We start from the raw sequence: 57025 nt of genomic DNA, 5'->3' as shown, positions 1-57025 counted from the left end.
AGCGGTTCTCTGGACCAGCGACCCGTGCTGCTGATGGTGCTTTGCGCCCATTGCCCGTTTGTGAAACACGTGGAACCTGAGCTCACTCGGCTGGACAACGACTTCAGCAATGCGGTGCAGTTGGTCGGCGTCAGCAGCAACAGCCTGATCACCCACCCCCAGGACGGACCGGGACAACTGGCAGATCAAGCCCAGCGTCACGGCTGGAGCTTTCCCTACCTCCTGGATGAGCAGCAAATCCTGGCCCGAGCTCTCAAGGCCGCCTGCACGCCGGAGTTCTATCTGTTCTCACCCGACGGCAAAGGCGTACAAAGCCTGCGCTATCGCGGCCAGTTGGACGACAGCCGACCCGGCAATGATCAGCCCCTCGACGGCCGAGACCTGCGGGCCGCCCTCGATGCCGTGCTGACGGGAACTCCTGTCAGCACAGACCAGACGGCCTCGGTGGGATGCAATGTGAAGTGGAACCCCGGACAAGAACCGGAGTGGTTCGGCGGAGCCACTTAAGCTTTCCTTTATGCAGGTACCTCCCTTCAGCCTCGGCCAGCAGATCAACGATCTCGGTGTGGACCTCGAAGAGGCAGTTCTTGCGGTGTTGCGAAGCGGTCATTACATCGGCGGACCGCAGATCAAACAATTCGAAGAGGCCTTTGCCGTCAGCGTCGGCTGCGAGCATGCCGTGGGCTGCAACAGCGGCACCGACGCGTTGATCCTTGCCCTGCGTGGCCTTGGGATTGGTGCAGGTGATGAGGTGATCACCTGCTCGTTCAGTTTTTTCGCCACCGCTGAGGCCATCAGCGCCGTCGGCGCCACACCGGTGTTTGTGGATGTCGACCCCAGCACCTACCTGATCGATTTCGAACAAATCGAAACCGCGATCACCCCGGCCACCAAGGCCCTGATGCCGGTGCATCTATTTGGCCGTGCGGTGGACATGACTCGTCTGATGGCCATTGCCGAGCGCCATCAGCTGAAGGTGATCGAAGACTGCGCCCAGGCGACGGGAGCCCGTTGGCAGGGCCAGGCGGTGGGGAGCTTCGGAGATGCGGGCTGCTTCAGTTTCTTCCCCACCAAGAACCTTGGTGCGGCTGGAGACGGTGGTGCCGTCACCACCCGCGATGCCGAGCTAGCTCAGGCCATGCGCGAGCTTGCCGTGCATGGCATGCCCGAGCGCTACTTGCACACAAGCCTTGGATACAACAGCCGACTTGATGCAATTCAGGCAGCAGTTCTGAATGTGAAACTGCCGAAGCTGGAGAGCTGGATCAGCAACCGCAAAGCCATTGCCTCCCGTTACCGAGATGCCCTCGGGGATCTCCAAGGACTCACCCTGCCGTCCTCCAACGAAGGCCACAGCTGGAACCAGTTCGTCGTGCGCATCGGCAGCTGCCCCACCGGTCAACCGCTCTGCAACGCCAGCTGTAATCCCTCCACCACCAGTGCACGCCACGGGATCCCGGAGAGCTGCTGCCGCGACTGGCTCAAACAAACCCTGCAGGAGCGCGGTGTGAGCACGATCATCTATTACCCGATCCCGATTCACCGGCAACCGGCCTACACCCACCTCGGCTTAAAGCAGGGCTCCCTGCCGGTGACAGAACAACTCTGCAGCCAAGTTCTCAGCCTGCCGATCTTCCCTGAGCTAAAGGAAGACCAGCAACAAACGGTGATCGACACCCTGCGCCAACTGCTGGTGTCCAATACTCCAGCCCAGTTCCCCCGCAGCGAAGGGCGCGATCAGGACCGGATGGTGGCGTAAAGCGCCTTGAACTTGGCCTGCTGCCTCTTGTGATCCACCAGTGGTTCGGGGTAATCCCTCCGCTCGAGGGCACCGATCTCTCCGCTGAGCAAATCCTTGGTGTTCACATGGCGCAGCTCCGGCACCCACTGGCGGATGTAATCACCTGCTGAATCGAACTTGGAGGCTTGAGTAGCGGGGTTAAAGATTCGCAGAGGCTTGGGATCCATGCCGCTGCTGGCACTCCACTGCCAACCACCGTTGTTGGCAGCTAGGTCGCCATCCACCTCCAGTTCCATGAAGGCGCGCTCACCCCAGCGCCAGTCGCAGATCAGGTCTTTCACCAGATAAGAGGCCACGATCATGCGGCAGCGGTTGTGCATCCAGCCGGTCTGGTTGAGCTGGCGCATGGCGGCATCGATGATCGGCATGCCGGTCTGGCCTTCCTTCCAGAAGTCGAACCAGTCCTCATTGTTCTCCCAGGGGAAGCGGCGCCACTGCTCGCGGTAAGGGCCATCCGCCAGTTCCGGGAAGTGGAACAGAGCCTGCTGGTAAAACTCGCGCCAGCCCAGCTCCTGCTCCCACACGGCGATGGCCTGCAAATGCTCCTCACTACGGGCTTGCTCACGGGAGTCCTGGGCAGCACACCAAGCCTGGCGGGGGCTGAGCGTGCCGACGCTCAGGGCAGCACTGAGGTAAGAGGTGCCGGGAGTGCCGGGGAAATTGCGGTCAGGCTCATAGCCGAGCAACGGCCCATCGCAAAACGCAGTGAGTTGCGCCAGCGCCGCCGCCTCGCCAGGACGACAGGGGCAGATCTCGGCGCCCTTGAAACCATGGCTCCCCCGCAGCACCTCCAGAGGATCTCCGGCCGACACCTGAGCGAGATCGAGATCCACCAGAGCGGTGGGGGCAGCAACACTGCTGGGTTGCTTGGCCAACACCTGGCCTCGCCAGTTGCGCAAAAAAGGGCCATACACACGGTATGGGGCACCACCCCCGGTCTTGAGCAGCTCAGGAGCGATCAGCAGCTGATCCCAATCCACCACCACCTTGCGACCATCGGCCTGTAATTTTTTGGCCACCTGGCGATCCCGCTCACGGGCATAGGGCTCCACGTCGCGGTTCCAAACCACAGCATCAGCACCGATCTGCTCCGCCAGCTGCGGCAATACCACCACCGGGTCGCCATCCACGATCAACAGCCGACTACCGGCCTCGCGCCAGCGCTGCTGCAGTTCCACCAGGCTCTCGATCAGAAACCAAAGCCGGGCCGGCGCCATTGGTGGCAGATGGTCAGGCGGGTTGATCACCTGCGGGTCGAGGACGTACACCCCTGTCACCGCCGGACTGATGTCCGCAGCAGCCACCAAGCCGAGGTTGTCCGACATGCGCAGATCGCGGCGGTGCCAGAACAGAACGCGAGCGGTGGTCATCAGAGGCCGAGAAGCTGCTTGGCGCGGAACCAGGCCGTGACGCTCTTGCCATCGAGCCATTCATCACCGGAGGCAAGGGCGGCATCCAGGGCTGCCGGACTCATCCGCACCACCTCCAGGTCTTCATCGTCGTCACCAGCGGGTGGGTTCTCCAAAGGGGTGAGTTCCCGGGCCAGGAAGCAGTGGATCACCTCATCCGAATACCCGGGGCAAGGGAGCATCGGGCCCAGAACATCCCAGCGTGCAGCGCTGTAACCGGCTTCTTCCCCCAGCTCCCGCTGCATCGATTCCAATGGGTCTTCGCCCTCTTCAAGCGTGCCGGCGGGGAACTCGAGCAGTCGAGCCTGCACTGCGAAGCGGTACTGGCGCAACAGCACCACCTGGCCGTTATCCGTAATCGGCACCGCGAGGGAAGCGCCTGGGTGACGGATCATCCCGAAGGTGGCCTCCACCCCCATCGGCAACTTGATCCTGTTGCGCTCGAAACGAAGCTTGCGAGCATCCACCGCCTCAACGGTGTCGAGCAACTCAAAGGGCTCCGGGGCCGGCAGCGGCGCCATGGGATCAGGCGAGATGGGTCACCAGCATGGCGGGTGAGAGCACTGCATCGCCTGGAGCAGCGGCTCCAGCACAAAGCGGCGCAGGTGCATCCGGGGATGGGGCAAAACCAAGCGGGAATGCTCGAGCCGCAACTCACCCCAAAACAACAGGTCAAGATCCAATGGTCGGGGTCCCCAGCGCTGCTCTCGCTGACGATCGCGGCCGCAGCTCTGCTCCAAGCGCTGCAGCTGCTCCAGCAACTCGAGCGCCGCCATTTCAGACGGCGGCCGTTTCACGCGAGACATCAGAAGGACGGCATTGCAATATCCGTCTTGGCCTGGCGGCCCCCCGACCGGCTGGGTCTTTAGGAACGATGAACAACGCACATCTCGAGCATCAGCATCGCCCCACTCCACAAGCAACTCGCTCAGTCGCGGCGCGATCCAACGCAACGTGGATTCAGGAGGTCCATAGGAGCTGCTCAGATTGGCCCCAAGTCCAATGGCAAGCGCTGATTCAAGCGGAAACGATGCCATTGCAATCGTGATGGCAAAGCACGACTCAACCCTACGAACCGAAGCGTGCAATGATTAATTTATTAAATTGCTGAGCAGGTTGAGGGAATGTTTTTCGATCAACTCCTCGCAAAATTTCGAACCAATTCAGCCAAGCGAATCGGCAACAAACAGACTGGAGCCCAACAAGGGGAACCAAGATCCAGATCGTTAACTGAACAAGCTCACCTTCAGCCCAACGAAAACTTCAATACAAAAAGAAAACTGAACACAGCGTTCATTGATATTGAGAAGGCCATCCAAAGTGAAGGCCCCTCGAACGAACTCCTACTCAAAAAGGCAGACCTGCTCTTGCGCAAGGGCAAATTCCATCAAGCACGACGAATCCTCAACGAGCTCAGCCAAAGCAAAAACGACTCAAAAGCGTCAAATTCAGCCAAAAAATTACTGAAGCTATCTCAACAACTCCAACAAAAAACCAGTGCGAATAAAACCAATAATCTTTTCGAGCATTTAAATAAAACCGCCAAAAAGTATCACCAAAAACTACTTGACTTGCCTCAAGCAGAAAATCAATGCAATGATTTTGAATTAACTCAACAGATACGCAAGGAAGCTCGCAGAGCACGAACTACAGAACTGCCAAAGCTTTCCTGCGAGTTGATTGAACTAACACTAGAAGCGGGCCACGAATCACCCTGGCTGCTCCATGACAAGGCCATATCCCTCAGCATGATGGGCCAGCGAGAGAAAGCGCTGAGCCTTTTAGAGGAGCTCAAAAAAGACAGAACGGGAGAAAAACTTAATAAGTCTATCCAAAAAAATATCGATGAAATCAAGAAAAATTCAAAGCAAAATCAATTAAAATCAAAGGCATGTCTCGCCAAGCAGTCAGTACTAGCAGCCAAGGCCAAAAAACTCAATTTTCAACTCCCGGAAAAAATCAATGAAAGAACCAACATAAAAGCACTCGTCTTCAAACAAGCCAGAGCCTGCCTGGGCGACAACCCTCAGGCATGCCTCAGCCTTGTTGACTCAATTCTCGACTACTTTCCAGGAGACCTCGCCTCTCTTCAATTAAAAGGAGAAGCGCTTGCAGAGCTAAAACAAAACGATGAAGCAATACAAATCTGGAAAGAACTCACACACTCAAAAACCGAAAAAGTTGCCAAAAAGGCCCGCGCACTAATCTCTTTGGTCTTGACACAAGAAGCAGGTCCAGTCAGCGCTAACAGGCCCCCAAAAGCCGTGATTTCATCCCTCATAAAACAACATCTACAATACAATCTTGTGCCTGAATTAAACAAAGAAATAAGTGAAATTCTCTTAAAAATCGAGCCTTTAAATTCTGATTCGTTTGTCCCGGAGTTACGACAACACCAGCTCCAGCTCCACCTCAACACTCTGACAATCGAATTTCTCGAGACTCATCTGCGTGAGCAAGGCCGTTTAAATCCGGCTGCAGCGGCGGCTCAAAAGCCTGGCACGATCCGCAAGACTGGCCCGAAAGCGGGTTGAACGCCTCCATGGTGGCAAGCGGTGTAGCGATCAAAGACGACCAGGCGACCCGCGCCTTTCCCCTGGCTGCCATTACCGGCCATGGGACCCTCAAGCTCGCCCTCTTACTGGCGGCAGTCGACCCGGGCTTGGGGGGAGTGGTGATCGCGGGTGGGCGCGGCACCGGCAAATCAGTCTTGGCAAGGGGATTACATGCCCTTCTTCCCCCGATCGACGTTCTTGACGCTGAAGGGGGTGTGGGGCGAAATCTTGATCCACAAAATCCAGAGGAATGGGACGACGCCACACGTGAACAGATCAGCGGTGAAGCTCCATCAACGGTGATCCCTGCCCCCTTCGTTCAGATCCCCCTCGGCATCACAGAAGACCGTCTGGTGGGAGCTGTTGATGTGGCTGCCTCACTCTCCAGCGGTAGTGCTGTGTTTCAGCCCGGGCTGCTGGCGGATGCCCATCGGGGAGTGCTCTACGTCGACGAGCTCAACCTTCTGGATGACGGCATCGTCAATTTGATGCTGGCGGCCGTCGGCAGCGGCGAAAACCGCGTTGAGCGGGAAGGTCTCAGCCTCAGCCACCCCTGCCGCCCCCTGCTGATCGCCACATACAACCCAGAAGAGGGCAACGTTCGCGATCATCTATTGGATCGCTTTGCCATCGCGCTATCGGCCAATCAGCTGGTGAGCACCGAGCAGCGGGTGGAAATCACCAACGCGGTGATCAGCCACGGCCAATGCAGCCGCAGCTTCGCTGAGAAGTGGAGCGAGGAAACCGATGCCCTGGCCACCCAACTGCTGCTGGCCCGCCAGTGGCTTCCGGATGTGCAGATCAGCGGCGAACAGATCGAATACCTCGTCACCGAAGCCATCCGCGGCGGCGTAGAAGGGCACCGCTCCGAGCTCTACGCCGTACGGGTGGCCAAGGCCCATGCCGCCCTCAGCGGTCGGGACCGGGTGGAAGCCGAAGACTTGCAGGTGGCCGTGGCCCTGGTGATCGCCCCGCGGGCCTCCCAGATGCCGCCACCGGACCAGCAGATGGAACCACCACCGCCACAGGAGCAGGAGCCGCCGCCACCGCCCCAGGACCAGGGCGATCAACAACAGGAGAACCCACCCCCACCGCCGGAGGGATCCGGAGAGGAGGAGAACGAACCTCCGGAAGACAACAGCGAGGACGACAACACCGATGATGACGAGGGTGATGGCGAGGAGGACCAAGCTCCTCCGGCAGTCCCTGAGGAGTTCATGCTCGATCCCGAAGCGATCGAGGTTGACCCCGATCTGCTGCTGTTTAATGCCGCGAAAGCAAAAAGTGGCAACAGCGGCAGCCGTTCCGTGGTGCTCAGCGACAGCCGTGGTCGCTACGTGAAACCGATGCTGCCCCGCGGGCCAGTCCGCCGGATCGCCGTGGACGCGACCCTGCGGGCAGCCGCGCCTTACCAGAAAATCCGCCGGGAACGGGAACCAGGCCGCAGCGTGATCGTGGAAGAAGGGGACCTGCGGGCCAAGTTGCTGCAGCGCAAGGCCGGTGCTCTGGTGGTGTTTCTGGTGGATGCGAGCGGCTCGATGGCCCTGAACCGAATGCAGAGCGCCAAAGGCGCCGTGATCCGGCTGCTCACCGAGGCCTATGAGAACCGCGATGAAGTAGCCCTGATCCCCTTCCGAGGCGATCAGGCCGAGGTGTTACTGCCGCCCACCCGCTCGATCACGGCGGCCCGGCGCCGGTTGGAATCCATGCCCTGTGGCGGTGGGTCACCGCTGGCCCATGGCCTCACCCAGGCGGCCCGCGTCGGCGCCAATGCGCTGGCCACTGGCGATCTCGGCCAGGTGGTGGTGGTGGCAATTACCGACGGACGCGGCAACGTGCCCCTGAGCACCTCTCTGGGCCAACCCGAACTGGAAGGCGAAGAGAAGCCCGACCTCAAACAGGAGGTGTTGGATGTAGCGGCCCGCTACCGGATGCTCGGCATCAAGCTGCTGGTAATCGACACCGAGCGTAAGTTCATCGGCAGCGGCATGGGCAAAGACCTCGCCGAAGCCGCAGGCGGCAAATACGTTCAACTGCCCAAGGCCAGCGATCAGGCAATTGCAGCGGTTGCGATGGACGCCATCAGCAACATCTAAGCAGCACGATATCGGATCGAAATCACACCAATATCGACCCGATACAGTGCCTACTGAGCGGTTTGCGCCGGATAGATTTCGCCAAACAATTCACCCAAGCCGATGGTGAGATTGCGCACACCCTTCATGAATTCAGGGTCACCTGTCAGTTGCGCCACATCGCCACCCACAGCATCGATCTTGGCGGTGAGCTGGGCAGCATTGGCGGCCGTTTGCTTGAGCTCACTCACCGTCTGGGGATTGTCGAGGGAGGAGACGATGTTGTTCACGTGAGCCGTGGCCGCCTCCAAATTGCGAATCACGGGAGCGGCCTTGGCCAATTCATCCTGCAACTGCACCGTCAGCGCCTGGAATTCCTTCGTGGTGGCCTCAATCTGCTCGAGTGAGGCAGCCACATTGGGGATCACCCGTTCGTCCTGAACCTGTGCCAGCAGTTCCTGCATGGTTGCGGTCACGGTCGAGAGGCTGGGGGCCTCTCGACCCACAACAGTTCCACCGTTGCAGAGCTGACGCGTTGGCTGACAATCGGCCCCACGGGGTAAGGGTGCGTTCTTGGGAAGTGGAGGTCCACCGCTGAACAGTGCCACCTGGGCGTCACCACCCAGCAGCGAGCCTGCTCCCACCGTGGCCGTCACGGGGAGAGGCAAGCGCAGATCACCTTTGTCAATCTCAAGCTCAGCCACCACAGCCTCAGGCGTGACCTCAATCGAGCGCACCGAACCAACAAGGATGCCCCGATAGGTGACAGGAGAACGCTCTGCCAGACCAGCCGCATCGTTGAAACGGGCGGTCAGGGACCAGTGGCTGGACCCCAAACGAACCCCTCTGAGCCAAAGGGCCGTTGAAGCAAATCCGATGATGCCGCCGATCACCGTGAATCCGACGATGGCATCACGAACGCTGCGTCGCATGGTGGTCAGTGCTCCGCCGGTTGCATCGGTCCGCGCAGGCTACCCGTCCTGAACTGGACGACATAGGGGTTGTCCGTGGTGCGGAACGCATCCACCGAGCCTTCCCACTGGAACTGACCGTCGTAAAGCATCACCACCCGTTCCGCAGACCGTTCAATCGTGCTGCGCACGTGGCTCACCACCACCGAACATCCCTGCGCCACGGTGGTGGTTTTCACAATCAAGTCTTCGATCCGCGTGCAAGCCACGGGATCAAGCCCTGCTGTGGGCTCGTCATACAACAGCAAAGGCATCGACTGATCCCCCCGCTGAGGATCATCAATCAGGGCACGGGCGAAACTCACCCGCTTCTGCATGCCACCACTCAATTCACCGGCATAGAGGTGGGCCACGTCGTAAAGCCCCACCGCCTCAAGGCAGCCATACACACGTTCGCGAATCTCTTGCCGCGACAGCTGCGCCCGTTCCCGCAGCAGGAAGCCGACGTTCTCCTCAACGGTTAGCGATGCCAACAGAGCGGGGTTTTGAAACACCAGCCGCACGTCCGGCGGATCGGTCTGGTCCAGCCGCAGGTAGGTCTGCGGTTTGTTGAACAAGCGCAGCTCACCGCTGGTGGGCAACTGCAAACCAGCCAGCAGGCGTAACACCGTTGACTTGCCAGCCCCTGATGGGCCCACAACAGCCAAGCGCTCCCCTGCACGCAGTGTCAGGTTGACCCGATCAAGAACAGGCCGAGGTCCCCACTGCATCGTGAGGTCCCGCATCTCCACGACGGGTTGAAGCTGCGGCACGATCTGGGCCGAAAAACACAGACATCCTGCCGCCTTTCCGCAAGCTCCGTACAGTTCGGTGAACTTGCTGACCAAGCCGTTCCTTGGCGCGAAAGCCCCCGACAAGCAGACGCCAAGCCCGGATGATGCGCGATCAACGGCGACGGGATCTGATGACCCGATCCCAAAGGGCCGTGCGCTGGTTGCAACCTGGCCTGGTGGTCAAACGCTGGCTGCTGACTTCCGGCCTGGGCCTGTTGATGGCGCTGCTGGGGGCCGCAGTCTGGGCCGACCTGAAACCGATCTACTGGATTCTGGAAACCCTCAGCTGGCTGCTGAGCACCCTCACCACCGTGTTACCCCGCGAGATCACAGGCCCCCTGGTGGTGGTCATCGGCAGTGGCCTTTTGCTTTGGGGGCAGAGCCGCAGCTTCGGCTCGATTCAACAAGCTCTCGCCCCCGACAAAGACACCGTTCTGGTGGATGCCCTGCGGGCCAAAAGCCGCTTGAACAGGGGGCCCAACATCGTGGCCATCGGGGGCGGAACAGGCTTATCGACCCTGCTGAGCGGCCTGAAGCGTTACAGCAGCCACATCACGGCCATTGTCACCGTCGCTGACGACGGCGGCAGCAGCGGGGTTCTCCGACGGGAACTGGGGGTGCTCCCCCCGGGCGACATCCGCAATTGTCTGGCTGCTCTATCCACCGAAGAGCCACTGCTCACCCGCCTGTTCCAATACCGCTTTGCCGCCGGGAGCGGTCTGGAGGGGCACAGCTTCGGCAATTTGTTTCTCTCAGCCCTCTCAGCGATCACGGGCAATCTGGAAACAGCCATCACCGCTTCAAGTCGAGTGCTGGCCGTGCAAGGTCAGGTGGTGCCGGCCACCAACGTGGATGTGCAGCTCTGGGCCGAACTTGAAAACGGCCAACGGATCGAAGGGGAAAGCAACATCGGTCACGCCCGCAGCCCCATTGTTCGTCTGGGCTGCAGTCCTGAACGACCGCCGGCCCTGCCCCGGGCACTCGAAGCGATCGCCAATGCCGACCTGGTCGTGCTCGGGCCGGGCAGCCTTTACACATCCTTGCTCCCCAATCTGCTGGTGCCAGAACTGGTGAGCGCCATCAAACGCAGCAAGGCACCAAGGCTCTACATCTGCAACCTGATGACGCAACCCGGCGAGACCGATGGCCTAGATGTACGAGGTCACATCCGAGCGATCGAAGCACAGCTTGCCAGCCTTGGTATTGAACCCAGACTTTTTAATGCCGTCCTGGCCCAGGACGACCTGCCAGATTCAAATCTGGTGCGCTATTACCAAAGCCGCGGAGCCGATCCGGTGCTTTGCGATGCCGAGGGCCTCCGCTCGGATGGCTATGACGTCACCCAGGCTCCACTACAGGGAGTGAGACCGACAGCAACCCTTCGCCACGACTCACGCAGCTTGGCCTTGGCCGTGATGCGCTTTTACCGATCCCATCGCCGAGAGCGCGATCAATAAGCGTCCTGCATTTCGTAGAAATCAGGCTGAACGTAGTCCTTACGCAGCGGCCAACCTTTCCAGTCTTCAGGCATCAGCAAGCGCTTGGGATGCGGGTGCCCCTCGAAATGGATGCCATACATGTCGAAGGTTTCACGCTCCTGCCAATCCGCACCGCGGAACAACCCATAGATGGATGGGAGCGAAGGGGTTCCCTCACGGCTGAGGAAGACTTTGATCCTCACTTCCCGCAATGTGGCGGAAGGGTCAGAAGCCATCGCCTCAACCTGTTCCGCCATCGCCAACAGGTGATAGAAGCAAACCAGCTGCTCACCAGGGCCTTCGTCGTAGCCCCCCTGACACTGCAGATAGTCGAAACCGTTGCTCTTAAGAGCAGCAACAATCATCGGAAGCACGGCAGCTTCAACACCGATCTGCTCAACGCCGAGATGGTCAGGCTCCAGGCTGTTGTGATCAAAGCCTTGCTTATTCAGCCATTGGCTTACAGGACCGGACTCGGGAGCAACAACAGCACCCGCTTCATCGGAGGCGACAGTTTTTTTGGAAGGGGTTTCGCTCATGACTCGACAGGATCAGCAGCAGGGGTGAGCACGGCTGCATCGGTGGCCAGGGTCTGACCGGCCGGAGCTGCAGCCAGGGCAGCTTTTTGGGATTCAGCCCGGAGGTAGGCGCCGGTCACAACAGGCTCCACACGCTTCATCTGATGGGAGACCGTCAAATAGCGATGGGTCTGCTGATGCTTGCGCCGCTCCGCCAACGACTCATCCCCAACTTTCTTGCGCAGCTTGATCACGGCGTCAAAAATGGCTTCGGGGCGGGGCGGACAGCCCGGTAGATAAAGATCCACCGGAATCAATTTGTCGACGCCGCGCACCGCGGTGGTGGAGTCAGCGCTGAACATGCCACCGGTGATGGTGCAGGCACCCATAGCGATCACGTACTTCGGCTCTGGCATCTGCTCATAAAGCCGCACCAGGGCTGGGGCCATTTTCATGGTCACCGTGCCAGCCACGATCAAAAGGTCGGCCTGACGCGGAGAACTGCGCGGAACAAGACCAAAACGGTCAAAGTCGAAACGGGAGCCGAGCAAAGCTGCGAACTCAATAAAGCAGCAGGCCGTTCCATAGAGGAGGGGCCAGAGACTGCTCAAACGAGCCCAGTTGTGCAGATCATCCAAGCTGGTGAGGATGACGTTTTCGCTGAGGTCGTTGGTGACCGTCGGGGTACCAATCGGACCGCAGCTGGCTTCGCGCAGATCACGAACAGCAGAAATGGAGGGGGATGTGTTTTCAGACATGACTAGCTCCACTCAAGGGCGCCTTTGCGCCAGGCGTAGGCCAATGCCACCAGGAGAATGGCGATGAAAATCAAGGCCTCAATGAAGGCCAACAAGCCGAGACGGTTGAACGCAACAGCCCAGGGATAAAGAAACACAGTCTCCACATCAAAGATGACGAAGACCAACGCAAACATGTAGTAGCGGATATTGAATTGAATCCAGGCCCCGCCAATGGGTTCCATGCCGGATTCGTAGGTGAGCTGGCGCTCACCGGCACGGCTTTTCGGGGCCACCAACTTGTTGGTCACCAGAGCCAACACAGGTACAGCTGCTGCAATCAGCAGAAACCCCAGGAAGGCGTCATAGCCGGGCAGGGCAAACATGGAGGTCCCCGTTGGTCGAGTCAGTCTGGCATTCACTGCCGAGAGTTGTCGCCGATAGAGTCGACTCGCCCAGCATCACAGCGGTGAGCGACGAACAACAGTCCGTCCAGCCGGTCGAATCGACCGAAGCGGTGGAGCCAGCGGTTGAAACCACCCCGGAGAGCGACACACGGACCCACCGTTTCGAATGTCGCAGCTGTGGCTACGTCTACGACCCAGAGGAAGGCGTCAAAAAGGTTGGTATCGAAGCCGGCACGGCTTTCGAAGATCTCGATCCGATGTCATTTCGTTGTCCGGTCTGCAGGAGCAGAGTGGCCGCTTTCCGCGACATCGGCCCGCGCGCCAAAGCCAGCGGCTTCGACGAAAATCTGAATTTCGGCCTCGGTGTCAACCGAATGACCCCAGGACAGAAGAATGTTCTGATCTTTGGCGGCCTTGCCCTCGGCTTCGCCTTCTTCCTATCCCTTTATTCCCTGCGCTGAGGCCAACCCATGAAACGTCTGTTGAACTCTGCGACCCAGCTCATACTGGTTTTTGTGTTGGGGATCAGCCTCAGCGGCTGCGTTACGACCCACGTCCCCACGGCCACCACCAGCCCCTGGCAGGCCATGGATCTCGACACCCAGGCCAACCCACTGGATGTGGCCTTCACCGACAGCCGCCACGGCTATCTGGTGGGCAGTAACCGGATGATCCGGGAAACCAATGACGGTGGCGCCCACTGGAATGAGCGCAGCCTGGACCTACCCGACGAAGAAAACTTCCGTCTGATCAGCATCGACTTCAATGGCGATGAAGGCTGGATCGCAGGACAGCCAGGGCTGCTGATGCACAGCGATGACGGCGGGCAGAACTGGACCCGCCTGTTCCTCGACACCAAATTGCCCGGCGAGCCCTACCTAATCACTGCCCTGGGAAGCCATTCCGCAGAACTGGCCACCAACGTGGGGGCGGTCTACGAGACCCATAACGATGGCAGCAGCTGGGAAGCCAAGGTGACCGATGCCGCGGGTGCCGTCCGGGATCTGCGTCGAAGCAACGATGGCAGCTACGTGAGCGTGAGTGGCCTCGGCAACTTCTATGCCACATGGGAACCGGGAGATTCCGTCTGGCAGGTGCACCAGCGCGTGAGCAGCCAGCGGCTGCAAAGCATCGGCTTCCAACCCGATGGCAATCTCTGGATGGTTGCTCGCGGTGCTCAGATCCGCCTGAACGATGAGCCTGGAAATTTCGACAGCTGGAGCAAGGCGATCATCCCGATCACTAACGGCTACGGCTACATGGATCTGGCGTGGGATGACGACGGAGCCATTTGGGCCGGCGGCGGCAACGGCACCCTTCTGGTGAGCAAAGACGGCGGCGACAGCTGGGAAAACGACCCTGTCGGGGACCGTCAACCCAGCAACTTCACCCGCATGGTCTTCGACGGAGAGCATGCCTTTGTGCTGGGTGAGCGGGGCAACCTGCTCCGTTGGGTGGGCAACGCTGTGTAACTGAGGTAACGCCTCAGCCTCACCACACCAGAGCCACCTCCTAAGATCCTTGTTCTGACACGCCCAACGCTATGGCCGCCGGCTCAACAGGAGAACGACCGTTCTTCGAAATCATCACGAGCATCCGTTACTGGGTGATCCACGCCGTGACACTGCCTTCCATCTTTTTGGCAGGCTTCCTGTTCGTGTCCACCGGCCTCGCCTACGACGCTTTCGGCACCCCTCGCCCCGATGCTTATTTCCAAGCATCTGAAAGCAAGGCTCCCGTGGTGAGCCAGCGCTATGAGGGCAAATCTGAACTCGACATCCGCCTGAAATAAGTCATGACACAATCTCCACCCGTCGCCACCACCCCACGCAACTATCCGATCTTCACGGTGCGTTGGCTGGCGTTGCACACCCTTGGCATCCCGACGGTCTTCTTCCTTGGCGCCCTCGGCGCGATGCAGTTCATTCGCCGCTGATCTGACCCATGGAACGCAATCCCAACCCCAACAACCTTCCGGTTGAGCTCAACCGCACCAGCCTGTACTTGGGCCTGCTGTTTGTCTTCGTAACCGGAGTGCTCATGTCCAGCTACTTCTTCAACTGAGGATTATTCGATGAGCGGAAAAAAATCCCCGTATCCCGACGGTCGAATTCCCGATCGCAATCCTGATGGAACACCGGCTGTACCCTGGAGAAGCCGTTGGACCGAAGGCGTTCTTCCCCTATGGCTGGTTGCCACTGCAGGCGGAATGGCCGTTCTGTTCGTTGTAGGCCTGTTCTTCTATGGGTCGTACACCGGAGTTGGTTCCGCCTGAGACGCATCACGACACCTCTTCAGAAACAAAAAGCAGACTGCACACCTTGTTTTTTAGAGGCTTTCTAGAACCCTACTGTTTCATTTAGTCGAAACAGTAGGGCATTTGTTTTTGCCTGAAGATGCTCATATTCTCTAATTATTTTCCTTTGACTAGTCAATTCTTTCTGAAGATCATGCAGAGGTTGAAGAGAAGACTCAAAGCCTTTTTGGTACTCCTCGTTTTCAAGAACAAGATCTTCGAGCTCCTTATTTAGCTCTTCCAGCATGACCTCGAGCTTCTCTATTGTGCAATCTCCACCAAATTCGTCCATCACAAAATTTCCGAACTTTTTAAATTGTAGCCTGGACTTTGTCAAGCCAATTCCAAATAGGCCTTGAAACATCTGGCTTAATTTGACGACAGTAAAGCATAATGTCACCAAAATATAGCTTTGCGACCTTCGCAGCAGTTACATCGTCGTAGATATTATAGTAACCAGGAGAAATTCCCTCAGCAGCCATCGCACGGATATCAGCAATTGTTGCATCACAAAAATTATCAGAGCCTGAATACTTTTTAAGTTCAGCTTGTGTATGGCCATCACTTAACCCCCTAACATCAAGCAATTCAATACCATATGCCTCACGAATTTTACGAGAAGATTCTGCAAAATCTTCAACAGCAAAATAATCATGATATCGCTCGAAAATCAAGAATTCATTCTGCGGACGGATATGAACATCATTCTGCATTAAAGACGGCCTCAAATAAAGGTAGTCGACAAAGTCTCGAAAAGTATATTGATCGTTCTTGACTGCAAATAATTTTTTAGCAACATCGTAGCTGACATCAGAAGAGTGCTGAGACGATCCACAAATCTTATCCAAATAATAGGAAACAAGTCGCGCGAAAGGGTTCCTCAAGAAAACAAAAGAATAAGGTGCTGAAAATAGCTGAGCATCTTTGGCATTAAATGAATAATTATTTTGGTGAATCCAATCAAAGTCTTTCGAAGATTGAATGCACCCATTGGCCACCCCAAAGGAATATCGAATGCAGGAACACGCATTCTTTGGAATAAAAGAACAGACAGCACCAGATCGGTAGTGAACAATTGTGTGCTTCTGTGCGAAGTCAAACCTATTGTTATTGGCTAGCTTTGTTCTTGAAAGCTTTTGATACAAGACCCTATTCGAAGTTCTACAGGATTGTTGATTTACGTGCAGCGAATCTGTAGACACTGCAGAAGAGTCGCTGGCAAGAGAGGGATGATCTGGATAGTGATTGAAAAAAGCATCTCTGTTTGCTCCTAGAAAACTCGACAAAATACTATCGGCGATTAAGTCGTGCCTAATTGCCACATCCGACAAACTCTCCAAATAAGTTGGTTCTACTTCTGCACACTCAGGAAGAATCAGATCGGCAGAGAAACACGATGAGTTTGTGCTTTCAATTAATCTCTTCGCATCCGCAGGGAAATAATTATTGATTACTGCAAGTAGATACTTTCTCCCAGCATGGGAACGCTTCAGGGATGAGATCAAAAAACTTGCAAACCTCTGAATTTTTTTCACAGATTTTTAGCACAAAATCTCCTATAATTAGATAATAGCACAATAGAAGACACGACAAGGCGACAAAGGTCGCACATTCGTGGAACAAAACAGCAAGCTATGACTAAGCGAGAAATGGAAATCATGAAAAACGCATACTTCTCATGTAAAAGCCTCTGCAGAGAGCGGTACTAGTACATAAAGACAAAAATCAAACCTTTTGCTAGAAGTTTGTTAAGCCGGAAAAACAAGAATGAATTTCTAGGATTTCAAAACCATCATGCTAAAACTGATGCCTGCATTTACAAAGATAGTTCTTGCCAATATGGGACCTTGAAAGAAAGACAAATGAGTAGTCTCGAAGAGTCTCTATATAATTATTCTGATGAAGCACAAATTGAATCTCAATTATGTTGCTAGATTTTTCACTATACCGAATATCAGCTCTACCTAGCAACAAACTATCCATCTCATCGAACACAAAAACATCAAGAAAAGTCATATCAGGCAAAGATTCTTTCTCAAAATTGATAGCAAAACTGGCTTTGTTTTCAGATACAAATTCGCGAATAGATAAATTTTCGCAATTAATTACATTCTCTTCGCCTACAAGTAGTTCCAAGAGCGAAAAAGTTGAGGTAAAATAATTAAAAGGTTGAGTCATTTTAGACATCCAAGTCAACCATAATTCTATGTCTTTGACTGACAGTTTTAACCCAAATGATTGAACTGCAGCCGCCAGTATTGATTTAGCTGCATACATTGGTGATCGATCTAAAGTTGCATAAGGGTGGACTGGTGCGTAGGAAAAAGGATGCAAGTTCAGGGATTTAACCGCAAATAATGAAGAATATTCAATTAAATTAATCAAAGACTTTCCAGTGTTATCCCACTTTTTGAGGTAACCACTAACAGTCAACAATGAAATCTTTTTCAATATATTTGGATTGCATTGAGATACAAATGGCAGAATATAATTTTCAGACCGATACTTTAATCTTAAATCTTTACAAGGATACCAACCAGCGAAGCCAGAAATATATAGCTTTATACGCGGATTAAATAACCAACTCTCAAATAAGGAAGAAGAGTTAATGCCGAAAATAGCATCACAATTCATGGATGCATCCATCCATGATGCTTCCATCATATGGACGTTTGAATACATTTTAATATATTGTGCAACCTCCAAAGCATCAAAAGCATTAATAGCTCTTGCAGATGAACCTAAAGCTGCAGGATGGTATCGTAAATAAACTTGAGTACCTTTAGGCCAGTTTGATTGAATATAATTAATGATAAACCGTACATATTGAAGCATTGAAGTGAAGCCACTGCCTCCCAAAACTTGAGTGTCATCTGCTAACTGCAAATAAATACAAACACAAGGAGTCTCATCATTTAATTCGTCAAGAAGTTGATCATTTTTACTTGGTAGCCATGTGCAATCAAATTGAGAACAACCGTTGAATGTTTTTAATGATTTTTCGTGGACTTTTAATTTTCCACGATGATTTTCGAAAATACTTTGCGATATTAGTTCAAATGGAACAATGGGAACTTTATCAAAATCAGCTTCACGGAGGAGTGACAATGAACTTTCGGAATTGACGCCATTTTCATCAATAATCAAGGAAGGCAACGATGGTGATCTTAAATATCCAAGTTCAACGAACAAAGTATTTATAGTCTTGGCTTTAGCCCAGTGCTTCATATGAAAATTATTTCCCCATGTAGCAATTACATCAAAAGGATACGCATCGTATAGACTTTCTAAGATAATATGTTGGTATGACTTTAAAAGTATTAGCTTTTTGCTATTATCTTGGCCAAGCTGAAAATTAGTAATAAGTTTTGCCTGCTTAAGGTTATATTTTTTAAAGCATATTTCCCTCATAAGCTTGAAAACACCACCATCATCTTCTACATCAACAAAGCTGCCAGGGTTTAATTTTGAATTTCCCTCAAGAATGAATTCTCTTTGAAATTTAGAGCAGAAAATTTTATATTGATGAATGTGCGGACAATTTTCCGAGGAAAGATAGTCAACAATTTTCTTTATGATCCAACCATATTCATTATAGCTATCTCTAAAAAAATACGGAGGGAAATATAGCAGAGTCTTCTTCATACTTGCTCCATAAAATCAATGATAGACTTATGTGCCAACTCAATTTCGTTTGTTATAAGATCAATTGCAGCTCTCCAGGCATTGATATATTTGTTCGTTGAATCATGCATAAACGAGAATGCATTCGTTATCTGAGTTAAAAAAGAGGCTTCTTCTGTAACCGAGAATAGCAAGGATGACTGCTCATAGCGTTCAATAATAGAAGGATTAAAAGATGCTACGACGGGTTTACCAAAAAGTGCTGCCTCAAAAAATTTGAGAGAACTTTTACATTTATTAAACTCGGAGTATTTCAAGGGAGCTATGCAGACGCCTACTTTGTCGTAAATTGAGACCATTTCATTATAACAAACGGGCCTAAATGAATGAATTTGATTGGCAACTTGAATGCACTCATTTGCAAAATCATTAAACGCGACACTACAATATAAAAAATTGTGAGATGGGTTCAATCTCAAAAATTGGATGATTGATTGTTTCGCTATATTGAAATCTTGACTGTGTGAAGCTGTTCCTCCAAAATAGCCGACAGTTTTATTTCTGGAGACATAAGAGTAAGGATTTCTTTGCATCATGTATGAATGATAGTTTATCTCAGCCATCTCAATCCAAGCCATTGGAGGAACATTAGGGATCCTAAGAACACTGATTGGATTTCTACCTGAATAAGTCTCCCTAAGCTTGTCAGCCAATTGCGGGGTGGAGACGGTAAAGGAAGAAAATAAATCCAGACACTCCTCAAACTTTGAAATACTGGTTATTAATTTTTTTTCGTCCGTAATGCTCTTAATTTTTTCGTGCGCAGATGTGAACATATAATTCTCAACAGAGAATACATAATCATCATAATCAGCTGCCGTATCGATGCCGAGATTTTTGATTGTCTCTAAAGCAAAGGCAAGAGATATCGAGAAAATGGGTCGATGAAAAATAATTTTTTTACAGGAGAAGGCGTAGGCAATCAAGTCACTTCTAACCCCTGTACTTCGAAATTCTTCAAATTCACTTATAAAATTATTCAGAGACGTAACGCAAGCTTTCCAACCAGGGTGAGAATTTACAAATCGAGCCGGATGGATACATCGGTACAAAACCGATGGATCAAGTGCAATATTACTTCTTGAAGTCGAAGATATAAATAGAAAATTCATTGGTTAATTATTTAGTGATTGTAGAAGTCTTGATACCAGTCGGCGAAGAATCTTATTCCGTTCTCAATCTTTGTTGAAGGCCGAAATCCTATCCACTCCTCCAAAGCCTGGGTATCAGCTGCCGTCGCCACCACATCACCAGGCTGCATTGGCTGAAAGTCTTTGACTGCTTCACGTCCCAGCGCCTTCTCCATCACCTCGATGAAACGCAGTAGTTCCGTCGGCTGACTATTCCCGATGTTGAATACCCGATGGGGTGCCGCAGCCGTAGCGGGGTCCGGGTGAAGCGGATCAAACTCAGGATTAGCCATCGCTGGTTTGTCGCAGCAACGGATGACGCCCTCAACAATGTCGTCGATGTAAGTGAAGTCGCGCTGCATCTTGCCGTGATTGAACACCTTGATCGGCTCACCAGCCAAAATCGCTCGCGCAAACAACATCGGGGCCATGTCGGGTCGCCCCCAGGGGCCATACACCGTGAAAAAGCGCAATCCCGTGGCTGGCAAACCATAAAGATGGCTGTAGGTATGGGCCATCAGCTCGTTGGCCTTTTTACTCGCGGCATAGAGACTCACCGGGTGGTTCACCGGCTGACCCTCATGAAAGGGCAGGTTGCGGTTGCCGCCGTAGACCGAACTGCTGGAGGCATAGACAAGGTTTTCTGTGCCGTAATGGCGACAGCCTTCCAGCACATTCCCAAAGCCCACCAGATTGCTCTGGATGTAAGCCGCAGGGTTCTCCAAGGAGTAACGGACACCGGCCTGAGCAGCCAGATTCACCACCACTTGGGGCTGTTCTGCAGAAAACAGTGCATTCAATGCTTCAACATCTTCCAAAGCCATGCGCTCAAACCGCCAAGCTCCAGCCGGAGCCACCGCTTCGATCTGACGCAGCCTCGCTTGTTTGAGATTGGGATCGTAGTAGTCGTTCAGATTATCGAGACCAACAACTCGATCACCACGCTGCAGCAGTCGTATCGACAAGGCTGCACCGATGAAACCGGCGGCGCCGGTGACCAGAACCGTCCGCGCCATCAACCCTCTCCATCCCCGACGCGCCAGAGGGTGAGGCCCGCTGCTCTGACCTTTTCAGGATCGGCTACAGCCCTCGAATCAAAAACCCATGCCGGCTTTCGCATCCGACGAGCAAGAGACATCCAATTCAGATTGCAGTACTCCTTCCATTCGGTAAGCACCAGAACGGCATCAGCCCCCTCAACGGCATCCTCAATACTTCTTACTTGCGCCCAACAACCGGTTCCACTGAGAGCTTCAGCCTGGAATGCTGGCTCCTGTTGAAGGTCACGAGCCATCTGATGGGCCGCGACCTTGGGATCGTGAATGGCCAGCTGAGCGCCTTCTTCCAGTAAGTCGCGGCAAATGCGAATAGCCGGCGCTTCACGGGTGTCGTTGGTATCGGCTTTGAAGGCAAAACCAAGAATCGCCAATCGCTTTCCGGTCACGGTGCCGAAGAGTTTTTCCACCACCAAGCGGGCAATACGGTGCTGTTGCCAGGTGTTTAGAGCAACCACACTCTCCCAGTAGTCCGCCACCTCCGGCAGCCCGAAATGGCGGCAGAGATACACCAGATTGAGAATGTCCTTCTGAAAACAGCTGCCCCCAAAACCTGGGCCGGCATTAAGAAACTTCGGACCGATCCGACTGTCAGTGCCAATGGCCCGGGCCACTTCGCGCACGTCCGCCCCGCTGGCCTCACAGAACGCCGCGATCGAATTGATCGAACTGATCCGCTGCGCCAGAAAGGCATTGGCGGTGAGCTTGGAGAGCTCGCTACTCCAGAGGTTGGTGCGCAAGATCTGCTGCTGCGAAACCCAATGGGCGTAAATGGCAGCGAGAGCATCAATGGAGTCAGGATCATCGCCACCGATCAGCACGCGATCCGGAGCCTCCAGATCACGGATGGCCGTTCCCTCCGCCAGAAACTCGGGATTGGAAAGCACCGAGAACGTGCGCTGCTCCTCTCCCTCACTGGCGGCTTCCAGGATGGTTTTGATTGCCGCAGCTGTGCGCACAGGCAGGGTGCTTTTTTCCACCACGATCGTGTGACCAGTGGCCGCCTGAGCCACCTCACGGGCACAGGCTTCCACCCAGCGGAGATCACTTGCCTGTCCAGCTCCCAGTCCCTTGGTCTTGGTGGGCGTGTTCACCGAAATGAACACCATGTCTGCAGCGGCAATCGAAGCCGCCACATCAGTGGAGAAATGCAGGTTGCGCCCCCGCGCCCGTTCCACAACGCGATCGAGCCCCGGTTCATACACCGGCAACTTGCTGAGATCGGGATCATTCCAGGCGTCGATGCGCGCTTGATTGATGTCCACCACCTGCACTTGAACCTGCGGGCAGCGGTCAGCGATCACCGCCATGGTCGGGCCACCCACATACCCCGCACCGATGCAGCAGATCCGTTGAATGGTCACGTCCTGCGGCCTTGGGCAAGTCCAAGGAGATTACGGAAGGAGTCGATGGTGGGAGCCAGGCCCTGCTCCAGTGACACAGTCGGCTGCCAATCCAGCTGCTGACGAGCAAGGTCAATCGCTGGCTGGCGCTGCTGTGGGTCGTCTTCCGGCAAGGGTTTCTCCACCAACGGCAGCTCCGGGTTGATTTGCATCCGCACCAGCTCCGCAAGCTGTCGGATCGTGAATTCCTCGGGATTGCCAAGGTTGATCGGCCCCATCTCGGAACCGTTCATCAGGCGAATCAAGCCCTCGACCAGATCACTGACGTAACAGAACGAACGGGTTTGGCTGCCATCGCCGTACAGCGTCAGCGGTTCGCCCCGCAGGGCCTGAACGATGAAATTGCTCACCACCCGACCGTCGTCGAGGAGCATCCGCGGGCCGTAGGTGTTGAAGATGCGCGCCACCCTCACCTCAACACCGTTCATGCGCTGATAGTCAAAACAGAGTGTTTCAGCGATGCGCTTGCCCTCGTCGTAACAACTGCGCACACCGATCGGATTCACAGAGCCCCAGTAACTCTCAGGCTGGGGATGCACCTCAGGGTCGCCGTAGACCTCGCTGGTGCTGGCCAGCAGCAAACGGGCCCCCACCCGCCGGGCCAGGCCCAGCATGTTGTAAGTGCCGAGGAAGCTGGTCTTGGCCGTCTTAACCGGATTGAACTGGTAATGAATCGGCGAGGCGGGACATGCCAGATGCCAGATCCGATCCACCTCGAGCTTGATCGGTTCAGTGACGTCGTGGCGGATGAGTTCGAAACGGGGATGGCCAATCCAGCGCTCGATGTTGCACTTACGACCGGTGAAGTAGTTATCGAGACAGATCACCTCATCGCCGGCCTCCATCAGACGGTCGATCAAATGGGAGCCAAGGAAACCGGCACCGCCAGTGACGAGGTGGATCTGCATCCTCAGGGGGTGAGCAGTCTCTCCACAATCGCGGACACTGGCGCGATCGCAACGGTGCATTCTTCAGCCTGCTGATTCAACGACTTCAGACGCACCTCCCCACGCTCAGCCTCCTCATCGCCGAGCACCAACGCCCATTGAGCACCGCTGCGATCGGCCCGCTTGAACTGCTTACCGAAAGCCGAACCCGACGCATCCAACTCCACCCGCAGCCCAACGGCCCGCAGATCCCGTGCCAAGGCCAAGGCGACACGCTCGGCCTCCCCACCCCGGTTCACCAGGTAAACCTGAGGTGCAGCCGTCGCCGTTAGCCGGGCAGCGACACCCTGAGGATCCGCCTGCGCAGCGGCTTCCAACACCAGCAACAACCGTTCCATGCCGAGAGCCCAACCGATAGCTGGGGTCTGGGGGCCGCCCAACTGGCCGATCAGGCCGTCGTAACGACCACCACCGCACACGGTGGCCTGGGCCCCCAGTTGATCACTGGTGATCTCAAAGGCCGTGTGGCTGTAGTAGTCCAAGCCACGCACCAACCGGGGATTAAGCCGGAAGGGAATCCCAAGGGCAGTCAGACCTCGCTGCACCTCTTCAAAACGTTCACGGCTGGCATCAGACAGTGAATCAGCCAAGGTGGGCGCGTCCACCAACAGCGCCTGGGTGTCTTTGTTTTTGGAGTCGAGGATGCGCAACGGATTGGTGCTGAGCCGTGCCTGGGAATCGGGATCAAGAGCCTCAAACCGCTGCTCGAGCCAGGCCACCAGAGCATTGCGGTAGGAGTGCCGGTCCTCGGACGTACCGAGGCTGTTCAGTTCCAGCTGCAAGCCACCCACGCCAAGGCTGGCCAGCAGATCCCAGGCCAAAGCAATCACCTCTACATCGCTTCGGGCTCGTTCCGCCCCGAGCCACTCCACACCGATCTGGTGGAACTGCCGCTGCCGGCCCGCCTGGGGACGTTCGTAGCGAAACATCGGCCCCGCATACCAGAGCTTCTGGGCACCCTGGCTGAGCAAGCCGTGTTGGAGGGCAGCACGCACCACGGATGCGGTGCCTTCCGGCCGCAATGTGCAGGAGCGATCGCCCCGATCCTGAAAGCTATACATCTCCTTCCCCACCACATCGGTGCCCTCACCGATGCCACGGCAGAACAGATCCGTTGTCTCCAGGAGCGGCGTCCGGATCTCGCCGAACCCAGACCGATGGAACTGCTCCCGCGCCATGGCCTCCACCGCCTGCCAATGCTGAAGCGCCTCGGGCAGCAGATCCACCATGCCCCTGAGGCTCTGGAGCTGACTCACGTGCGGGATGCAGGTACAGCAGCTCAGTCTGCCGGGTGGCCTCAGGCCATGATGCTGCGACTCGCCACCAGATCCATCAAGGCCAGCTGTCGGGTGACACAGGCATTCAGTTCATAAGCGCGTTCGACCGTCTCGCGAGCGGCCACACCAAACGCAGCAGCGCGCTCTGAGTCGTTGAGCATCTCAACCACCGCCGCGGCCAAATCAGTGGGCGAAAAGAAATTCACCAGCACGCCGTTCTGACCGTGACGGATGACCTCCCGCACTGGAGCCGTGTCGGACCCCACCACTGCACAACCACAGCCCATCGCCTCCAGCAGGCTCCAGCTCATCACGAAGGGATAGGTGAGATAAACGTGACAGGAACTGAGCTGCAGCAAGGAAATGAACTGGCTGTAGGGCAATGCCCCCGTGAAATGCACCCGGCCAGGGTCGTATTGACCCTCGATCTCCGCCAGGAAGCGATCACTCCATTCGCCATCAGGGCATGCAGCGCCATAGCTCACTCCCTTGGTCTTACCAACAACGACCAACCGCGCTTCAGGGTGTAGCCGCTGCAGTTCAGGGATGGCTCGGATGAAGGTGTGGCAGCCCCGGTAGGGCTCCAGGCAGCGGTTCACAAAGGTGACGATCGGTTGGCCCTTCTCCAGAACGGTTCCATCAGGCAGCTTCAGCGGAGCCGGTGATGGATTGGGACTGGCCTGCTGAAGATCAACGCCGTCATGAATCACGCTGATTTTTCGGCGCCAGTGCTCCGGAAAGCTGCTGGCCTGGAAATGGGTGGGAGAGACGTTCCAATCGGCCTGCTCGAGAGTGAGATGCAGATAGGCGTTCTTCATGGTGAGCTTCGCCTGCTCTTGCCAACTGCCGTCGTCCTGAAATTCCGGATCGAAGTTGGAGTCGAAGCCGAACTCGTTGTAGAAAAATTCCTGGTAGCAAAGCAGTGGAGCATCGGGCCAGATCGCCTTCAGGAACAGTGGTTCACCCCATCCGGGATGGGCACAGATCAAATCGGGCGTGAAGCCCTTCGCCTTGAGCTGCTCAGCAGCACGGGCACAGCCCTCAGCTCGGATGATCTTGGTTTCCGTTTCCATCACCAGGGGATGAACACCCTTGGTGTTGCCGCGATCGAGGCGGTAACGGAAATGGTTGAGGCTCTCGGGCATTCCACGCCCGCGATCCAGAGCATTGATGCCCAAAGCCACCATTTGGTGCTGACCCTGCTGGGCCAGGCGCTGAATGATGTGGACGTACTGACCTGGAAAGTTCTGATGAACGAAAAGAATCCGCACGAATTCAGAGACGCTGAAGCGATTTCGCCTTGTCCTGGAATTCTCCCAACAGCAGTTGCAGGTAGGACACCTTGCGCAGCTTGATGTTCGCCGTCAGGCTCATGCCCACCTGCAGGGGCAAAGACGATCCAGTCTTGAGCTTCAGCTGTTGATCATCCAGCTGAATCGTGACCGGGAAACTGAGTTCCTGACGCTGCTCCTGAGGGTCAGGCTCCAGGGCATCGGAACCAATACGGGACACTTTGCCCTTGAGAACGCCGAAATCAGTGGAAGGGAAGGAGTCGATGCTGATGTCAGCAGACATGCAGGCATCACGGTCCTCCGGGCAATCCTTTGGCACCTGCACGAAACCGATCTTGTTGCTCGGCACCTCTACTTTCGCTTCGAGCGAACCCATCGGCACCACCTTCATCACCGTCTGGGTGGATTGGGCCGTAAAGCCACGGGAGGTGGGCTTGAGATCAAAGACCACACCATCAACAGGCGACCGCAGCTGCTGATATCGAAGGGTGACCCTGCTCTCCACGAAGCGTCCATTGAGATCGGCAAGCTCAGACTTCAACTGGGCCATCTGTTGATCGAGCAGAGCAATCTGACGCAGGCGTTCCGACTTGCTCTGCATCAGTTTGCCGCGGGTTTCAGCAACGATATTTTGCTGCTTGAGGTACTGCACTTCTGAGAAAGCACCAGCGGCCTGCAACTGCTCATAACGCTCCAAAATTTCAGCCTGAAGGGCGAGATTGTTCTCCAGCATCAGCACCTCTTCCTGGTTCATCTGCATGGTGTTGCGTTTTTCCTCCTCCTTGAGCGTCAGTTGCTCCTGTTTAAGCTTGATCGTCTTCTCCAAGCTGTTGCGGAGTTCCTCGCTGGCTTCGGTGTCCAGCTTCATCAACACCTGGCCAGCCTTCACCCGATCACCCTCCTTCACAAGGATCTGATCGGCCACACCTCCCACAGGCATCTGAATGTCCTGAACGGAACCAATCGGCTCGAGTTTGCCGGGGGCCACGACAATTTCTTCGGTACGAGCGAAGGCCAGCCAAGCCACCCCAAACACAGTGCTACCGATCAAGGCCCAGGTGACGGTGCGCATCCAGAAACGACCCTGTTGAAGGATCGACTCGTCGTAGATGGTGAGATCGGAGGCATCTTGCGGGGCACCGGGGTCGAAGCGGCGCAGAAAGTCGCGTGATGTGTTGACCAGGTTGCTGGAGCCCTGCTTAACGAGAGCCGTCACCTTTTGCGGATTCATCTTCATCAGGAACTCTCCTGCTGGCGGTAGAGGGCGTAGTAGCGACCGCGCTGGATGATTAATTCGTCGTGCGTGCCGACTTCAACAACAGCTCCCTGGTGAAGCATCACGATCATGTCGGCCTGACGGATGGTCGACAAACGATGGGTGATGAAAAAGACAGTGCGGTCGTTGAGATTGCTAAGAAGGTTGTCGCAGACCTTCCGTTCAGTTTCGTAGTCGAGGGCGCTGGTGGCCTCGTCCATCACCAGCAGCTTGGGGTTGCTGAGCAGGGTGCGAGCAATGGCAACGCGCTGTCGCTGTCCTCCGCTGAGGGCAGCGCCACGTTCACCCACAGGCGTGCTGTAGCCACTGGGAAGATCCATGATGAAGTCGTGGGCATTGGCGAGACGCGCAGCCCGCACGATCTCCTCACTGGAGGCTTCCGGATTGGTGAGCGCAATGTTGTCGCTCACGGTTCCGCTGAACAACAGAGGGTCTTGCGGAACGACGCCGATCTGACGGCGCAGGGAATAAAGCTCGACCTTTCCAATGTCGTAGTCGTCAATCAGGATCCGGCCTTCCTCAGGCGCATAGAGCCGGGGCAACAGTTTCATCAAGGTGCTCTTGCCACTGCCGCTCTGGCCAACGATGCCAACAAAGGTGCCTGCGGGAATCTCAAGATTCACCTCTTTCAGCACCTGCGGCTGCCCGGGGCGGAAGCGGAAGGAGAGATTCTCAAACCGCACATCCCCTCTGAGCGGAGGCAGCATCACCTTCGACTTATCAACTTCATCGGATTCCTCAGGCGTATCGATCACATCCGCAAGCCGTTCAAAGCTGACGCGCAACTCCTGGATGTTTTGCCAGATCGTGGACAAGCGCAGCAGGGGCTGGGTCACGTAACCGGAGATGATCCGGAACGCGATCAGCTGACCGAGGGTGAGATCGCCACTCAGCACCATGGAGGCACCGATCCAGAGCACCATCAGCTGAGAAATCTTCTGCAGCACCTGGCTGGTCTGATTCAGGGCCGTACCTGTAATCGTTTTCTCAAAGGTGCGGGCGATGTACTGGGAATAGAACCCCTGCCAGCGCCAGCGGCTGACCATCTCCACGTTCTGAGCCTTCACCGTCTGGATGCCGGTGAGCACCTCCACCAGATGGCTCTGGGTCTTGGCGTTTTCTTCGGCGGCAGCACGGAACTGACGGCGGAAAAGGGGAGCCCCCAGCACTGTCAGACCGATCTGGATCGGAAGAACGGAGAGGGCGATCAAGGTGAGCAGCCAGCTGTAGATCAGCATCACCGCGATGTAGATCACGGAAAAGGCGGCATCCAGGATGGTGGTGAGGGCCTGACCGGTGAGGAAGTTGCGGATCTTCTCCAGTTCAGCCACCCGGGTGCCCAGTTCGCCCACAGGGCGACGGTCGAAATAGCCCAGGGGTAGACGCAACAGGTGATCGATCACCTCAGCCCCGAGTCGCTGATCGATGCGGTTGGTGGTTTCAGCAAAAAGGAAGGTCTTAAGGCTGCCGAGCACCCCTTCCAGGATGGTGACCATCACAAGGGCAATACCCAGCACCTGCAGGGTGTCGAGGCTGCGCTGGCTGATCACCTTGTCGATGATCACCTGGATCAGCAAGGGATTGGCGAGGGTGAACAGCTGCACCACAAAGCTGGCAGCCAGCACCTGAATCAACACGCCGCGGTAGCGCTTCAGAGCGGGCCAAAACCAACCGGGACCGAACTTCTGATCGGGGCTGCTGTTGGACCGTTCCATCAAGAGCAGCTCGATCCCTTCGGTAAACTGCTCGGCCAGATCATCCGGCGCCAAGGTCACCATGCCCTGCTTGGGCGAGGCCAGCTGCAGCCCGCGCTCGTTGCTGGCGATCACCAGCGCAAATCCACCCTGCCAGGGCAGCATGGAGGGCACCTGGAGCCGGGTCCCTGCTGCCGCCGGAACCCGTGCAGCCATCACGTGGAGGCCAAGGCTTGCCGCCAGCTGACCGCAGAGCTGGAGAGTGGGGGTGAGACCGCGGCGGAAATTGTCCTGCAGGACTTTCTCGATCGCATCACGGCGGAACGGCAGCTTCATCAGCTGCGCCAGCATCTGGAAACAGGCCAGGGTTTCCTGGAGCGAACCCTCGGCTCGGATCAAACGCAGGTTGTCAACAACATTGCGCTCCGGACTGAAGCTGCTCACGGGAGGCAGCACTTCTGCGTCCTGAATGGACGAAGCGGAGACGAGTGAGCCAGAGCTGTTGGCCGGCATCTCTTCGGCGTTACCAGAGAAACCAGAGGCGGGCAGGGAAACCAACCGCAGCGAAAACGGCTCGCAAGCCGGAAGGCCAGTGGATGAACGGATGGGCTGACCGACCGTCAGGTCGCCCCAGGCACTGGTGACGAAAAGGAGCTTGCCAGCTGCCAGAGCCAAATCCACTGCTGCTTGATCAGGAGAACAACGCTCGGCCGATTGCAGGGCACCCTCCAGCTTTTCAAGTGCAAAGCTGTCGGCTTCAGGAGTCTTCCGCTCAAGAACCTCCAGCAGCTTGAGCAGTTCCTGGGGCCAGAGCTGTTGATCGCACCAGTAACGGAATGAGGCTTCGTTGGCATAGAGCTCGCTCCAGAGTTGATCCGAGATGGCACAAGCAATCACCTCCTCAGCAGCGATCACGTTTTCGCAGGGAGCACCGCACAGCAGGCTTGCGGCTCCGATCACACTGCCGGGGCCGAACTTGCCCACCGTGGTGAGACGGCCGTTATGACGACCAACAAGCCTGGCCTGGCCCTGGAGGATGACCAGGATTCGAGCTGGGATGTCGTTGGGATCTGACAACTGACCCCCGAGATCAAACCGGAGCACACGGCAAGAATTCTCCAAATTGGAGAGCGAGGCTTCGGAGACGCCCCGGAAGGCCGGATGCTCCAGCAATGGGAAAGGCGGTGTCTGGGTCATCGGGAGATGCTGAAGTCGATAAAGCCGCTGGTGGAAGATGGTTCTGAGGTTTCGGAACCCAGCTGGCTCAAGCTGGCGGTGGTTTCTTGGTCAACCCAGATGTCGAACATCTCCTGGCACATCTGGTCGGAGACCTCATCGGTGAATGTCGCTGGCGCATAACGCTCCATCCGCACCACCAGCCACCAGTCCGCGATCCGAAAGGGTTCCAACAGGACGCCTGGCTGAGCGACCCGCAGCTTCTCGACCAAAACCGGATGCGCCTGGGTGAGGGAGACGGGGCCGACGATTCCGTTGGTGTTGCGTTCCGGTCCCTCGGCGTAGCGCCTGGCCAGGTCAGCGAAGTTGGATTCGCCGGATTCGATCTGCAGGTACAGCTCTCGGGCCAGAAAGCTGTTCTCGAGGCGAAGCAGGCTGTAAATCACCTGATCCAGTTCGTTCTTTCGTTCAAGGAAACGGGCCTCCGCCTTGGCTGCGAAACGCTCCCGCATCAAGCTGCGACGGCGGATGCTGTGGCGAAGACGCTCAAGAACCTCGTCTTCGCTGCGGCCCAGCATCTCCAGCAGATCCGCCCACTGAGCCAGGCCATCGAACCCACGCTGCTGGAGCAAGACCACCCGAGCCTGCTCCAACTGCTCTTCGGAAACCACGACGTGCGCAATCGCCTGGCTGGTCACCATCTGCTCCACCAAGGGCTTGAGCAAGTTGAAGCGATCGAGCAGAGCCAGACCCTCAGCACCGATTGTTCGCTGCAACTCCGGAACCACTGTTCCGCTATTCACAAGCCCAGCGCAATGGGCGAAAACTAGGTTGAATCGCTTAAGGCGTCAGCCTTTTGCATGCAAGCTGATTCAGAATCATCAGATCAAAACGGATGACGACATGGGCCGGCGCTTCCTCATCACCGGCGGTGCCGGATTTATTGGGAGTCACACCTGCCTTGTGCTGCTGGAACAGGGCCATGAGCTTGTGGTGCTGGACAGTTTCGACAACAGCAGTCCCGAAGCTCTGCGGCGGGTGCAGGAGCTGGCGGATTCAACCCAGCTGACCCTGGTGGAGGGGGACGTGCGCAACCCCAGCGCCGTGGATCAGGCGTTCAGCACGGCCGGAAGCGTGGATGGCGTGATTCATTTCGCCGGACTAAAAGCCGTTGGGGAATCGGTCGCCAACCCACTCCTGTACTGGGATGTGAATGTGAACGGCAGCCGCGTTCTTGCTGCAGCGATGGAGCGCCATGGATGCCGAACCCTGGTCTTCAGCAGCACATCCACCGCCTACGGAGAACCCGAGACATTCCCATTGCTGGAAAACATGCCAACGGCGCCAGTGCACCCCTATGCCCAGACCAAAGTGGCAGTGGAACAGATGCTGGCTGCCCTCTGCCGCTCGGGCTCCTGGCAGGTGGCCTGCCTGCGTTATTTCAATCCCGTCGGCGCACACCCCAGTGGACGAATCGGTGAAGACCCGCTGGGCATTCCCAACAACCTGTTCCCCTTCATCACGCAGGTGGCGGCAGGACGCCGCGAGCGATTGCGCGTCTTCGGCCAGGACTACCCCACACCGGATGGCACAGGCATCCGCGACTACTTACATGTGATGGATCTGGCCGAAGCCCATGGCATGGCCCTTGACCACTTGTTCAAACGCCAAGCGTCCGAGCCCTTGACGCTCAACATCGGCACCGGCCGTGGACTAAGCGTGCTGGACGTGGTGCACGGCTTCGAACAGGCCACAGGACTGACCATCCCCTACGAGGTGGTGGAGCGTCGACCCGGCGATGTGCCCCGCCTGGAGGCCTGCCCCCAGACCGCGCAAACCGTGCTCGGTTGGAGCGCCCGCCGAAGCCTGGAGGAGATGTGCCGTGATGGCTGGGCCTGGCAGCAGGCCAATCCAACGGGGTATCGGCCCAACCCATGACTGCAGCTGGTGGGCTGATTTTGGCCGGCGGCGGACACAGCCATGCGCTTCTACTCAAACGCTGGGCCATGCGGCCGGAGCGACGCCCACAGCACAGCATCACGCTGGTCAACCGGACCAGCACAGTCCTGTATTCCGGGATGGTGCCAGGGTTGATCGCCGACCTCTACAAGCGAGACGAGCTCGCCATCGACCTGCGCCAGCTCTGTGACCGGGCCGGGGTGGCCTTCGTGGAAGCGGAAATCACGGGATTGAACCCTCAGGCCAAATGTCTGAGGCTGCGCGATCGGCCTGCACTTCACTTCAATTGGCTCAGCCTGGACGTGGGATCCGTGAGCCGACCAAGCGCCGCTGGGATCCCAATCAAGCCCTTGGAAGCGTCGCTCGCCTTTCTCGAAAGCGAAAATTCAGCTGATCCGAAGCCCCTGCGGGTGATCGGAGCGGGAGCTGCCGGCCTGGAAGTCGTCCTGGCACTGCGACGCCGCTGGCCGCAGCGAGAGTTGCAACTGCAACAGCGCAGCGGCCAGCTCGATCCAGGCATCCAAGAGGTGCTGCAACGGGCCCGGATCGCATTGATCGAGAACGACACTCCAGACAGTGGTCCCAACCTGCTCTGCACAGGAAGCCAGGGGCCTGACTGGCTGACGACGACCGGCCTACCGCTGGATCCCAATGGCCGGATCCGCACCGATCGCTACCTGAGGGTGGAAGACCATCCATCCCTGTTCGCCAGCGGCGACTGTGCCGTGATCAGCGCATCACCCCGCCCGGCATCAGGGGTATGGGCAGTACGCGCCGGACGCCCCTTGGCCACCAATCTGGAAGCGGTCTGCCAGGGCCAACCCGTGCGCCCCTGGCACCCACAACGCCAAGCACTGCAACTGATCGGCAGTCATGAAGATGCCGCCTGGGCGCGGTGGGGTAGCTGGCGACTGGGGCCATCCCCTCTGCTCTGGCGCCTGAAGCAACGCATCGATCGCGCCTTCATGGCTGGATTTCTGCAGCCGGCGTCCATGGCCGATGCAGCCCCGATGGCCTGCCGGGGCTGCGCAGCCAAGCTGGCGGCCCAACCCCTGGCCGCAGCACTGGAGCAAGTGGGGCTGGGGGGACAGCCCGAAGACGCCGCCTCTCTTCCCGGCAGTGAAGAGCTGCTTCAGAGCATGGATGGCTTTCCGGCCCTGGTGAGTGACCCCTGGCTTAACGGCCGGCTGACGGCCCTGCATGCCTGCTCGGATCTCTGGGCCTGCGGTGCTGCTGTCACTAGCGCCATGACAACGATCACGCTGCCAATGGCCTCAGCCAATGAGCAGCAGGAGCTGCTGGTGCAGACCCTGGCCGGCATCCGCTCGGTGTTGGATGAACAGGGCGCCGAGCTGATCGGTGGACACACGATGGAATCCCGCAGCGCTTCACCGGTGCCAGCAAGCCTTGGGGTGCAGATCACCCTCACGGTGAACGGCAACAGCCCCAAATCACCCTGGCTGAAAACGGGCATGCACCCAGGAGATGCCCTGCTGATTAGTCGACCCCTTGGCACCGGGGTGCTGTTTGCAGGAGCTATGAGTGGCGCCACCAAGGCGGCTGATCTGGATAATGCGCTGGGGACCATGGCTTACAGCCAGCACACGCTGCTTGAGCAGCTTGAGCCGATCCGCGAGGGCATTCACGCCTGCACCGACATCACCGGTTTCGGCCTGCTTGGGCATCTGGGCGAAATGCTCCAGAACAGCCCAGAACTGACCGTCAAGCTGGACGGTTCTGCCATCCCTGCGTATCCCGGTGCACTGGAACTGTTCGAACGCGGCGTCTCCAGCACGCTGGCCCCCTCCAACCGAGCTGCCTGGCGATGGCTGGAGGGCCCGGTTCAGCTGAAACAACATCCCTCCGCAGCCCTACTTGAGCTGCTGGTGGACCCGCAAACATGCGGCCCCCTGCTGCTGGGCTGCACCGCCGAAGCCGCGGCACAGCTCACTCAGAACGGCCCATGGCTTCAAATCGGCAACGCAACAGCCGCCCATGGGTGAGGTCGTTGACTTGCGGTTCGCAGTGGAAACCCGCCTGCTCAACCTGTGATAGCAGAGGTTTGAGCTTGCGCTCCATGGCCGGCGGCGGCCCACTGCTGGCCAGCCAAAGCTGCTGCGGCAGATCCTGACCCTTCAGCCGTTGCGTCAGATCCGCCTTTCCGCCCCAGGGCGATGAAGGCGCAGGAATCCGACCCATCGCCAGCTCCATCCGGTCGCTGAGGTTGAACAGACGCGGGCGGGGGCTGTAGCGCTCCTCCAACCCACTGGTGCGCTGACTGAGCAGCCAGAACTGGTCCTGTTCCCGCACACCACCGACGCCAGCATCGAGCTCGCTGAATCCCGGGCCCCACCAGCTGATTAACAACAAACTCAACACAACAAGACCACAGCCGCGGCCCAAACGATTGAGCTCCAGAGCACCGATCTGCACCGCCACAACGGGAACCACAGCCGGCAACAGCACGACGAAATAACGGCTGAAAGCCATCGGCTTTACGAACGACACGGCAACAACCCCAAGAACCATCAACAGGGACGGCATCAAACCGCTTCGATCAAGCAGTTCCCAGCTCGGCCAAGGCAGACGGCGCAGCCCTCCCCAACGCCGCAGAGAAACCAGTAACAGCAGAATCAGGGCCAATTTGGGTAACGGCCAGAGACCAAGGCCGCGGGCCAAGGTCTCCTCAAACAAGGCGTAATCCGGCACGCCAATCCAACTGCCAGCCCGGGAGCTGAATAAATAGTCCGCGGCGTAAGCCATCCAGGCCAAGGCCGGGATGGCTCCGATCAAGGCTGCGGCAGCAGATGTCCAGCGGCGCTGCCAGCCATCCCAAGCCGCGGCCGCAAGCACCAGAAACAATCCATAGAAGTGGGTCAGTCCGGCCAGCACGGCCACCGCCCCGTAAGCGATGGGATGGGCCGAACGGCGCCACCACCAGGCCAGAGCCACCAACAGCACAAGCACGGCATAGCTCTTGCCCTCGATCGCAAAACGGATCGGATACGGGCTGCAAAAGGCCAACAGCATTGCTGTGGCCGCCACCCTGGTTCTTGCTCCCACCTGGGCAAGGGCCATCGCCTGACGGACCATCACCAGGCCACCGGCCAGATACGCCAGCCAAGACAGCAAGCGAAGGCTGACTGGGCTCTGGCCGACCCAATGCCCCCAGAGCCACAGCAGGCCGTAGTAAGCCGGGGGATGGGTGTCTTCCCGCAACATCGCCAGCAGGCTGCGGAAGCTGGGCTGAAAACTTTTGCCGACGCTGTAGAGCTCATCGCTCCAGAGGGCCGTGGCATCGATCAACAGCAAGGCCCGCAGACCAAAGGCCAGACAAAGGGCCACCACCACCAAAATCCAGCTGCGTTTCATCGGCTGCGGTCCTGAGCAGCACTGCGCTGCCGGCGCAACTCTTCACCGATCCCAGGCCCGGGTTGCCATCCAGCAGCAATCAGGTCGCGCGCTGTCTGCGGCGCCTGAATCCTGCGCCAGCGCCCCCACCAGCGCAGCAGCGGTTTCCATTGCTTTAGGCGGAGGGTCACCGCTAGAGCCACCGCCTCCGGCGGCCAACCCTGTTGTTCAAGGGCCGTGGACCAGATCGACGGAGTGGCCTCCAAAGGTGGGGGCGTCTCAACCAGCCAGTCGCAGAGAGCCACACACTGCTGAAGCCATTGCTGTTGTCGGCCAGGAATTTGCAGCCGTTGGGCGACAGCAACCGGATCTGCTGCTCCCACGAGAAGAGCCGGCATCAAGGGAAGACCTAGCCGTTGGGCCCAGTGCAGCCGCTGCATGCGTCCTGGATCCTGCTGAAGCTGGGGGTCCAACAGCAGCAAGGCCTGCCATTGCTCCAACAAGTCCAGCGCCTGCGGCCAGGGTTCCCGCTCCAGCAGCCGCTCCAACTCCATCCGCAGACGACTGGCAAGAGCCGGCGGAGCCGACAACGCTGCATCACGGTGGCCCCAGGCCCATGGCCACTGCTTAATGGTGCTGCGGATCTGCTCACTGCTCTCCTGCGCGAGCTGGAACCCAAGCCGGGCGGCGTAACGGGCAGCGCGGATCACCCGGGTGGGATCGTCCTGCACGCTGCCCGCGTGCAAGAAGCGGAGCTGGCCTGAGGCCAGATCCTCCTGGCCATTGTGGAGATCAATCAGCTCACCGGTCACCAGATCGAGGGCCATGGCATTGATCGTGAAGTCCCGGCGTGCGAGGTCAGCCTGGAGGGTTCCCGCTCTCACCACGGGATTCTCCGCAGGGGCGGGGTAGTGCTCCTGCCGCGCCGTAGCCAGATCCAGGGGAATTCCATCCAGCTGAAACGCCACCGTGCCGAAAGCCCCATGCTCCTGAACACAACTGATGCGCTTAGAGCCGAGCTGGCGATCCAGTTCCGCCACTAACGCAGCGGCATCTCCCTCAACCACCCAGTCCAGATCGGGAACACCCGACCAGACGCGCCCACAGCGCTGATGCAGCAGCTGATCGCGCACAACCCCGCCAACAAGGGCCAAACGCGGGATGCCGAGTGATCGCGCAGCACCCTGCAACGCCTCCAGAACGGAAGACGGCACACCTGGAAGATCCATTGCAGGGCGTGCAGGAGAATGGGCCGATCATCACGGATCAAGTCCTTGTCCGCACTCACCCGCTGCCTTGAGGAGGAAGCCTCAGCGATCGCTGCCGCTGCCGCACGCTTGAGCAGCGACCAGGTGGAAGCCGCCCTGGCCCTGCTGGAGCGCTGTGCAGACCGTAAGGCCAAGCTTGTGATTACTGGTGTGGGCAAGAGCGGAATCGTGGCCCGCAAGATCGCAGCCACGTTCTCGTCCATCGGGCTCATGGCCCTATTCCTCAATCCCACCGATGCACTCCATGGCGATCTGGGTGTGGTGGCCGCCGAGGACGTCTGTCTGCTGCTCTCCAATAGCGGAGAGACCACCGAACTGCTGGAGGTGCTGCCCCACCTGACCCGACGGGGAACCGGGCGGATCGCCATCGTCGGACGGGCTGACTCCTCCTTGGCCCGCGGCAGTGACGTGGTGCTGGAAGCCGGTGTGGACCGGGAAGTGTGTCCTCTAAACCTGGCCCCCACCGCCAGCACAGCCGTAGCCATGGCGATCGGGGACGCCCTGGCAGCCGTGTGGATGGAACGACGCGGCATCTCACCGGCGGATTTCGCCCTGAATCACCCCGCCGGATCCCTGGGCAAGCAGCTGACCCTCACGGCCGCCGACCTAATGGTTCCCGCCAGCCAACTGCATCCTTTTCAGCCCCATACCCCCTTGCCCGAAGTAATCGGCGGGCTGACGCGCGACGGCATCGGCAGTGGTTGGGTTGAAAACCCAGACAGCCCGGGGAGCCTGCTGGGCATCCTCACCGATGGCGACCTGCGCCGTGCCCTGCAGGATCACGGCGCTGAAACCTGGAGCCAATTAACGGCAAAGGATCTGATGACCGCCGATCCGATCACAGCAAAGGCCGATGTTTTGGTGGTGAAGGCTCTGGAGCAGATGGAACACAACCGACGAAAACCCGTCTCCGTGCTGCCCGTGGTGAATCAAGAGCACCAACTGATGGGCCTGCTGCGCCTGCACGATCTGGTTCAGGCCGGTCTCGCGTGAAAAAACTGCGCTGGTGGTTGCTACGGCGCCGCCTGAGATCAATTGAACTGCTCGTGCTGGACGTGGATGGCGTCCTCACCGACGGAGGCCTCTGGTTCGATGCCGAGGGGCAGCTGATCAAACGCTTCGATGTGCGCGATGGTCTTGGGATCCGCCTGCTTCAACAGGCGGGGCTTCATATCGCCTTCCTCAGTGGTGGCCAGGGAGGAGCGACAGAGGTGCGTGCCCGGCAACTGGGCATCAGCCATTGCCTTGTCGGCATCAAGGACAAGCCGGCGGCCCTCACAGCCCTGCAAAACGAACTGGGAGTTAGCGCCGAGCAAACGGCCTTTGTGGGCGATGACCTCAACGATCTGGCCGTCAGGCCGGTGGTGGCACTGTTGTTCGCACCCGCCGACGCCTGTTGGCCCGTCCGGCGCGGTGCCGATGCGGTGCTCCGCCGTCAGGGCGGCCATGGGGCCGTCCGTGAGCTGGCGGAGCGCATCCTTCAGGGGCGTGGACGCTGGGGCCGCTTACGCCGCGACGGCTGGAAAGACCGCAACGATTGAGGTTTAGAGGTCAGACCATCGCCCGGGCCTGTTCGAGCTGCTCGGCGGTGTCCACCGACAGCGACGTGCCCTGAACCCGGAAGGTGGCGATAGTAAGGCCAGCCTCGATCAGCCGCAGCTGCTCGAGGCGTTCGAGATCCTCCAGTGGTGATGCCGGCAGCTGATCCCATGCGGCCAACACATCTCCCCGGAAGCCGTACATGCCCACATGCCCCCAGTAGGTGGTGTGCTGATGCCAATCCGCCTCGGCCACATCGCGCACATGGGGGATGGCGGAGCGCGAGAAATACAGGGCGCGGCCGTCGTGGGCCAGCAACGTTTTCACGACATTGGGGTTGTGCACCGATTCAGGCTTCAGCCCGTAAACGGGAGTAACCACTGCTGGCACAGGATCCTGACTCCGAAATTCCTCAGCCATGGCATCGATCACGGCAGGATCGATGAACGGTTGATCGCCCTGAACGTTGATCACGGCGGTCTCTTCGGCCACGGGGACCGCATCTCCCCAACCCAAGGCCATCAATGGATGGGCCACTGAAGCGATGCGCTCACTACCGGAGTTGCAGGATTCCGCGGTCATCAGCACCGGAAACCCCCATCCCTCAGCCAAGGTCTGAAGCTTGGCGCTATCGGTGCACAGCACCACCGCTTCAACGCCGCTGGCCTCACGGCAGCGTTCCAGAACACGCTGGATCATTGGTTTGCCACCAATGTCAGCCAACACCTTGTTGGGCAGTCGAGATGACTGAAGCCGGGCCGGAACGGCCACCACACACTTACGAATCGCCATCAATCCCAGAGTTTCATTGCATCGTCGCGGGCGCTGAACCATTCAGCGGCCAGGGGGCCTCCCATGGTGCGCTGTTCGCGGAACCAGGGGCCTCCCAGGGTCCAGTGCAGCATCGGGGCAGCCTGCTCGGACTCCGGCGGAGCCTGCACATCCACTAGATGGTTCCAGCCCCCCTGGATGGCGCCGATCTCATGGTCACCCTCGAGCCAGTGGAAGCGGTGCAGCTCAAGCCCCGTTGCCGTGTTCACGTAATCAGGCGTGAGTTTGGTGCAGCGGCTGCAGTTGAGCAGCATCAGGGAACTCCAGTTCTTCTTGGGGTAGGGGCTCTGCACCTCGCCGAGAAATTTCACAGTCTCCCCAGGCACATGCTCGTGCTGCACGCACATGGCGCCATAGGCGTCATCGCGCTGATCCCAGAGCGCCTTGATGTCGGCCCGGCAGAGCATGTCGCAATCCATGAACAGGGCCCAGCCCTGATACCCCATCAGATGGGGTACGAGAAAACGCGTGAAGGAAAACGCTGTGCTCTGCTTGGGGTCCCGTTCGCGCCTGAACAACCCTTGAGCCTCCAACTGCGGGGTCACCAGCGGCGTGATCGCCAGAGGAACACTGCTGTTCTGGTACAGGCTGTCGATCAGGACGTTGGTGGCGGCCCTCTCTCTTGGGTCGTAGCCGATGAAAATAGGAATCGGCTGGCTGATGGTCGACACAGGCCGGGGATGGCTGTTGGGGAGATTAAGCGGTGGTCACGGGTTCGATCGGTGCCAGGCGCGGATCGAGGATCTTGGGGCCCATCCCCGCAAACTTGACCGCGATCGACACTTTCTCGCCGCTGCCGAAGGTGTGGGTGATTTCACCAACCCCGAAGCTGGCGTGGATGACCTGATCGCCGACCTGCCAGCTGCGGCCTGGAGCAGGGCCGGCCTGCCGGCGACGCACAGCATTGGCGGGGGCCGATGTCGGCTTGTCGCGGTCCACCCGGGTGAGCCGGTCGAGGCGGCGTTCACGCCGGAGCGCCGCCCCACCGGTCTGCGGGATATCGCCCTGGATCAGGGCTTCCGGCAGCTCTGAGAGAAACACTGAAGGCACCGCCGCTTCACGCATGCCGCCCCAGAGACGACGCTCACAGGCATGGGAGAGGAACAGACGTTCCTTGGCTCGAGTAATGCCCACATAACAAAGCCGGCGTTCTTCCTCCAGCGAGGCCGGGTCATCCAGGGATCGGTAACTGGGGAACAATCCCTGCTCAAGACCCACCAAGCACACCACAGGGAATTCGAGGCCCTTGCTGCTGTGCAGGGTCATCAAGGTGACGCGATCGGCCGCCGTGTCTTTGCTGTCGGCATCGCTGGAGAGGGCCGCCGTGGCCAGGAATCCCTCCAGGTCACCCTCCTCGTTTTCCTCCTGGTACTGGAGAGCGGCATTGACCAGTTCCTGGAGGTTGCGGCGCCGCTCATCAGCCTCATCGGTGCCATCGGCAATCAACTCACTGACGTAGCCGCTCTTCTCCATCACCTGCTGAATCAATTCCGATGGCGCTACATCACGGCTGCGGGCTTTCAGATCGTTCACCAGCTCACAGAACTGGAGAAGCCCCTTGGCGGAGCGGCCGCCGAGGGAGCGCACCGCCTCGGGATCACTCACCACATCCCAGAGCGGGATTCCCAGTTGATTGGCCGCATCGGTGAGGCGCTGAATCGTGGTCTTACCGATGCCTCGTTTGGGCACATTGATTACCCGCAGCAGGCTCACGGTGTCAGCCGGATTCACCAACAGCCGCAAATAGGCCAGCAGATCCTTGATTTCACGCCGGTCGTAGAAGCGCAGCCCCCCCACAACGATGTAAGGGATGCCCCAGCGCACCAGAGATTCCTCAATCGCACGGGACTGGGCATTGGTGCGATACAGCACCGCCATATCGCCCCAGCTCAACTCGGGGTTGGCGGCTTCCATCGTGCGCATGCGGTGCACGACGGCTTCCGCCTCGGCGATCTCGTCGTCACAGCGGGTGAGGGTGATCAGCTCTCCTTCCCCGCGGGTGGGACGGAGCACCTTGTCGATCCGTTCGCTGTTGTTGGCGATCAAGGCATTCGCTGCCTCGAGAATCGTGGCGGTGGAGCGGTAGTTCTCCTCCAGCTTCACCATCGTTCGGGTGGAGTCATCCGGTGCCTGATCGCCGAAATCGTCCTGGAACCCCATCAGGATCGTGAAGTCAGCCGCTCGGAAGCTGTAAATGCTCTGGTCGGCGTCACCAACTACAAAAACCGAGCGGCCTGACCAGTCCTCAACATCCTGAGGCTCCTTGCCGTCGGTGACCAGCAGCTTGATCAAGTCGTACTGGGTGCGGTTGGTGTCCTGGTATTCATCCACGAGCACATGGCGAAAACGGCGGTGCCAGTAGCTGCGCACCTGCTCGTTCTGCTGGAGCAACTGCACAGGCAGCAACAGCAAATCGTCGAAATCCAGAGCGTTGTTGGCCGCCAAGGCTTTGCGGTAACGCCGGTAGACATCGGCCGTGAGCTTGCCCCGCTGGCCTTCGGCATTCGCCTCCAGCTGGTCCGGCAGCCAACCCTGGTTCTTGGCATTGCTAATGGCCCAGCGGGTCTTCTTGGGCTCGAACCGCTTGGGATCCAACTGCAGCTCCTGGGTCACGATCTCCTTCACCAGGCTCTGGGCGTCCGCTTCGTCGTAGATCGAGAACTGCTTTGTCCAGCTGAGTCCTTCGGCGTCCTTGAACTTGTCGATGTCGTAGCGGAGCATCCGCGCAAACAGAGCGTGGAAGGTGCCGATCCACAGCTCCTTGGTCACCTCCCGGTAGATGCGTGAACGCAACTGACGTTGCTCCACTGGTGGAAGGGTGCTCCAGGGCTGGCCGTACTGGCTTTGGGCCAAACGCTGCGCAAGGAGAACCTCGAGCCGCTCCTTCATCTCGCGGGCGGCTTTGTTGGTGAAGGTCACCGCCAGGATCTGGGCGGGATCAGCACCGTGCTCACCGATCAAGTGAGCAATCCGATGGGTGAGGGCGCGCGTTTTTCCACTGCCAGCGCCTGCCACCACCAGCAGGGGCCCCTCGTGATGGTCTACAGCCCGTCGCTGGGCGTCGTTGAGGCCGGCCAAAAAGCTCATGGGTGGAGATTAGTGGTGCTTAGATGCCTCCAACGCAGCTGCGATGGCCTTCCTCTGAGCTTCGACTTGACCCAGGCTCTGCAGGCCAAGGTCGTCGACCTGGTCGAACCCAAACCCGATCAAGACATTCGCTAGGCCATGCGAGACACGACCACGGTCTTTGAACAACGCTGGACCTTCTGGCTGTCAACGCTGTCTGGAACCGCATTGATTATCAGCCCATGCCTGGCGCTTTGGCTTCAGTCCGGCACAAGCGGATTCAGCACTCTTCCAGAAACGACAAGGGAATCTCTACTGAGCCAATACAACGCCATCGCCCATGGGGGATGGATCGCTGTTTTGGCTGTTCTTGCTGGACTGCTGATTCATTCAATCGTCAAAACCAGCACAGAGGACGAGAGACCAGGGCCACAAAAGTCCTGGCCATTTGCGGTCACAGATTTCATCAAACAACATCCAGTTGTCACGGTTGTCCTGACAATTTATGTGGTGCTGATGATTCAGGAAAGCAGCTGGTTCTATAAAGAAATTCTCACTTGGTATAACGAGATACTCAACGACCAGCTCCTGAACAATTTCAGCATCAGGGAAAGGCTGATCAACGAAACGATGGGACGCAATGACTTTCGCTTCTTTCCTCTTTCGCATCAAGATCTTCACATCCTCAGCTGGGTGACGCCCTACACCAAGGTCTGGTCACTGGTGAGCGCCCTTGAACTCATCGCCACCATCATCCTGGGCTGCAAGCTGATTGAACGGATCAAGAAAAACGGCACTAGCGCTTCACTCATCCTGATGGGAACGCTTCTGTTCCTCTTCACAAGTGCATCCGCTTACAACTATTTTCAATTCATATACAGCGAGAGATTTCTCACATTTCTGCTCGCGCTATACGCCTATCACTACTGCATTTACCTGGACTCAGGCCAGCCTCGGAACGGTCGACTCGCACTACTTTTCGCGCTGTTTATCCCATTTTTCAAAGACACGGCCGTGCTTCTGGCCGTCATCCCTCCAGCAAACACGCTCATCGCCGGCGGCCTTGGAGCCATACCCAACCGCCCAGCATGGGGATCGATCAAGCCCTCCCAATGGAGAGAGGCTTATGCGTTGGACATCGCAATCGTCAGCCTGGCGCTGTTCTTTCTGGCCTCGTTTGCGATTCTCAGTGCTCTTCCCAGCCTTGCCGCAGATGTACCGCGCTATGACGCACATCTGGGCTTTTCGGTCCTGGCACTGGATGTTCGCATGATCGTCTTGCTGGGCTTCATCGCAATACGATTCTGGCTGATCTGTCGCAGACAAGCCAACGTCACCGCCCTCGATGGGTTCAACATTGCCGCACTGGCCTATGGGTTTGCCCTGTATGCCTTGGTGGGCCTGGAAGGCAGCAACTACATGAGCCTGCCAATTCAGTTTGTTGCCGTTCTCGACATCTTGATGATCTGGGAAAGCCTTGTGGCACCGAAGCTGCAACAACGCATCAACAGTCGTCAGGCTCAAGCTGTTGCCCTCGGCACCACGTTGCTGCTGCTGAACATTGAAGATCGACAAGCCGCCACATTCCGACAACGCGCACAACTAATCAGCTGGAAACAACGTTCATGGCGAACAACCCTGAACGAAGCCAGAGCCATCACACAACGCGCCAAAGAGAATGGCGAAACCGTCAACCTCATCTACTCCAAAGGATGGTTCAAACATTCCGATCAGATGAAAGCTCTGACCTACGACCGTCTTGTGTATTACGACATTGACACCCGGCGCTACATCATCAAAGCCGGCATCGGGAAAGGGGAGCTCTACACACCTCAACCAGGCGATTATTTGGTCGACTTTGACACGGGCAAAAAACTAACCAAATACGGCATTGATCTCTCCAACTACGACGTGCTCTATCAAGAGGATCCAAACCGTGAATACGCACGGATCTTCCGCCGCCGATGATCCACCCAGAAGCGAATGGATTGAAGGCGGGTAGGCTCGCCGATCATTGGACGTGCTTAAAACCGTGGCGCATCAGATCCAACTGGGTGACATCACATTCGCGAACGACCGTCCCTTCGCCCTGCTGGGTGGCGTGAACGTTCTCGAAGATCTCGACTTCGCCCTGCGTTGCGCCGGCCACTACAAAGACGTCTGCGGAAGGCTGAACATCCCGTTGGTGTTCAAGGCGTCCTACGACAAGGCCAACCGTTCCTCCATTCATTCCTTCCGGGGCCCCGGCCTCAACGAAGGGCTGCAGATCCTCCAGGCGGTGAAGGACACCCACGGCATTCCAGTAATCACGGATGTGCACAGTCCGGAGGAAGCCGTGGCTGCCGCCAAGGTGGCGGACATCATCCAGCTGCCGGCTTTCCTGGCCAGGCAGACCGATCTGGTTCGCGCCATGGCGGACACCGGCGCAGTAATCAACATCAAGAAGCCCCAGTTCCTCAGCCCGGAACAGATGCGCAACATCGTGGACAAATTCCGCGAATGCGGGAACGAGAAGCTGCTGCTGTGCGAGCGGGGAACCAACTTCGGTTACGACAATCTCGTGGTGGACATGCTGGGCTTCGGCGTGATGAAACGCACCTGCGATGACCTGCCGCTGATCTTTGATGTCACCCACGCCCTGCAGTGCAGAGATCCAGGTGGTGCTGCCTCAGGCGGACGTCGCGGCCAGGTGGTGGACCTGGCCCGCTCTGGCATGGCGGTTGGCCTGGCTGGTTTGTTCCTGGAAGCACACCCAGACCCGGCGCAAGCCCGCTGCGATGGCCCCAGCGCCCTACCTCTTGATCAGCTGGAACCATTTCTCACGCAGGTCAAAGCCATCGACGATCTGGTGAAGGGCATGCCACTACTTCAGATCAACTGATGCGAGTTCAAAGGGCAGAACGTCTTGGCCTCTGACGCAACCTTTCTGCTCGGCGTTGGTGCCCAGAAAGCAGGAACCTCCTGGCTACACGATCAACTGCATCGCCGTAGCGACGCCGATTTTGGTTTTCTCAAGGAGTACCACGTCTTCGATGCTCTCGAGCTGGAGCGGTTTGCCGGCTTCAGGCCCAAGCGCCCCTCACCACTGAAGTGGCGCACCTGGCGTCGGGCGCGATTCATCGCAAATCCCGAGCGCTACTTCGACTACTTCGCCTCACGGCTCAAGCCAGCCAAGATCCGCCTGACAGGAGACATCACCCCCTCCTATGCCGGGTTGAGCGCTGAAAGCTATCAGCGCATCCAGAAAGCCTTCGCGCAACGGAACGTGAAAACGCGGGCGGTGTTCATCATGCGCGACCCAGTGGAACGGTTCTTGTCGCAACAACGCATGCAACTGCGCAAGCGTGGTTTGCTCACACCCGCGCATGAAATCGAGCACCTGAACAAAGCCAGCCTCAAGCTGCTCAAACGTGAATCTCCACGAAACGATTACCCCGCAACCCTCGATGCAGTGCGGGGCGGACTTGCTGAATCGGAGATCTTCATCGGCCTGTACGAAACCCTGTTCAAACCAGCGACACATCGAGAGTTGTGCCGGTATCTCGGCATCCCGGAACACGTCCCTGATTTGAGCCACCGCGTGAATGCCAGTCAGGCCACCACGTCGGTGCCGCGGGAAGTGCTTCAGCGCCTGGGCCGGCATTTCGCCCCTTTGGTGACGGCTGTGCAGGAGCGCTGCCCGGATCTGAACGTTGAGGAGCACTGGGCCACCGCCATGACCTGGCGGGAGGCCTAAGGCCATCAGCGGCGGAGCAGGTCGTTGAAATACACCAGGCGGCGGTTCATCCGGGCCACCCCGGGCAAGAGCAAGCCGAGATGCGCAGCCGTGGGCCCTGGCTCCGCCAGCCAGGCACCGTCGTAGGCAATCTTTCGACTGCGATCCGCATCGAAACGCACCCGGTTTCCCGCGAGAATGTGACTGCTGCTGTTCAGACCAGGCGCCAGCATCGTCTCTTGGAACTCGATGGACAGCCAGGAGCAGAGCAACTGCAAACTGCGCTGGGGCTGAAGCGCAAATTCCTCATATCCGAGACGAAACACCGGGTACGAAGACTGCCGAAAGGCCCGTTCAAACTTGGCGTTGACACGCCACCAGCGCGCCAGCTGACGCGCTGCCGGCCAGCGTTGGCCTGCCTTACGGCCGGCCTGCGCCCGGGAATGAACCCAGGAGCGCACATCGCGCACGAGATGGATGATCCGGATGTCAAACAACGCCTCGGGCAACCGCGTCATCTGCAGATCATCCTGATACGAGTCGACATGCCATACCGCCTCACCGGCGTGGGGTGAATCCATCAGCAGCCGCTGCACTTTCTCCTGCATCGGCGCTTGGTCGTGCAAGCGCAACCACTCAAGCTGAGGGCCCCAGATTGGGCACTCCGCGGCAACGACCCCACAGGTGCAACGCCGCTCAAACCGGTGAGCACCGCGCAGTTGGCTGGGCCCGCGATGCTCATCCCCCGGCCGTGGCGTCGCCAGAATTCGCGCCGCCTCACCCAGGCCAATGATCTGCGGATGCGCCCCCAGGGCCAAATCCAACATTGTTGTGCCGCTGTGGCCGAGACCACGAATCAGCAGCAACTTCAATCGCTTGCTGCTCATCGGCTATGGCCCACCAGATCGTTGAGAAGCATTGTGATCTGATCCACGTGATGGGCCACGGTGAACCGAGCCTGAGCCCGCAGCTGCCCAGCCGCACCCCAAGCAGCCGCGAGATCCGGCTGATCCACCAGCAAGGCCATCGCCTCCGCCATCGCCTGACGGTCACCTTCCTCCACCAGCCGCCCGGTCTGCTGATCCACAACCACATCAGGAATCCCGCCATGACGGGTGGCCACAACGGGCAGACCGCAAAGTTGAGCTTCCATCACGGAGACCGGGCATCCCTCCTCATCCCCATCCTCCGCCGTGCGGGAATGCTGGACAAACACCCGTGCACGACGCATCTCCTGGGCCACCGCATCGGGTGACAGCACGCCAGGGAACTGAACAAACTGCTCAAGGCCGAGCTGGCGGGCCCTGTCCTGCACGAGGGGGAACAGAGGTCCATCACCCACCATCACCAAGCTGCAGGCATCGGCCTGGTCCGTCAGGCCCCGTAAGAGTGCAAAGGCTTCCAGGGTGTCCAGCGGACCCTTTTTGGACACAAAGCGGCCCACCGCCAGAAACCGTGGTGGCATGGAGGCGGGAGTGGCCCCCTGAAACCGCTGCTCATCGGCACCGGATGGACTGATCAAAAGCTGTGCCGGCTTGGCACCCAGGGCGACCAAACGACTCCACATCGTCTGGTTCTTGACGATCACAGCCGAGGTGAGCTCAAACAAACGGCGATAACGCTGCTCCAGGCGCCTCACGTAACGCTCCGCGGAAGCATCGGCTCCGCGGAAGTGAACCGCCAGGGGAACTCCCGTGCGGGCCAGCTCCATCACCCGAACGGCATGAAAGCCGAACTCCACCATCACCACATCCGGCCGGTGGCGGCGCACCAACAGCACAGCCACGACGGACGCGGGCAGGGTGGCCAGCCGAAGCCAACCCAACCGGGTGCAGACCTTGCTGGTGAGGACCGCCAGGCCATACAGCGCTTTGAGGGGCTCGCGCCAGGGAATCTCATCCCCGAAACAGGCCTCCACCGCAAACGGCAAGCGGACCAAATTCGCGCGCACGAAGGTTTCCGTCCGCGCCCGCCGGGTCGGCGCCAGCACTAGAACACGTGCTGTCATGACAAGGCCAGGATCGACCGCCAGAGCGGCTCCAACTGGGGCCAATCCAACGCAGCGATTCGCTCCCTGGCCGCCGCACCCATGCGTCGGCAACGCTCTGGATCCGCGGCCAGCGACTTCATGGCTGCAGCCAGAGCGACAGGATCATCGCTCGGCACGACCAAACCGCTCACCCCCGGTTCCACCAACTCCAATGGACCTGGCGAGGCATTCGTCACGATCACGGCCAGACCAGCAGCCATGGCCTCCAGCAGAGCATTGGGCATGCCTTCAAAACGGGAAGGCAGCACAAACACAGCCGCTGCCAGCAGGAAGCGCTCCGGATCAGAGCGGAACCCCAGCAATCGCAGCTGATCCGACACGCCCAGATCCTGCGCCTGCGCCTGCAATCGGTCGCGCTCCGGTCCATCACCCACCAACGTGACGGGCCAAGCCGCTGCAGCGCCGCTCAACCTGGGTAAGGCTTCAATCAACACATCCAGCCCCTTCTGGGGCACCAACCTGGCCACGGTGATGAAGCCGATGGCGTTGGTCGTCCCGCTGTCGACGGCAGGTGCAGGCGCACAGGGCAATGGATTGGGCAGCAGGGCTAAACGCTCCCAGGGCCCCATGGATTCCAAAGCCGTGAGAACGCCTGCTGTGTTGGCGGTCACTACATCCGCCCGGCGATAGGCAAGGGGCCGCAGGCGTTGCCACACCTCCGGCAGCAGCTGAAGCGAGGGATCGTTGCGCTCCGACACCACGAGGTGGATCGGCAAATCCCAGGCGGCACAACAACAGGTGATGTTGGTGCGGGTGAGCAGGGCCAAGACCCGATGGGGCCGCTGACGGCGGAACTGCCGGCGCAGCTGCCGAAAGCGAAAACCAGCTGTCGCCTCGGTTCCGACTCGAAACAGCTGCATGGCCAGGCCCTGCGCCCCTGGATCAACCCGGGCTTGGAACCAGCCGGCAAACCAGCGAAGCTGCAGCTGAAAGACCAGTCGGATCAGCTTGTCCAATTGGGCAAGGGCAAAACGACCAGCGCGGGCCCACCAGGAGCGATGGGTCGGTGCTCCCAGTTCAAGCAGTGGGATCCCTTCGGGAAGGGCGTGGGCCACGGCATGCCCTGGGATGAGCGTGACCAGCTTCACCTTCAATCCCTGAGCGGCGAAATGACGGGCGGCAATCAGAGCCACTTTCTGAGCGCCCCCCGCCCCCAGATGCGGCAGCACCAGCCACAGATCATCACGGCTTGAATTCACGACCAAAGGCTCTTGCATCAAAGAGACCCCACCAAATCGAGAAACAGAGGACGCAAACTCTCCGGTGCATTGCGTTGGCGGACCGCTTGCGCCTTGGACCCAAAGGCCGCACGCGCAGCGACGTCCTCCAAGGCCCGGCGCAAAGGTGTTGCCATGTCGGTGGAAGCGACGTGCTCGGACACAAGCCAACCGTTCAATCCTGGATCAATCAGATCCGCGGGGCCCGTCGGACAGTCCACCGCAAGGCAGGCAAGACCAGAGGCCATCGCCTCAAGCAACACATTGGGATAGCCCTCAAACCGAGATGCAAGAACAAACAGATCACTGGCCCTGTACCAATCCCCCACGTTGCCGACGTTCCCCGGAAGGACCAAACGGGAGGAGTCTGAACCCATCAGCTGGCGCAGCCGTGCCGCCTGATGGAGACCGCGATACGGCTCGTCCTCGATGCCCAAAATCACCAGCGACCAATCGGTGAAGTCAGCCTGTAGGCCAGCAAAAGCGGCCACCAAGCGGTCAAAGCCTTTCTGATGGAGCTTGGTACCAACCGCCAAGATCATCTTCTGCCCCGACGGAACAAAAGCCTCGGGAGTGAGCTGGGGAGCAAGTCTTGGGATCGGCCAAACGATCGCATTGGGCAAAACCGCGGTGCGGCGGGCCAAGCCCCGTTGATGAAGCCATTGGGCAATGCCCTGCGTTTGCACCAAATGCAAATCAGCTCTGGGATACGCCAAACGACGCAGCAGACGCCAACGCCAAGCCAATGGACGGGCCGGAGGATAGTTGCGCTCCGAGATCACCAAGCGCGACGACAGACCGATCGCCGCCAGCGCCAACTTGATCGATGGCAGCGTCGTCATACCGATCAAGAGATCTGGTTGCTCTCGTCGAAGCAACTTGCGCAAGCGCAAAAGCTTCAACGGCCAAAACAAGGAACGATCCAACAAGCCCAAGAGGCCAGGCTCCCGCAAGCGACGGAGACCAGAGGGGACGGGATAGAAATCGTGGCTAGCGGGCTTCGAGGTCAACAAGGTGACGTTCCAACCGGCTTCCGACAACCATTCGGCCCATTGAAGAGTGACGCGCTCAGCACCACCAAGCTTGAGAGAATCAATGAAAAGCAGGACCGACCTGCGCTGCTGAGCTGCTGCCTTCATGGCTCTGGCTCGTTCAATTGCCTCTGCACCAAGGCCGCGATCGTGTCAGTCAAGCTCCCTTCCGAGGAGTGATTTAGCAGTCGGGCCCAATCACGGCATGCCTCTGGGGTCACGGAACCACCCGCCTGGTGAAGCTCCTCACAACTTTTCTGCAACGACTCAAGGAAGAGGAGATGGTTTTCCTGAGGCGTCCTTCCCCTGACACGTCGCCTCGGAGCAAGTCCTACAGCGTTGGCGCTCGACCAAGCTTTCAACAGGGTCAACGCATCACTGCGGACCGTTCCGTATTGACGGGGATCCAGCAGAAAGCCAAGGGCAAGACCTCGTCCGAGGTTGCTGGACATGCGGAACAAGGCATCAGGATTCATCTGATCCCTGTTGATCGCATGACTGAATGCAGCCAAGCGTTGCCAACAGCGCGCCAACAATGGCATGTCCCCTTGAAGCAGAGCGAGGTGATAAGTGGCACTGCTAATGGACACGTACAGCTTTCCTAGGTTTTGGCGATTGGACTGCAAGCAACAGGTTGTTGCTCCATCGCTGCGCAACGTCTCCGCGACGTCCTCCAATGCCACAACCAACTGCTGGGCACGCGCCATATTCTTCAAGCGAAGAATCAGATAGGCCTCAGCGACCAGCGCATAGGAGCGCCGGGTGAGGTCAAGGTCCGCACGATGCGCGAGCCAACGAAAGACCTCATCGCTTTGGTGGAGATCACGGGGGCGGGATCCGGTACGAAATAGAACACGATCCACAGCCCGATAATCGGAAGCCAACAGGCAGCGCTCCAGCAGAGCAAAGGCTTCGGACAAGGCACCAGACCTCAGCGCCAAGGTGCACTGCATTGCAACAACATCGATGGCATCCGGCCAGCGGCGGCGTGCCGAATCAGCAATCCAGGACGCTTGTTGATAGTCGTGAAGGCGAAGGCTGGCATCAAACATGAGGTAGCTGGTTGACGCTGACGTGAGCCTCCCCTGCGTGAGCCGAAACACAACAACGCCGAAAGCATGACCCAAGCGACTGTTTCGCCAGACATACGCCAACGAACTGGTCCAGACCCGTTCACGCCGCTGGTTCAGAGCTTTCAGTAACGCAAAAATCGGCGGAGCAACTCGTTTGAGCCATTTCTTGAAAGCAGCTAGCTGTCGAGAGAGCTGCTCCTTCATCCAGCGCATTCCGCTTGAGAACGCAGCAACTTCAGCATGCGACGCGTGCGACCGGCGTAGGTGTAACCGTCGATCCCAGTCAATCGCTTTTCAAGGCTGGGCCCTTCTCCACCCAGCACCCGTTGGAGCTGCTGGCTGAACTCCAAAGGATCCGGTGGGCAGAGGCTGCAAATCGCTTCGAAGGAACGCAGAGCGTGAATCCGTGTGGATACCACTGGCAAACCAGCGAAAAGATACTCAAAAAATTTCATCGGGAACATTGCCCGGGTGTAGCCGTTGCACTGCAGTGGCAGCCAGGCGCACTGAAAGGCAGCCAAAAACCTCGGGAGTTGGCTGTAGGGCTTGGGGCCGAGCCAATGCACATTGCTGAGGCCAAACAACTGAGAAAGATCGGTGCTGGGCTCCCCCTCTGACTGTGGGCCAATAAAAACGAAGTGCCACTCAGGGTGGCGGAGGGCAACAGCGCGGATCAAGCCAAAATCAAGTTTGTAGCTGCTGATCGCGCCAACAAAACCAATTTTGGGTTCAGGGATTCCCGCCAACTCAGGCGGATCAACAAACCCTGGGGCCTGACGCAGCGCAATTGAGGCTGAAAAATGATCCCGATCCGCCACATTAGGCTCATAACAAATTTTATCCGTATGCCTGGCCAGTTGCTCAGCGAGATACGGCGACGTAGTGAAGACCTGATCGACAACATGACACAAACGTGCTTCCTGTGATTCGATCAAACTCTTGGGCATGCAGGGTTGCTCTTGAACAGCATCAACTGCGTGATAAACCGATAGTTCGAACCCCTTTAACGGCAGATAAAGCAACGTCAACGGGTTGTACGTCCAGAGCCAAGGGGAGCGGAAGCGCAGCAACCAACAAGCGATTGAGATACTCAAATGCACAACCATGCGGTTCAGGCGAAGCGAAACCCCACGGGAGCCCCCCGGCAACACCAACGGCGATAACACCCAGATCCCCGGTCGCACAGCCCGCACAAAGCGCAGTCCGAGAAACAGCCTCCGAAGAATCCTTCTGAAATCCTGAGTTTTGACCTGAACTGAGCGCAAGCCGAGGGATTCAACGTACAGAACACGCTCACCTTCAGCCGCTAATGCACAGGCAACGTGCTGTTTATTTGTCCAGAGTGGGTGATCCCAATCCGCCGTAGAGAGCAGAACGATATCTGCCATCAAGTATTTTCAATGCGATACATATCTCTGAACGTCTCGGAGGACTCGCAAAGAGAGACAAAATCACCCTGAGCATGAATCCTGCCATTTTCGATCTCGACAATTCGATCACACTTTTTGACCGTCGATAAGCGATGGGCGATGACAATCGTTGTGCATCGACGCCCAACCAGATCCAAGGCCTGGAGAACATCATGCTCCGTCCTGTTATCGAGAGCACTCGTCGCTTCATCCAGAACAAGAACTTTGGCCCCACGGTAAAAAGCTCGCGCTAGAGCAAGACGCTGACGCTGCCCCCCAGACAATTTCACGCCATTCTCACCAATCATGGTGTAAAGCCCGTACGGCATTTGAGCAACAACATCATCGAACTGAGCTGTTTTCAAAGCCGCCCAAATATCTTCATCATCGATCAAATCGTTGTCCAATCCAAAAGCAACATTATCGCGAATACTTCCATCAAAAAGACGAATATCCTGCGGAACCAAAGCGCAATTGGCCTGCCATGCCGGCAAGTCCTGCGCACTCACAGGAATGCCGTCCAACATGAGTTGGCCCGAAGATGGCTGTAGCAAACCCAGAAGCAAATGAGCAATCGTTGTTTTTCCGCTTCCGGTGCGCCCAACCAAAGCAAAACGAGATCCAATCGGAATAGATATATTGATAGAATCAAGAATTAATTTTTCACTCCGGCGATACGAAAAACTGACATCCTTCAACTGGATAAGTCTGCGGGGCAACAGCCCTTCCGGAGTTGGAACTCCAGGAGAAGACAACAGAAGTCGCTCAGACTTCAGATCCAACAAGTCCAGTGCATCTTTAATCTCAGGAAGACCACCACGCAAACGATTGAGACTGCGAAACGTGTTCTGGAGTGGCCCAGAAATCTTCAGCAGTGTGAACATGATTGCGAATAAATCTGGAATCGCATTACGCACATCGCTCGGGTCTCCATTCAAAACTGCCGGAGCCAAACCAACCAAGAAAAGAATCGAGATGCCAGCAGGCTCGATCAAAAAACGAGGAACATCGGGCAACAAACGTGTTAATCGATCGTACCGCTTTGCGATGACTCCATCGGAAGAAAAGCGAGTCACAAAATATTTGTCAGCGGAATACAGGTGAACATCACGAATAGATCGCAATGACTCCATAAGCAAAAGATTGATGCGGCGGCCATAACGGACGCGTTGCTTGGTGGCCAACCTCAGATATGGAGTGATAAGAACTGAAGCCAGCGCGTAGGCCATCAGCATGAGCAAGAAGATGGCCAAAGCCTGATATCCAAGGACAAAAACAACCCCAATCAGCAATGACGTCACCGACAAGGCATTACCAGCAATCGCGATCAAAGGAATGACAACTTTCGTCGAAACACTGTTTAGTATTCGATTGAATTTTTCAGAGAGATTGGCCGTGCGATTTTCAATAAAAAATTCATATCGCTGCTGAAGAACATTTTGGTACACCTGATTGACAAGGTCATTCCATATTTCTGCACTCAAGAGGCTTTGCATCAAAGACACAAGAAAGCGCACGAAAGACGTGAGCCAGAAGGAAGCAATCAACAAGGCCAACAACCAACCCGTTTGATCTAAAATCCCCCCACCAAAAACCCAAATTCCAGGCAAACGGTCAGCAAGTTTTGCACCTGAAAAAAGGCCCACAAATCGGGCCAAAAAAGCAATCAGAAGGAGATCAAGAATCCCCTGAAAGAACGAGGCAAGGAGAACAAAACCAACCAACCGCTTCCTCTGTGCCGGCAACTTACCCAGCAACGCCGAAATATCTTTCCAGGTCTGACTCTGCAGCGAAAATCTTGGAAACTGACGGCTCATCTTTCCCAAGCCAGAACCGACGCATCAACCTCTTCAATGACCGTACGCGTCAGGGATCAGGCTGAACTAGCGGGAAGGCCAGCCGGGCAACCGATTGACCACTCGCTGCAGCCGAGCGAGCAGTTGCTGCAGTTGCAACCGCCACGTGGGAGGGCTGTTCAGCGGTGGTCCCGATGCATCCTCAAGGGCATCCAGTTGAGCGAAGGCGTTACGCCAGCGGTCCAACAGCGCAGTTTCTGAACACTCCTGAAGAAGAGCCTCCAAGCGATCGTCCGCGGGGCGCCAACGCTGCGGCGAAGCAACAGCAGCCTTGATCCGTTCAAGGTCGAAACGCAGTCGGCCACAACCGATCTGATGCACGGTCTGACCGGGGTCGCCGTAGTCGGCCAAAGCATGATTCAGGCTGCTGAACACAACGCAGCCGCAGGCCAATGCCTCTAGCGGCGGCAACCCAAAACCCTCAGTCACGCCGCGGCCGCGCCAATACTCCGCTGAGTCGTAGAGGTACACCGTGGAGCGGTTGAACAGATCCACCAAGTCATCCACCCAGCCTGTCTGCACCTCCACCTCAAGACCCGCCTGCCGCAACGCCGGCACCAGTTGCTTCAGCACATAGGGACTGCTCTTGCGGGCCTGCACCAGCACATCGATCGGTCGACGATGACGGGCCGAACGGTCGCCACGGTTGAGCCAGGCCTGGTCCAGGGCATTCGGAACTAGGAACAGGGGATTGCGGGGAGCCTTGTTCCCCCAATAGCCCAAGGTGTTGCGGCTGACAGCCATCACAGGAACCCCTGGCGGCAAGCCAAATCCGTACTGACTGCTGTGGGCGTGATACACCACCCGGCGGCCATTCAAGCGCCTGATCAAGCCAGGAACGTCAAAGCCCCAACTCACCACCCAAAGGACCTGTGCACTGGGAGGCTCTTGGCGAAGGCAGTCGTCCAAGTACGGATGATCGACGGAACGTTCGCGATAGGTGACCAGTTCTGTTGAGCACAGATTCGCCACCAATCGAGCGGTCTGCTGTTCGACGCTGAGCCCACCACAACGAAAGCGACGGCTGATCCCTGGGACCAGAAAACGAATCAGTTGGGTGGGCACCAGTGAAAACTCAAGCGGCTGCAGCCTCGGTACTGCCTGCCCGCTGTCGGCGGGTGAGGAAACCAAACAGCACTTTGCCAATGGCTGCAACAAGATTGCCTTCCAGTTCCTTGAACATGTTCATGTTCAGGTGGAAAGCATGATTGGCTTCTTCGACGATGCGGTCGGCTGTGGCCTGATCGATCGGAAGACTATCCATCGCAGCGCGGTAGTTGGTCTTGAACGCCTTCTCATCGGCGATGTCATCGAAGACGTAGAAACGAAGACCGTCGTCACCATCCATATTCATCGCTTTCTGAGCGATGTTTTTGAGGATCTGACCACCAGAGAGATCACCGAGATAACGGGTGTAGTGATGGCCAACCAAGAGCTCAGGGGACTCCTTCGCTACGGCATGAATCCGTTCAACGTAAGCCGCTGCGGACGGAGACGGTTGAATCTGCTCTTTCCAACCCGCACCGAAGTAATAGGTGAGGTCTTGCTCGAGAGATTCACGACGATTGAGCTCTTTCTTGCCAATCGGTCCGACAATCGGATGATCACCCAACTTGTCGATCTCTTCTTCCATCGCCTCGTAGACGAAGTAGAGGTCTGCAACAAGCTTGCGATAGCTGGATTTGTCGACGACACCCTTCAGGAAGCAGCTCACAAAGCCGGTGTTCTCGGCCATGGTGTGCGACTTTTTCGTGCCTTCACGAATCTGGGCAGCCAGTGCAACGGACATGAATGCTTGTGATTGGACCGATAGGAGGACCCTATAAGCAGTCCACGTCAGGGTGGCCACGAGCGTTGCGAAGGGTTACGCCGCTGTATCGGACGAAGCATTCCGATCAAACAGTTCGAACAGCTCGCGACAGATCTGCTGAAGCTGCTTCACCTGATGCTGCTGGGGCAGGTGGGGGCCTTCCGGTAACCATTCACCGACCGTGGCGAGACGCCAGCGTTCACCGTCGTAGGTCATGCCCCGCATCAACACCCCCAGCAGGCGCAGCTGGTCATCACCGCGCTCCGCGCAAATCCGCAATTGCATCAGCAAACTGCGGCATTCCAATCGCGGACTCCAGCCAGGGAAGTGAAAGGCAAGGTCGAGTGATTCCGTTTCACTCCACTGTCGGGTCTGCGGGTCGTCCCGCCAGGGGCTGAGGTTGGCCTGCGCAGCCGGAAACTGACGGCGAACAAGGGTGATCGTGGAAGCCAGTGCTCGCATCCGGGCAACGCTATGTACCGACTCGCCCGCGTTCACTGCAACCTCCTGATTCCGCACAGTGTGCAGGGAGAAGCAAGAGGTCGCCGTTACGGTTGCCCGAGGTTTACGAAACCATGACGCAACCGCTGCACCTCGGCCTGCTGGGCGCCATGCCGGAGGAGATCGGCTCGGATCTCAGCCACCTGAAGGATCTGAGCTGCAGCAACCACGGAGACCTCGCAATCCACAGGGGATCGTGGAGCGACACGGTGCGCCTCAGCTTGGCCTGGAGCGGTTGGGGCAAAGTCAGCGCGGCGCGGGCGGCAACACGCCTGCTCGCCAGCGATCCCAGCATCGATTTGCTGGTGTTTACCGGTGTTGCCGGCGCTGCCGATCCTGCTCTGCGTCAGTGGGATGTGGTGTTGGCCGATGCCGTGGTGCAGCACGACATGGAT

Annotated in this window: 54 protein-coding genes (2 of these 54 only partly in view); 19 read left to right on the top strand and 35 right to left on the bottom strand. The window is 57.7% G+C overall.

The genetic code is table 11. From position 1 onward, the window contains the following. Both FZZ90_RS06660 and FZZ90_RS06655 read left to right on the top strand, forming a co-directional pair. Window positions 1-507 carry the 3' portion of a thioredoxin family protein gene (locus tag FZZ90_RS06660; RefSeq protein WP_226425041.1) on the top strand. Its footprint begins 87 nt before the window's first position, so the window shows 507 of its 594 coding nt (coding positions 88-594); the start codon falls outside the window, past its left edge; the stop codon is at window positions 505-507. Between the two features lie 10 nt (window positions 508-517). After that, window positions 518-1759: a DegT/DnrJ/EryC1/StrS aminotransferase family protein gene (locus FZZ90_RS06655; RefSeq protein ID WP_226424927.1), complete on the top strand. Its 1242-nt coding sequence runs from the start codon at window positions 518-520 to the stop codon at window positions 1757-1759. Here FZZ90_RS06655 and FZZ90_RS06650 read toward each other — a convergent pair. Genes FZZ90_RS06650 through folK form a run of 3 tightly spaced genes read right to left on the bottom strand, consistent with a single transcriptional unit; the run spans window position 1738 to window position 4247 of the window. Then, window positions 1738-3171: an FAD-binding domain-containing protein gene (locus FZZ90_RS06650; RefSeq protein ID WP_226424926.1), complete on the bottom strand. Its 1434-nt coding sequence runs from the start codon at window positions 3169-3171 to the stop codon at window positions 1738-1740. The two genes, FZZ90_RS06655 and FZZ90_RS06650, sit on opposite strands and share 22 nt — an antisense overlap. Next, complete coding sequence (locus FZZ90_RS06645) at window positions 3171-3731, bottom strand: NUDIX hydrolase (protein WP_226424925.1); 561 nt, start codon at window positions 3729-3731, stop codon at window positions 3171-3173. The genes FZZ90_RS06650 and FZZ90_RS06645 overlap by 1 nt, the downstream gene beginning before the upstream one ends. Before the next feature lie 18 nt (window positions 3732-3749). Then, window positions 3750-4247, bottom strand: coding sequence for a 2-amino-4-hydroxy-6-hydroxymethyldihydropteridine diphosphokinase (folK, locus tag FZZ90_RS06640; protein WP_226424924.1), 498 nt, complete (start codon window positions 4245-4247; stop codon window positions 3750-3752). A gap of 87 nt (window positions 4248-4334) precedes the next feature. Between folK and FZZ90_RS06635 the strand changes: the two genes are divergently transcribed. Further along, on the top strand, window positions 4335-5744 hold the full coding sequence (locus FZZ90_RS06635) for a hypothetical protein (RefSeq protein WP_226424923.1): 1410 nt from the start codon (window positions 4335-4337) through the stop codon (window positions 5742-5744). A gap of 8 nt (window positions 5745-5752) precedes the next feature. Next, entirely contained in the window at window positions 5753-7861 is a 2109-nt protein-coding gene (locus FZZ90_RS06630; protein ID WP_226425040.1) for a putative cobaltochelatase, read from the top strand. 50 nt (window positions 7862-7911) lie between these two features. Here the strand turns inward: FZZ90_RS06630 and FZZ90_RS06625 are convergent, their stop codons facing one another. Together FZZ90_RS06625 and FZZ90_RS06620 are read right to left on the bottom strand one after the other, a co-directional pair. Further along, window positions 7912-8772 (bottom strand): MlaD family protein, encoded by an 861-nt coding sequence (locus FZZ90_RS06625; protein WP_226424922.1) that lies wholly within the window; start codon window positions 8770-8772, stop codon window positions 7912-7914. A 5-nt stretch (window positions 8773-8777) separates the two neighbouring features. Continuing rightward, on the bottom strand, window positions 8778-9536 hold the full coding sequence (locus FZZ90_RS06620) for an ABC transporter ATP-binding protein (protein ID WP_226425039.1): 759 nt from the start codon (window positions 9534-9536) through the stop codon (window positions 8778-8780). A 149-nt stretch (window positions 9537-9685) separates the two neighbouring features. On the opposite strand from FZZ90_RS06620, the gene yvcK reads away from it, so the two are divergent. Next, a complete protein-coding gene (gene yvcK, locus FZZ90_RS06615) occupies window positions 9686-11041 on the top strand; it encodes a gluconeogenesis factor YvcK family protein (protein ID WP_226425038.1) in 1356 nt (451 codons plus the stop codon). Here the strand turns inward: yvcK and FZZ90_RS06610 are convergent. From FZZ90_RS06610 to FZZ90_RS06600, 3 genes are read right to left on the bottom strand one after another with little or no spacing between them, the layout of a single operon-like run. Continuing rightward, window positions 11035-11601, bottom strand: a complete 567-nt coding sequence (locus FZZ90_RS06610) for an NAD(P)H-quinone oxidoreductase subunit J (RefSeq protein ID WP_226424921.1) — start codon at window positions 11599-11601, stop codon at window positions 11035-11037. The two genes, yvcK and FZZ90_RS06610, sit on opposite strands and share 7 nt — an antisense overlap. Then, on the bottom strand, window positions 11598-12338 hold the full coding sequence (locus FZZ90_RS06605; RefSeq protein ID WP_226424920.1) for an NADH dehydrogenase subunit K: 741 nt from the start codon (window positions 12336-12338) through the stop codon (window positions 11598-11600). The genes FZZ90_RS06610 and FZZ90_RS06605 overlap by 4 nt, the downstream gene beginning before the upstream one ends. A 2-nt stretch (window positions 12339-12340) precedes the next feature. Then, the gene (locus FZZ90_RS06600; protein ID WP_011363234.1) at window positions 12341-12703 is read right to left on the bottom strand and encodes an NAD(P)H-quinone oxidoreductase subunit 3; all 363 of its coding nucleotides are present in this window, start codon (window positions 12701-12703) and stop codon (window positions 12341-12343) included. Window positions 12704-12786: 83 nt separating this feature from the next. Here FZZ90_RS06600 and FZZ90_RS06595 point away from each other — a divergent pair, with 83 nt between their 5' ends. The 6 genes from FZZ90_RS06595 (at window position 12787) to FZZ90_RS06570 (ending at window position 14999) form a co-directional block, all read left to right on the top strand. Continuing rightward, window positions 12787-13185: a rubredoxin gene (locus tag FZZ90_RS06595; protein ID WP_226424919.1), complete on the top strand. Its 399-nt coding sequence runs from the start codon at window positions 12787-12789 to the stop codon at window positions 13183-13185. Window positions 13186-13194: 9 nt separating this feature from the next. Further along, window positions 13195-14196: a photosynthesis system II assembly factor Ycf48 gene (locus FZZ90_RS06590; protein ID WP_226424918.1), complete on the top strand. Its 1002-nt coding sequence runs from the start codon at window positions 13195-13197 to the stop codon at window positions 14194-14196. 71 nt (window positions 14197-14267) lie between these two features. Continuing rightward, window positions 14268-14516, top strand: a complete 249-nt coding sequence (gene psbE / locus FZZ90_RS06585; RefSeq protein ID WP_006850675.1) for a cytochrome b559 subunit alpha — start codon at window positions 14268-14270, stop codon at window positions 14514-14516. A 3-nt stretch (window positions 14517-14519) separates the two neighbouring features. Then, window positions 14520-14660: a cytochrome b559 subunit beta gene (psbF, locus tag FZZ90_RS06580; RefSeq protein ID WP_226424917.1), complete on the top strand. Its 141-nt coding sequence runs from the start codon at window positions 14520-14522 to the stop codon at window positions 14658-14660. 8 nt (window positions 14661-14668) lie between these two features. Continuing rightward, the gene (locus FZZ90_RS06575) at window positions 14669-14788 is read left to right on the top strand and encodes a photosystem II reaction center protein L (RefSeq protein WP_006852026.1); all 120 of its coding nucleotides are present in this window, start codon (window positions 14669-14671) and stop codon (window positions 14786-14788) included. Window positions 14789-14798: 10 nt separating this feature from the next. Next, window positions 14799-14999 (top strand): photosystem II reaction center protein J, encoded by a 201-nt coding sequence (locus FZZ90_RS06570; RefSeq protein WP_011363231.1) that lies wholly within the window; start codon window positions 14799-14801, stop codon window positions 14997-14999. 64 nt (window positions 15000-15063) lie between these two features. Here the strand turns inward: FZZ90_RS06570 and FZZ90_RS06565 are convergent, their stop codons facing one another. The 12 genes from FZZ90_RS06565 to FZZ90_RS06510 all read right to left on the bottom strand — a co-directional run bounded on the left by FZZ90_RS06565 (window position 15064) and on the right by FZZ90_RS06510 (window position 30757). Further along, window positions 15064-15312, bottom strand: a complete 249-nt coding sequence (locus FZZ90_RS06565; RefSeq protein WP_226424916.1) for a hypothetical protein — start codon at window positions 15310-15312, stop codon at window positions 15064-15066. Between the two features lie 19 nt (window positions 15313-15331). Further along, window positions 15332-16555, bottom strand: a complete 1224-nt coding sequence (locus FZZ90_RS06560; RefSeq protein ID WP_226424915.1) for a sulfotransferase family 2 domain-containing protein — start codon at window positions 16553-16555, stop codon at window positions 15332-15334. A 262-nt stretch (window positions 16556-16817) separates the two neighbouring features. Then, entirely contained in the window at window positions 16818-18665 is a 1848-nt protein-coding gene (locus FZZ90_RS06555) for a hypothetical protein (RefSeq protein ID WP_226424914.1), read from the bottom strand. Next, a complete protein-coding gene (locus FZZ90_RS06550; RefSeq protein ID WP_226424913.1) occupies window positions 18662-19630 on the bottom strand; it encodes a hypothetical protein in 969 nt (322 codons plus the stop codon). Before FZZ90_RS06550 ends, FZZ90_RS06555 begins: the two co-directional genes overlap by 4 nt. Window positions 19631-19827: 197 nt before the next feature. Continuing rightward, complete coding sequence (locus tag FZZ90_RS06545; RefSeq protein WP_304623290.1) at window positions 19828-20850, bottom strand: NAD-dependent epimerase; 1023 nt, start codon at window positions 20848-20850, stop codon at window positions 19828-19830. Further along, a complete protein-coding gene (locus FZZ90_RS06540) occupies window positions 20850-22253 on the bottom strand; it encodes a nucleotide sugar dehydrogenase (RefSeq protein ID WP_226424911.1) in 1404 nt (467 codons plus the stop codon). Before FZZ90_RS06540 ends, FZZ90_RS06545 begins: the two co-directional genes overlap by 1 nt. Next, on the bottom strand, window positions 22250-23200 hold the full coding sequence (locus FZZ90_RS06535; RefSeq protein WP_226424910.1) for a UDP-glucuronic acid decarboxylase family protein: 951 nt from the start codon (window positions 23198-23200) through the stop codon (window positions 22250-22252). The genes FZZ90_RS06540 and FZZ90_RS06535 overlap by 4 nt, the downstream gene beginning before the upstream one ends. A 2-nt stretch (window positions 23201-23202) precedes the next feature. Continuing rightward, window positions 23203-24495, bottom strand: coding sequence for a histidine--tRNA ligase (hisS, locus tag FZZ90_RS06530; protein ID WP_226424909.1), 1293 nt, complete (start codon window positions 24493-24495; stop codon window positions 23203-23205). Between the two features lie 41 nt (window positions 24496-24536). Then, the gene (locus tag FZZ90_RS06525; protein WP_226424908.1) at window positions 24537-25787 is read right to left on the bottom strand and encodes a glycosyltransferase family 4 protein; all 1251 of its coding nucleotides are present in this window, start codon (window positions 25785-25787) and stop codon (window positions 24537-24539) included. Window positions 25788-25791: 4 nt separating this feature from the next. Next, complete coding sequence (locus FZZ90_RS06520) at window positions 25792-27045, bottom strand: HlyD family secretion protein (protein ID WP_226424907.1); 1254 nt, start codon at window positions 27043-27045, stop codon at window positions 25792-25794. Beyond that, entirely contained in the window at window positions 27045-29975 is a 2931-nt protein-coding gene (locus FZZ90_RS06515; protein ID WP_226424906.1) for a type I secretion system permease/ATPase, read from the bottom strand. Before FZZ90_RS06515 ends, FZZ90_RS06520 begins: the two co-directional genes overlap by 1 nt. Further along, a complete protein-coding gene (locus FZZ90_RS06510) occupies window positions 29972-30757 on the bottom strand; it encodes a peptidylprolyl isomerase (protein WP_226424905.1) in 786 nt (261 codons plus the stop codon). The genes FZZ90_RS06515 and FZZ90_RS06510 overlap by 4 nt, the downstream gene beginning before the upstream one ends. A 100-nt stretch (window positions 30758-30857) precedes the next feature. On the opposite strand from FZZ90_RS06510, the gene galE reads away from it, so the two are divergent. Beyond that, entirely contained in the window at window positions 30858-31892 is a 1035-nt protein-coding gene (galE, locus tag FZZ90_RS06505) for a UDP-glucose 4-epimerase GalE (RefSeq protein ID WP_226424904.1), read from the top strand. Further along, window positions 31889-33916, top strand: coding sequence for a selenide, water dikinase SelD (gene selD / locus FZZ90_RS06500; protein WP_226424903.1), 2028 nt, complete (start codon window positions 31889-31891; stop codon window positions 33914-33916). Before galE ends, selD begins: the two co-directional genes overlap by 4 nt. On the opposite strand, the gene FZZ90_RS06495 is transcribed toward selD, so the two are convergent. Together FZZ90_RS06495 and FZZ90_RS06490 are read right to left on the bottom strand one after the other, a co-directional pair. Next, complete coding sequence (locus tag FZZ90_RS06495; RefSeq protein WP_226424902.1) at window positions 33861-35285, bottom strand: hypothetical protein; 1425 nt, start codon at window positions 35283-35285, stop codon at window positions 33861-33863. The two genes, selD and FZZ90_RS06495, sit on opposite strands and share 56 nt — an antisense overlap. Beyond that, window positions 35282-36493, bottom strand: coding sequence for a CCA tRNA nucleotidyltransferase (locus tag FZZ90_RS06490; protein WP_226424901.1), 1212 nt, complete (start codon window positions 36491-36493; stop codon window positions 35282-35284). The genes FZZ90_RS06495 and FZZ90_RS06490 overlap by 4 nt, the downstream gene beginning before the upstream one ends. An 18-nt stretch (window positions 36494-36511) precedes the next feature. Here FZZ90_RS06490 and FZZ90_RS06485 point away from each other — a divergent pair, with 18 nt between their 5' ends. Together FZZ90_RS06485 and FZZ90_RS06480 are read left to right on the top strand one after the other, a co-directional pair. Beyond that, window positions 36512-37525 carry an SIS domain-containing protein gene (locus FZZ90_RS06485; RefSeq protein WP_226424900.1) on the top strand — a complete coding sequence of 338 codons (1014 nt, stop codon included), beginning with the start codon at window positions 36512-36514 and terminating at the stop codon, window positions 37523-37525. Further along, on the top strand, window positions 37522-38073 hold the full coding sequence (locus tag FZZ90_RS06480; protein ID WP_226424899.1) for an HAD-IIIA family hydrolase: 552 nt from the start codon (window positions 37522-37524) through the stop codon (window positions 38071-38073). The genes FZZ90_RS06485 and FZZ90_RS06480 overlap by 4 nt, the downstream gene beginning before the upstream one ends. A 10-nt stretch (window positions 38074-38083) precedes the next feature. Here FZZ90_RS06480 and kdsB read toward each other — a convergent pair whose 3' ends face one another. Genes kdsB through FZZ90_RS06465 form a run of 3 tightly spaced genes read right to left on the bottom strand, consistent with a single transcriptional unit; the run spans window position 38084 to window position 41989 of the window. Continuing rightward, window positions 38084-38863 carry a 3-deoxy-manno-octulosonate cytidylyltransferase gene (gene kdsB, locus FZZ90_RS06475; protein ID WP_226424898.1) on the bottom strand — a complete coding sequence of 260 codons (780 nt, stop codon included), beginning with the start codon at window positions 38861-38863 and terminating at the stop codon, window positions 38084-38086. Further along, a complete protein-coding gene (locus FZZ90_RS06470; protein ID WP_226424897.1) occupies window positions 38863-39573 on the bottom strand; it encodes a hypothetical protein in 711 nt (236 codons plus the stop codon). Before FZZ90_RS06470 ends, kdsB begins: the two co-directional genes overlap by 1 nt. A 25-nt stretch (window positions 39574-39598) precedes the next feature. Beyond that, complete coding sequence (locus tag FZZ90_RS06465; protein ID WP_226424896.1) at window positions 39599-41989, bottom strand: UvrD-helicase domain-containing protein; 2391 nt, start codon at window positions 41987-41989, stop codon at window positions 39599-39601. A gap of 138 nt (window positions 41990-42127) precedes the next feature. Here FZZ90_RS06465 and FZZ90_RS06460 point away from each other — a divergent pair, with 138 nt between their 5' ends. The 3 genes from FZZ90_RS06460 to FZZ90_RS06450 all read left to right on the top strand — a co-directional run bounded on the left by FZZ90_RS06460 (window position 42128) and on the right by FZZ90_RS06450 (window position 45704). Beyond that, complete coding sequence (locus FZZ90_RS06460; RefSeq protein ID WP_226424895.1) at window positions 42128-43936, top strand: hypothetical protein; 1809 nt, start codon at window positions 42128-42130, stop codon at window positions 43934-43936. Between the two features lie 64 nt (window positions 43937-44000). Then, on the top strand, window positions 44001-44849 hold the full coding sequence (kdsA, locus tag FZZ90_RS06455; RefSeq protein WP_226424894.1) for a 3-deoxy-8-phosphooctulonate synthase: 849 nt from the start codon (window positions 44001-44003) through the stop codon (window positions 44847-44849). Window positions 44850-44873: 24 nt separating this feature from the next. Further along, on the top strand, window positions 44874-45704 hold the full coding sequence (locus FZZ90_RS06450) for a sulfotransferase family protein (RefSeq protein WP_226424893.1): 831 nt from the start codon (window positions 44874-44876) through the stop codon (window positions 45702-45704). Between the two features lie 5 nt (window positions 45705-45709). On the opposite strand, the gene FZZ90_RS06445 is transcribed toward FZZ90_RS06450, so the two are convergent. The 10 genes from FZZ90_RS06445 to FZZ90_RS06400 form a co-directional block, all read right to left on the bottom strand. Then, window positions 45710-46570: a sulfotransferase gene (locus FZZ90_RS06445; RefSeq protein ID WP_226424892.1), complete on the bottom strand. Its 861-nt coding sequence runs from the start codon at window positions 46568-46570 to the stop codon at window positions 45710-45712. Beyond that, the gene (locus FZZ90_RS06440) at window positions 46567-47691 is read right to left on the bottom strand and encodes a glycosyltransferase (protein WP_226424891.1); all 1125 of its coding nucleotides are present in this window, start codon (window positions 47689-47691) and stop codon (window positions 46567-46569) included. Before FZZ90_RS06440 ends, FZZ90_RS06445 begins: the two co-directional genes overlap by 4 nt. Then, a complete protein-coding gene (locus FZZ90_RS06435; protein WP_226424890.1) occupies window positions 47688-48932 on the bottom strand; it encodes a glycosyltransferase in 1245 nt (414 codons plus the stop codon). Before FZZ90_RS06435 ends, FZZ90_RS06440 begins: the two co-directional genes overlap by 4 nt. 17 nt (window positions 48933-48949) lie before the next feature. Beyond that, window positions 48950-50089 (bottom strand): glycosyltransferase, encoded by a 1140-nt coding sequence (locus FZZ90_RS06430; protein WP_226424889.1) that lies wholly within the window; start codon window positions 50087-50089, stop codon window positions 48950-48952. Beyond that, a complete protein-coding gene (locus tag FZZ90_RS06425; protein ID WP_226424888.1) occupies window positions 50086-51033 on the bottom strand; it encodes a hypothetical protein in 948 nt (315 codons plus the stop codon). The genes FZZ90_RS06430 and FZZ90_RS06425 overlap by 4 nt, the downstream gene beginning before the upstream one ends. Window positions 51034-51254: 221 nt before the next feature. Beyond that, window positions 51255-51872: a glycosyltransferase gene (locus FZZ90_RS06420; protein WP_226424887.1), complete on the bottom strand. Its 618-nt coding sequence runs from the start codon at window positions 51870-51872 to the stop codon at window positions 51255-51257. Window positions 51873-52441: 569 nt separating this feature from the next. Next, entirely contained in the window at window positions 52442-54280 is a 1839-nt protein-coding gene (locus FZZ90_RS06415; protein ID WP_226424886.1) for an ABC transporter ATP-binding protein, read from the bottom strand. 66 nt (window positions 54281-54346) lie between these two features. Continuing rightward, entirely contained in the window at window positions 54347-55384 is a 1038-nt protein-coding gene (locus tag FZZ90_RS06410) for a glycosyltransferase (protein ID WP_226424885.1), read from the bottom strand. 10 nt (window positions 55385-55394) lie between these two features. Beyond that, window positions 55395-56108 carry a heme oxygenase (biliverdin-producing) gene (locus tag FZZ90_RS06405; RefSeq protein ID WP_226424884.1) on the bottom strand — a complete coding sequence of 238 codons (714 nt, stop codon included), beginning with the start codon at window positions 56106-56108 and terminating at the stop codon, window positions 55395-55397. Between the two features lie 75 nt (window positions 56109-56183). Beyond that, window positions 56184-56591 carry a hypothetical protein gene (locus tag FZZ90_RS06400; RefSeq protein WP_226424883.1) on the bottom strand — a complete coding sequence of 136 codons (408 nt, stop codon included), beginning with the start codon at window positions 56589-56591 and terminating at the stop codon, window positions 56184-56186. Between the two features lie 113 nt (window positions 56592-56704). Between FZZ90_RS06400 and FZZ90_RS06395 the strand changes: the two genes are divergently transcribed. Continuing rightward, window positions 56705-57025, top strand: the 5' portion of a protein-coding gene (locus tag FZZ90_RS06395) for a 5'-methylthioadenosine/adenosylhomocysteine nucleosidase (protein ID WP_226424882.1). The gene runs 441 nt beyond the window's last position; 321 of the gene's 762 nt are visible here — the first part of the coding sequence; its start codon is at window positions 56705-56707; its stop codon lies beyond the right edge, outside the window.

Origin of the sequence: Synechococcus sp. MU1617 (assembly GCF_020514235.1) — a bacterium.
Classification (GTDB): domain Bacteria; phylum Cyanobacteriota; class Cyanobacteriia; order PCC-6307; family Cyanobiaceae; genus Parasynechococcus.
The sequence above is the reverse complement of the archived record's forward strand: the minus strand, read 5'-3'. Positions and strand labels throughout refer to the sequence as shown.

What these genes read in the sequence shown, in the direction of transcription:
- FZZ90_RS06575 (WP_006852026.1), top strand. Translation starts at nt 14,669, where the DNA reads ATGGAACGCAATCCCAACCCCAACAACCTTCCGGTTGAGCTCAACCGC.
- galE (WP_226424904.1), top strand. Translation starts at nt 30,858, where the DNA reads ATGGGCCGGCGCTTCCTCATCACCGGCGGTGCCGGATTTATTGGGAGT.
- FZZ90_RS06570 (WP_011363231.1), top strand. Translation starts at nt 14,799, where the DNA reads ATGAGCGGAAAAAAATCCCCGTATCCCGACGGTCGAATTCCCGATCGC.
- FZZ90_RS06655 (WP_226424927.1), top strand. Translation starts at nt 518, where the DNA reads ATGCAGGTACCTCCCTTCAGCCTCGGCCAGCAGATCAACGATCTCGGT.
- FZZ90_RS06635 (WP_226424923.1), top strand. Translation starts at nt 4,335, where the DNA reads ATGTTTTTCGATCAACTCCTCGCAAAATTTCGAACCAATTCAGCCAAG.
- FZZ90_RS06625 (WP_226424922.1), bottom strand. Translation starts at nt 8,772, where the DNA reads ATGCGACGCAGCGTTCGTGATGCCATCGTCGGATTCACGGTGATCGGC.
- FZZ90_RS06415 (WP_226424886.1), bottom strand. Translation starts at nt 54,280, where the DNA reads ATGAGCCGTCAGTTTCCAAGATTTTCGCTGCAGAGTCAGACCTGGAAA.
- FZZ90_RS06545 (WP_304623290.1), bottom strand. Translation starts at nt 20,850, where the DNA reads ATGGCGCGGACGGTTCTGGTCACCGGCGCCGCCGGTTTCATCGGTGCA.
- FZZ90_RS06590 (WP_226424918.1), top strand. Translation starts at nt 13,195, where the DNA reads ATGAAACGTCTGTTGAACTCTGCGACCCAGCTCATACTGGTTTTTGTG.
- FZZ90_RS06520 (WP_226424907.1), bottom strand. Translation starts at nt 27,045, where the DNA reads ATGAAGATGAATCCGCAAAAGGTGACGGCTCTCGTTAAGCAGGGCTCC.
- FZZ90_RS06460 (WP_226424895.1), top strand. Translation starts at nt 42,128, where the DNA reads ATGCGAGACACGACCACGGTCTTTGAACAACGCTGGACCTTCTGGCTG.
- FZZ90_RS06465 (WP_226424896.1), bottom strand. Translation starts at nt 41,989, where the DNA reads ATGAGCTTTTTGGCCGGCCTCAACGACGCCCAGCGACGGGCTGTAGAC.
- FZZ90_RS06430 (WP_226424889.1), bottom strand. Translation starts at nt 50,089, where the DNA reads ATGAAGGCAGCAGCTCAGCAGCGCAGGTCGGTCCTGCTTTTCATTGAT.
- FZZ90_RS06620 (WP_226425039.1), bottom strand. Translation starts at nt 9,536, where the DNA reads ATGCGGGACCTCACGATGCAGTGGGGACCTCGGCCTGTTCTTGATCGG.
- psbF (WP_226424917.1), top strand. Translation starts at nt 14,520, where the DNA reads ATGACACAATCTCCACCCGTCGCCACCACCCCACGCAACTATCCGATC.
- FZZ90_RS06645 (WP_226424925.1), bottom strand. Translation starts at nt 3,731, where the DNA reads ATGGCGCCGCTGCCGGCCCCGGAGCCCTTTGAGTTGCTCGACACCGTT.
- selD (WP_226424903.1), top strand. Translation starts at nt 31,889, where the DNA reads ATGACTGCAGCTGGTGGGCTGATTTTGGCCGGCGGCGGACACAGCCAT.
- FZZ90_RS06485 (WP_226424900.1), top strand. Translation starts at nt 36,512, where the DNA reads ATGGGCCGATCATCACGGATCAAGTCCTTGTCCGCACTCACCCGCTGC.
- FZZ90_RS06490 (WP_226424901.1), bottom strand. Translation starts at nt 36,493, where the DNA reads ATGGATCTTCCAGGTGTGCCGTCTTCCGTTCTGGAGGCGTTGCAGGGT.
- psbE (WP_006850675.1), top strand. Translation starts at nt 14,268, where the DNA reads ATGGCCGCCGGCTCAACAGGAGAACGACCGTTCTTCGAAATCATCACG.
- kdsB (WP_226424898.1), bottom strand. Translation starts at nt 38,863, where the DNA reads ATGGCGATTCGTAAGTGTGTGGTGGCCGTTCCGGCCCGGCTTCAGTCA.
- FZZ90_RS06440 (WP_226424891.1), bottom strand. Translation starts at nt 47,691, where the DNA reads ATGACAGCACGTGTTCTAGTGCTGGCGCCGACCCGGCGGGCGCGGACG.
- FZZ90_RS06650 (WP_226424926.1), bottom strand. Translation starts at nt 3,171, where the DNA reads ATGACCACCGCTCGCGTTCTGTTCTGGCACCGCCGCGATCTGCGCATG.
- FZZ90_RS06605 (WP_226424920.1), bottom strand. Translation starts at nt 12,338, where the DNA reads ATGTCTGAAAACACATCCCCCTCCATTTCTGCTGTTCGTGATCTGCGC.
- FZZ90_RS06555 (WP_226424914.1), bottom strand. Translation starts at nt 18,665, where the DNA reads ATGAAGAAGACTCTGCTATATTTCCCTCCGTATTTTTTTAGAGATAGC.
- FZZ90_RS06400 (WP_226424883.1), bottom strand. Translation starts at nt 56,591, where the DNA reads ATGCGAGCACTGGCTTCCACGATCACCCTTGTTCGCCGTCAGTTTCCG.
- FZZ90_RS06425 (WP_226424888.1), bottom strand. Translation starts at nt 51,033, where the DNA reads ATGTTTGATGCCAGCCTTCGCCTTCACGACTATCAACAAGCGTCCTGG.
- FZZ90_RS06565 (WP_226424916.1), bottom strand. Translation starts at nt 15,312, where the DNA reads ATGGACGAATTTGGTGGAGATTGCACAATAGAGAAGCTCGAGGTCATG.
- folK (WP_226424924.1), bottom strand. Translation starts at nt 4,247, where the DNA reads ATGGCATCGTTTCCGCTTGAATCAGCGCTTGCCATTGGACTTGGGGCC.
- FZZ90_RS06600 (WP_011363234.1), bottom strand. Translation starts at nt 12,703, where the DNA reads ATGTTTGCCCTGCCCGGCTATGACGCCTTCCTGGGGTTTCTGCTGATT.
- FZZ90_RS06445 (WP_226424892.1), bottom strand. Translation starts at nt 46,570, where the DNA reads ATGAGCAGCAAGCGATTGAAGTTGCTGCTGATTCGTGGTCTCGGCCAC.
- FZZ90_RS06405 (WP_226424884.1), bottom strand. Translation starts at nt 56,108, where the DNA reads ATGTCCGTTGCACTGGCTGCCCAGATTCGTGAAGGCACGAAAAAGTCG.
- FZZ90_RS06610 (WP_226424921.1), bottom strand. Translation starts at nt 11,601, where the DNA reads ATGAGCGAAACCCCTTCCAAAAAAACTGTCGCCTCCGATGAAGCGGGT.
- FZZ90_RS06495 (WP_226424902.1), bottom strand. Translation starts at nt 35,285, where the DNA reads ATGAAACGCAGCTGGATTTTGGTGGTGGTGGCCCTTTGTCTGGCCTTT.
- FZZ90_RS06535 (WP_226424910.1), bottom strand. Translation starts at nt 23,200, where the DNA reads ATGCAGATCCACCTCGTCACTGGCGGTGCCGGTTTCCTTGGCTCCCAT.
- FZZ90_RS06630 (WP_226425040.1), top strand. Translation starts at nt 5,753, where the DNA reads ATGGTGGCAAGCGGTGTAGCGATCAAAGACGACCAGGCGACCCGCGCC.
- FZZ90_RS06515 (WP_226424906.1), bottom strand. Translation starts at nt 29,975, where the DNA reads ATGACCCAGACACCGCCTTTCCCATTGCTGGAGCATCCGGCCTTCCGG.
- yvcK (WP_226425038.1), top strand. Translation starts at nt 9,686, where the DNA reads ATGATGCGCGATCAACGGCGACGGGATCTGATGACCCGATCCCAAAGG.